This is a genomic window from Flavobacterium aquiphilum (assembly GCF_027111335.1).
GTDB classification, from domain to species: domain Bacteria; phylum Bacteroidota; class Bacteroidia; order Flavobacteriales; family Flavobacteriaceae; genus Flavobacterium; species Flavobacterium aquiphilum.
Genome location: NZ_CP114288.1, coordinates 4,382,618 through 4,440,288, shown reverse-complemented (window position 1 = coordinate 4,440,288; position 57,671 = coordinate 4,382,618). Strand labels below are relative to the sequence as shown.

Genomic DNA, 57,671 nt, shown 5'->3' with positions numbered 1-57,671 from the left:
CAATAATTTCAGATGTTGTTCCTGTCGCAATTTGATTGGTGAATAAACAGCCAACGCTTGACCGAACCACATTCGGATTGTACAAATCACTTTTTGGATTGGCAATAATTACAGCGTCGAGATTTGCAGCATCAGCGGTGCGCAATAAAGCACCTATGTTTCCAGGTTTTTCGATCGCTTCGGCGATAAGGATCAATGGGTTTTCGGATAATTTTAGGTCGGATAATTGCATTGATTTGGCTTTGGCTACAGCCAAAATTCCTTCGGTGGTGTCACGATATGCCAGTTTTTGATAGACTTCTTTGTTGATTTCTATCAATTCGGCTTTGTTTGATAATTTACGGGTTTCGGTTTCGGAACAAACTTCGGGCAAAAATAAAATTGTTTCTATTTCATATCCTCCTTTTATTGCCAATGTAATTTCGCGTTTGCCTTCAATCAGGAAAGTTCCCGATTGTTTACGGGCTTTTGCTTTTTCCCCCAATAAGACTAAAGATTTTATAAAAGGGTTTTGGACAGAAGTGATTTGTTTCATTTTTTGAACAGAAAAGTTTGAGGAAACAAAGGTATCATCTTTTTTTTAAATCAAATCTGCGGTTATCTTTAAATCTAAAATCTAAACTCTGCAATCTAAATTCTAAAATCAAAGAATCCCTCTAGCTTTGATTTCCAAATATTTATTGATGGTGTCCAAAGTTAGGTTTTGGGGTTGGGTCAGGACAGAATAAATTCCATATTTCTTGAGTTCGTTGACGATTAATCTCTTCTCGAACGAAAATTTTTCAGCGATTACTTTGTCGTAAACTTCCTGAATATTATTAGCTTTTTTTGTAATGATTTCGTTGAGTTCCGTGTTTTGGAAGAATACCACAATTAGCAAATGGTTTTTGGCTATTCCTTTCAAATAGGGAAGTTGTCGATGCAAAGCATCCATTGTCTCAAAATTGGTGTACAAAACAATCAAACTTCTTTGGTTGATATTCTTTTTGATGTCGCTGTACAAAAAGCTAAAATCACTTTCAAAGAAATCCGTTTTGATGTTGTATAAAGTTTCCAAAATTTTATGCATTTGCGAAGCGCGTTTTTCGGCAAAAACACGGTTTTCCACTTTTTTCGAAAAGGTCAGCATTCCGGCTTTGTCTTGTTTTTTCAAGATGACATTCGATAAAACCAAGGTGGCGTTTATGGCATAATCGAGTAAACTCAGTCCGTTGAAAGGCATTTTCATTACACGGCCTTTGTCAATTATCATGTAAACTGATTGCGATTTTTCGTCCTGAAACTGATTGACCATCAGATTGTTTTTCTTGGCCGTTGCTTTCCAATTCAGTGTTCTGATATCGTCCCCCTGATTGTATTCCTTAATTTGTTCAAATTCCATCGTGTGGCCAATTCTGCGGATTTTTTTGATTCCGTATTGAAACAAATTGTTAGAAAAAGCCATTAAGCTATATTTTCGTAACTGAATGTAGGATGGATAAGTCGGTACCATTCTTCCATTGTCGAATTGAAAACGTCTCGAAATTAAAAACAGGGGGGAAGAAACATAGATATTCAAATTTCCAAAGGAATATTCGCCACGCTCTGTCGGACGCAGGCAATACTGAATTTCTTTTTGAAAACCGCCTTTTATTTTTTGTTTGATTTCAAAATTTCGAACTTGAAACTGAAAAGGAATTTCGTCAATTATTTTTACCGAAATCGGAAAAGTATAATAGTTCTTAATGCCGATTTTTATTTCGTTTTCATCTCCATTGGAAAGTTTTTCGGGCATGTTTCTAACGCCTTCAATGCCGTCTTTAGCATAAAACAGAATCAGTATATCTAAAACTAAAAAAGTCAATAAAATAAGCAAAACATACCAGGTAGCATTGTACAAGGCAGGAAAAATAAAGGCCAAAATAAACAATCCCATAACGCCCAAAAGCGCATAGAAAAAGAAATTGTTGATGTATAAACTTTTTAGTAGTTTCATAGGTTTAGTGTGTGGAAAACTTATTTTTTGAAATAGTGCTGTTAGTGTATGTTTTTTTAAATAGAAATATGATTAAAAACAGCATTTTGTCTGTAACACTTTATATTTAATTTTAATGGTTTATTATAAAATCCTTCCGTATTTATGATTTGATAAATTCTATAATTTTCTATATCGTAGAAAGAATTATAATCCGGACAGCATTTATATTTATACCAATCTTTCGATAATTCTTCGTAATTTCTTCTGAATCTTTTTCTTGTTTGGATATCAAATAGTTCATTATCCAAATTATAATTTTGATTTGAATATCCAGTAAATATTTCAAGACTGTCTTTTTCTGTTATTCTTTTGCAATTTAATAATGAGAAGATCATTTCTGTGATTACTCTATTACCTGTTCCTAATGTATCATTTAATTTTAATGAGTTCAAAGCAGAAATAAATTCATTATTGAAGTTGGTTTTTGTCTTTTTTACATTCGGTATTGCTTTTTCGTGTTTAAAACCCCAATAATCTCTGTAAGTATTTGAAAAAAATGGAATTGCATAGCATTCATTTTTCGAATTGATTAAGACCAAAATTTTTTGAGGATCATTTATACTATCAGGTTCAGAACGAAGTTGAAGTTTAAATTTATTTTCTCCGTAAATAATACTTCTTTCGAGTCTGTAATATTCGGTTTGTTTTGATTTACCTTTTCTGAATTGGGGAAAATTATTCGTTAAATCAGAAATTGCTTTTTCAACATCCGGTTCATTATTTATTTGTTTGCAACTTATTAAAAGTGCAAAAGCAAGAACCGAAACCAAAACCTTTTTTAATGCTTTTTTTTTCATGTCAATTTTTTCGGTCATTTTTTAGCAATATCCAACTAACTTGAAGTTTGAACTGATGTTATAATGTTTGTATAGATTTTTTCGAATCAAATTTTTATATATAAATCAGTGTAAATCTGTTCAATCCGTGTGCCATTTTCTATCTAGGAATCTCCACACTTTCCAAAATTTGTTTAATAATTTCGATACTTGTAATGCCTTCCATTTCACGCTCCGGAGTTACGATAACACGATGTTGCAAAACAGGAATCGCAGCTTCTTTGATATCTTCGGGAGTTACGAAATCACGTCCCCGAATGGCGGCAAATCCTTTGGCGGCATTTAAAATAGCGATGGAAGCACGAGGCGAAGCACCAAGGTACAAAAATGCATTTTCACGGGTGTTTATAACAATTTTGGCAATGTATTCCAACAGGTTTTGCTCTACAATTATTTGTTTGACCAATGTTTGGTAGTGCTTGATTTCTTCTGATGAAAGCAAGGTTTTGATGTTGTCGAGTTTGCCATGATTTTGAAGAGAATGCTCCCTTTGAATAATCATAATTTCCTCTTCAATTTTTGGGTATTCGATAGAAATTTTGAACAAAAAACGGTCTAATTGCGCTTCCGGCAAGCGATAGGTTCCTTCTTGTTCGATTGGGTTTTGGGTAGCAATAACCAAGAAAGGGGCGTCCAAAACATAGGTTACGCCATCAATGGTTATTTGGCGTTCTTCCATAACTTCAAAAAGGGCGGCTTGCGTTTTTGCAGGGGCACGATTGATTTCGTCAATCAATATCAAGTTGGAGAAAATTGGTCCTTTTTTGAATTCGAATTCTGATTTTTTCAGGTCAAAAACGGATGTTCCTAATATATCTGAAGGCATTAAATCAGGAGTAAATTGAATTCGGCTGAAGCCAATGTTTAAAGTTTTGGACAAAAGTTTTGCCGTAATCGTTTTGGCAACACCAGGAACACCTTCAAGCAAAACATGTCCGTTGGACAAAATGGCAACCAGCAATTGGTCAATCATTTTATTTTGGCCCACGATAACGGTTTCCAATTCTTGTTTGATGTTATTGATGCTTTCCAAAAGCGGTTCTAGGTTGATTCTAGATTGAAAATTTACGCTTTCGGTAGTGTTTTCGGTTGTGGCGGTGATATCTTCCATAATTTATTTGTTTTTAGGCACGAATTGGTGAAATTGGTGTCTTGTTTTTTATTTTTTTAGCTTCTTTGTTTTTTTGTTCATTTAATTCAAAACTTCCTCTATTGCGGCATTAATTTGGACTAAATCGGCTTCAACACTCAGGTAATGGCTTTTTCGATACATATTAATCAAATAGACCACGTTTTGGATAATGACTAAATCTTTTCCGGATTTAAGGTGTAGTTTTTTGATAAAATCATCATCAAGTTTATGGGTGTCAATCAAGTATTCGTTTCTGATTTTTTCAAGGAAATAGATGATTTTTTTCTCAATAATATTGTTGTGGTCTCCTTCCTGATAATACAAATTCCCAATGGTTTTCGTAAAATCAACAGTTGTATTAGCCAACGGTTTGATAATAGGAACGATTCTTTGTTTTCGTTTGGCGTTGAAAAATATGAAAACAAGCATACCAATCAGGAAAATATACCAAGCCCATTTGAGTGCGGGTTGACTCAGGATATAGCGCATCGGTGAGTTTGAAATTACTTCTCCGGTTTGATCTTTGATACTCCAAAAGACGTTTCCTTTTGGTATATATGACAAGACTTTTTCGGCATATTTGTGATGATTTCCTTTTAATAAATGAAAATTTGTAAAAGCCACAGGTTGAGTGTGCAAATAAAAAGCCCCGTTTTTATAGTTTACTTTTATAAAATTAACCCTCGTGCTATCGCCATTTTGATAGCCCAAAACAGTGGTGTTCAACGTGTCGACTTTGGAGAAATAATTGTTGTTTACGCCTTCGATAATTTTATATTTTTGGGTTCCCAATTTTTTGTTGGCGACCCAATTGTAAATGCTGTCAGAGAATTTATATTCGCTGTCCATTTTTAGATTCAAACTGTCCAACAGCTGATTGGGAATCATTTCGGAACTAATAAAGGCGTTATTTCCATGGCTCACAAAATAACAAATCTCAGTAATTGATTGCTTGTCTAAATTTGAAATTTTGGAGATATTGAGAAAAGTTCCTTTTATTTTATAATTATTTACGAGTGTGTCGTAGTCGTATTTTTTTTCAAGATATTCATAAGGAGTTTGGTTGAACTTTTCAATCTTTTGGTTTTTCAGAAGTGAGCCAATTTCATGGTCTAAAACATACATTCCATAAGGGATTTTATCGTTTACACCATAGGTCGGCCTCCAATCGATGGGTTTGGGGCTATTACTGTCTATCACAACAATAGTGATTAAAAGTAATATCAAAAAAGCGATGTATATTTTTAATGTTCTACCCATTGGTTACTTTTTTTATGGATTTCTCGAAAGCACTTCGGGTTTTTGCAAAAGTGTGGTCGTCCAATTCGAATTCGCCGTACCAAATATTGTTGTACAAATAGGACAAATAGGCAAAATCCTCTTTTTGGCTCTGATCTTTTATTTCATAGAGATAATCGGAGTTGGTTTTTTCAACATCCCATTCAATGATTTGTTTCTCGGACATTTTTTTGAGTAGCCAAAGATAATAATACCTTGTGGTTAGTCTTTTTTCGCCGGATTCTAAGCTGTTTTGAATCAATTTTTGGAAATCAACCAAATGCAGATTTTTTTCGATTTCGTCATAATTGATGATTTTTTTATCTGAATTTTTGCCAAAAACCCACTGACCTTCATTATTCATTATAGCTTTTACAATCATGTAGATCACGACAATGACGATAAGGATTGCAAGAGATCTTACCAAAATATCTACAAAATTCTCGGCAGTTTTGTTGTTGCTAAAGTTGAATAAATTTTTGAACAAATTGGCCAGCCATTCCTTGAAACGATCCCAGGCATTTTTTTCCGGAGTTTTGAATTCATAGACAAATTCAGGAGCATCGTATTTTTTCTTGAAATTTGGGGCAAAAGATTTTAATTCAGTAGCTGCCGAATCGACAATAACATCTTTTTCTGTAAAAATGATTTTTTCTTTTTTAGGTTTGGCTATAGCCAAAGAATCCTGAGCTCCAATATTGGAACAAAAGAAAAAAAGTAGTAGTACGGTTACTATTTTATTCAATGTCGGTGCCTATTAAATCGATTTGACTTTTGGTGGAACTATTTTCGTTTTCTTCTTTCAAACCATAATAAATAAGTCCTTGATTGATGATAATGAAATTGTTAAAAACATAACTTAATAAAACTGAAAATATCATTACAACAGCCATAAGTATGCCTACTGTAGAAAAATACCCGGAATTTCCAGGCTCTAGGTTTTGCGTAGAACTAAACAACCAAATCATAGCTATTACATACGGTATTAGGGTGATAAGTACCTGTATTATTTGGGCAAGTAGCAATATAAGGAAGGTAGTTCCCACGATGTTCCAAAACTGTTGTTTTACCATTGTATATCCGTTAGATAAGGCTGTGAAAAAACCGGTATTATTCAGGATATAATCATAATAGGATAACGTGATCCATGAAAAAAAAGCGCAACCAACTATGATTAAGAGTGGAATTCCGATGAGTATGAAGCATAACAAGAAGAGCAAACCCAAAACGATGAAACTCAGAGGTATAATTACTAATACGCTTCCGATTAAAAAAACAATCATTTTTCCGACGATTTGTTTCAAGTCTTTAATGATATCTTGGGTAGAAAAATCAGTACTGTTTGTTTTTTCGAATAGTTTCAGATAAATTACCGGATAACTGATGTTGAGCATTGACAAAATAACAACGAGTAAAAAAACGGCAATAAAGCTTCCAATGACTAGAGAGATGTTGTTGTCGAAATAACTTATCAGATAGTTTGAGGTATTATTCGGATTTCCTACATTGGAGAAAAGAACTTCCGCGTAGATTTTGGAAATGAAATAAATCAAAACAATCAATATCATCAGGAAAATACCATTGATAATGAAAAAGTTTTTAAAAAAGTGTTTTCCAAAAGATTTGAAAAAAGTTATAGTGTCTGAGAAATTGCCGCTTAAATCACGCTTTTTGTAGAGTTCAAACATTTGATATTTTTTTTTTATGGACAATGAATGGATAAGCAAGATAATAAAATGAAATTATCGACAGGGTAAATAAAATTATAAAACTGCTCAACCAATTAGGCATATCAATGGAATAACGAGTTATAAAACCTTCAAGTAAACCAGCCGCAATGGTAAAAGGAACGGTGCTCAGCAATATCTTGAAACTATTTTTGAATCCTATTTTGAAGGAATTCATTCTCGAATAAGTTTTGGGAAATAGGATGGATGCTCCAAGAATATATCCGGCGGCAGTTTCTATCACAATTCCGAAAATTTCCATTGAACCATGAATCCAGATACCGCGGACGCTTTTCCAAAAAACACCCTGTTGGAAGAAGAAATATTGAAAAGACCCTAGCATGATTGCGTTTTGCAATGAAAAATAAAAAGTACCGATACCACCAAAAATACCGAAAATATAACACATCATTCCCACATACAAATTATTGACAGTTATACCTATAAAACTTCCCCAGTTACTTCCAGATTTATAAATGGCTACAGGATTCCCGGCCTTGATGTTTTCTAAAGTTTCATTGACATAACCATCGCCGAGGATTAATCGGACAAAATTAGCATCGTACTTTGCCGAAACTGCTCCAATAAGAACAGTGACAAAAAATAATGAAAAAGCATAAACAAGATACCTACGGTATTCATAAACGATCAAGGGGACTTCGGTTTTGAAGAAATAGACCAAACGATTGCTTTCGCTACGTTTGGTTTTATATATTTTTTGATAGATGCTTGAAGCCAAATAATTTAGGTAAACAACAGTTTTGCTTTTGCTGTAATAAGTTTGGGCGTACGACAAATCATTCATTAATTGAATGTATAAATTTGCCATTTCATCAGGATTTTTTTTAGCTTTACCAAAAATAGCTTGTTCAAATTCAAGCCATTTGTCTTTGTTCGCTTTTATAAATGCAATTTCTCTCATCGCTTGCTAAAATAAGAATTATGTCAGAATTATCTATAAGCACAACACAAAATGTTACGATAAATTTTAAAGCCGCATCTGTTGGGGAGAGAATGCTTGCCAGCCTCTTAGATTTGCTTGTTAAGGGCGCTTATATTATTGTTTTCTCTTATCTTTTTTTTTATTTATTGGAATTAGACAGACTTTTAAACGGCATCGATATGTGGTCCAGGATTGCCATAATGATTATCTTTTTTTCTCCGGTTTTGATTTATTCAGTGACTTTAGAAAGCATTTTTGAGGGGCAAACAATAGGGAAGAAGCTTATAAAAATCAAAGTCGTAAAAATCGACGGTTATCAAGCTGGTTTTGGCGATTATCTAACTCGTTGGTTGTTTAGAATTATTGAAAACAACATGCTTGGGGGATTGATAGGATTAATAGCCATGTCGGTTAGTAGCAAAACGCAACGTATGGGGGATATGGCTGCGGGAACGGCTATTATCACACTTAAAAACAATGTTACGATAAACAGTACTATTCTTGAAGAAATAGGCGAAACTTATTCGCCGGTTTATCCATTAGTTATTAAACTGTCCGATAATGACATGCGGATTATCAAGGAGACTTTTCAGATTGCCCAGAAAAATGGCGATGTAGAAACAATTCAGAAATTAACAGCAAAAATTCTGGCAGTGACAGGCATTAAAATGCAGAACCCTAATCAAATTGAATTTATAAAAACCATTTTAAAAGACTATAATTTTTATACACAAAACATGTAGCAATCTTCAAAATTGATGTTTTGCGATACATGAAATTTTAAAATACAACTTCAAATATGTTTCATCTACTCGACATCATCGGAACCATGGCATTTGCCATGTCGGGAGCGTTAACGGCGATGAGCAAAAAGCTGGACCCGTTTGGCGTTTTTATTATTGCATTTGTGACTGCCGTTGGTGGCGGAACTCTGAGGGATGTTATGATAGGACGTATGCCGGTGGGCTGGATGCAGGATGTGACGTATGTTTACATGATTGTTTTGGGATTCATTTTGACGATAGTGTTTAGAAAAAGATTGGACAAACTTCGAATTTCACTAGCTTTATTCGATACTATAGGATTAGGCGTTTTTGCTTTAATTGGAATTCAAAAAGGGATAGATTACGAGCTTCATCCCATTATTTGTGTCGCTTTGGGAACTATGACAGCCTGTTTTGGAGGGGTTATTCGTGATATTTTATGCAACGAAATTCCGGTGATTTTTCGTGAAGAAGTTTACGCGACTATCTGTATTTTGGGAGGAATCATATTTTTTATCCTCCGAAAAATGAATTTAGAGGATGATATTTTGTATCTAATAACCTCGTTGGTTATTATCGCTGTTCGCTTAATGGCTGTAAAATATAAGTGGCACCTTTCTCCCATAGAGCATAAAAAATAAGAGTAATTAAATTTCATCATTCCTGTTTTAGAATATTCCCGTAATTGTGTACTTTTCCAGTTCTTAATAACTAAATGTGAAAAAATACACCGTAAAACGATTCACCGAAAAAGATTATGCTAATTGGAATGCTTTTATCAGCAAGGCCAAAAATGCGACTTTCCTATTTCACCGTGATTTTATGGACTATCACAAAGACCGATTTGAGGATTATTCTTTGATGATTTATAAAAATGAAAAGTTAGTAGCAATTTTGCCTGCGAATAAAGAAGGTGAGTGTGTTTATTCGCATCAAGGGTTGACTTATGGTGGTTTGGTGTATGGTGAAAAATTGAAATTGGCTTCTGTGATTTTAGTTTTTAAAGCTATTTTGATTTATTTGAAAGAGAATGGAATTTCTAAGATTCAACTCAAGTTACTACCGTCAATTTATCACAACAAACCCGCAGAAGAACTGAATTATGCATTGTTTTTGGCGGAAGCCCAATTATTTAGAAGGCAAACACTTTCAGTGATAGATTTATCAAAACCAGTTTTAATTTCAAAAGGCAGACAAGAAGGGATAAAAAAGGGAATCCTAAAAAGGCTTGAGATCAAAGAAACAAATGATTTTGAGGAATTTTGGAACAAATTATTAATTCCGAATTTGGAAAAAAAATATCAGTCGAAACCCGTTCATAATTTGGAGGAGATAACAAATTTAAAAAAGAGCTTCCCTAAAAATATTCGTCAGTTTAATGTTTATGACGAAGATGTGATTGTAGCGGGTGCGACTTTGTTTGAAAGTGAAAATGTGATTCATTCCCAATATATTTCAGCTGGTAAAAACAAGAATGAAACAGGAAGTTTGGATTTTTTATATTACCACTTAATAATGGGAATTTTTAAAGATAAAAAGTTTTTTGATTTTGGAACTTCCAATGAAAGTCAAGGTAAGATTTTGAATAAAGGATTGTCTTTTTGGAAAGAAAGTTTTGGGGCTAGTACTGTTGTTCAGGATTTTTATGAAGTGGAAACTGCTAATTTTTTTAAATTGGAAAATGTATTAAGATGATAAACTTCCTGGACTTAAAAAAAATAAACGAACCCTATGAAACCGCTTTTCAGGAGAAACTGAAATCAGTTTTAGCTGGTGGTTGGTATATTTTGGGTAAGGAAGTCGAAGAGTTTGAAACCAATTTTGCTCGTTATTGCGGAGCCGGTTATTGCCTCGGAGTGGGAAATGGTTTGGACGCGCTGACCTTGATTTTTAAAGGCTATATGGAGTTGGGTAAATTGCAAAAAGGTGATGAGGTTATTGTTCCGGCCAATACCTATATCGCAAGTATTCTTTCGATAATTCAAGCGGGTTTAATGCCTGTTTTGGTAGAACCGAAGTTGGAAACTTACAACATAAATCCAGATTTAATTTCAGAAAAAATTACTCCAAAAACCAAAGCGATTCTAGCTGTGCATCTGTATGGTCAATTGGCCGAAATGGATGCCATATTTGAAATCGCTAAACAAAATAATTTAATTGTTGTAGAAGATGCGGCCCAGTCAACTGGGGCAATCAGCAATCAAAAATCAGCAATCAAAAATCTAAAATCGAGCATAGCGTACAGTTTTTATCCAACAAAAAATCTCGGTGCACTTGGTGATGGAGGAGCAGTTTTGACTAGCGATTCGGAGCTTGCCAAAGTTATTCGGGCGCTTCGGAATTATGGTTCGGAAACGAAATATAAGAATGATTTTGTGGGTGTAAATTCCAGATTGGACGAATTGCAGGCTGCTTTTTTGAACCTGAAATTACCTAATTTAGATGCCGATAATGAAAAACGAAGAACAATTGCCAAACGTTATTTGTCCGAAATAAAAAACAATAAAATTTTACTGCCTTTTTGGGATTTAACTAATAATCATGTTTTTCATCTTTTTGTCATTCGAACTCAAAGCAGAGATGATTTGCAGAATTATTTATTGATAAACGGAATTCAATCAGTTATTCATTATCCTATTCCGCCACACAAGCAAAAAGCGTTGAAAGCTTGGAATAATTTGTCTTTTCCGATAACCGAAAAAATTCACAATGAAGTATTGAGTTTGCCGATGAGTCCGGTAATGACAGAAGATGAGGTGGCTTATGTGATTTCAATTTTAAATAAATATTGAAATAGTGTCCGAAAGTAAATCGTCATACTTGCAGATTCTAAAAGCGACATCTATTTTTGGAGGGATGCAGTTTTTGAATATTCTTATTTCAATTATCAGGACAAAACTGATTGCGATTTTTATTGGACCTGCAGGAATGGGAATTATTGGGTTACTGAATTCGGCCCTGAATACTGTCGGGGGAATTACCGGTTTGGGAATCGAAACCAGTGCTGTAAAACACATTTCGGAGCAAAATGAGGAAGCCGATTTAAGCTCGGTTTCTAGAATTATTGCTATTGTTAAAAGATTAACTTTTTGGGTTGGGATTTTTGGAACTTTGGTTGTTGCCCTTTTTTCAAAAGTGTTGAGTGAACTTACTTTCGGGAATTCCAGTTATACCTATCTGTTCGTTTATTTGTCAATAACACTGCTTTTTAAACAATTGTCTATTGGGCAAATGGTAGTTTTTCAGGGATTGCGAAAGCTGAGAATATTAGCGAAAGCAAACTTTTATGGGAATTTAATTGGATTGTTATTCTCTATTCCGTTGTATTATTTTTATCGAATTGATGCCATTGCGCCTACGATTCTAGTAACTTCAGTGACTTCTTTATTGGTTTCTTTTTATTATTCGAAGAAAATTAAAATTGAGAAAATTGATGTGCCAAATTCTCAAATAATTGTTGAAGGAAAAAGTATAATCAAACTTGGATTAATGCTTTCGCTAAGCGGATTATTGACTTTGTTGGCATCGTATATTATTCAAATTTACATTGGAAAAAATGGTGGATTAACTGAGGTTGGTTTTTACAACGCAGGTTTTACTTTGCTGAATTCTTATGTCGGAATTGTTTTTACGGTTATGAGCACCGACTATTTTCCAAAGTTATCATCCATTTGCAATGACAATGATAAAGTAAGAATTAGTGTGATGGAGCAATCATATATGTCGGTTTTTATAATGACTCCAATCGTAATTTTGTTTTTGACGTTTGTTCCATTGATTGTAAAAATTTTATTTACGCCAAAATTCGTTTCTATTATCCCGATGGTTTGTTTTGGAATTTTGGCAATGTTGTTTCGTGCTGTTTCATGGTCGATGGGTTTTATTTTAATTGCCAAAGGAGATTCGGATATGTTTATTAAAACGGCTTTTGGTTTTAATTCTTTGTCGGTGATTTTAAATATTTTGGGCTATTATTTATATGGTTTGGAAGGGCTTGGTTTTAGTTTTTTGATATACTATTTGGTACATTTAACCGCTTTAAAAATAATTACAAAAAAGCGATATGATTTTTATTTTGATGCCGAATTTTACAGAACTTATATTATTTGCATAATTATGTGTATTGCCACATTTTTTATTCGATATGTTCCAAATCCAATTTTGAAATACACTTTGATGGCATTAATGGTAATCTTGTCTTTGGGGTTTGTTTTGTATCATTTGAATCAAAAAATTGGTTTAAAATTTTTGTTTAATTCGATTAGTAAAAAGAAAAATGATTAAAGAGATGGTGAAGAAAATGTATCGTAAATTACGATCTGTATATCATAAATTGAAGTTTTACTATTCGGTAAATTGGACAAAAACGCTCTATTTTAATTTTAAAAAATTTCCGTTTCAAACAGCCAAAAAACTTCCTGTGTTTTTTTATGGGAAAGTGCATTTTCAAAGCATTCAAGGAGAAATCATAATAAACGGACCAATAAAAACAGCAATGATTGGCTTTGGACAACAATTTGAAATAGAAGTTAAGTCTAAAGGAATTGCGCAACTTTCACTTTATGGAAAGCTGATATTTAACGGATATACCCAATTAGGGAAAGATGTTATTTTGTATGTTGGTGAAAATGCAGAGTGTGAGTTTGGGTATATGTCATGTTTGGGATCTAGTGTGAAAGTTTTTTGTACTCATAAAGTTTTTATTGGCGATTGGTCTAGATTAGGGCATGAATCACAATTGATGGACACGAATTTTCATCCCATGAAAAACACTTTGAATGGCGAACATTATCCGCTTCAAGGTCCAATTTATATTGGTCACTATAATGCATTTTCCAATAGGACTTCGATAATGCCAAATACCAGAACACCGGATTATTGTGTTGTTGCTTCAAATTCTTTGTGCAATAAAGATTATACGAGTTTGGGAAGCAATATTCTATTAGGAGGAATTCCGGCGAAACTTTTGAAAAATAATTATAGCCGTGATTGGGAAAGTGAAAAAGAGCCTTTAGTGAAATATTTGATTGTTCAGATTTAGAATTAAACTATTATTTATGCGCAAAGAACTTTCGCTTAAACAATAAAAAACGCAACTCAATAAATTTAAAAAACAAATTAAAATCATTCATTTTTAACGAGTGAACAATTTCGTGATGTACTCTTTTTTGAATGGCTAAATCCTCGGCTCTGTTGCGATTGAGTGCTATTCCTTTTTTCAGAATTAAATAAGTTGAATGATTTATTTTTCTAGCTGGTTCATTATTTTTTTTGAAGAACTGAGTTCCTAAAGAATCAGTAACTACTCTTTTTTGAACAAGAATTTCATCAATATAATCAAATTCATATTGGCGTGAAGCCCGAATCCAAAAGTCCAAATCTTCATAGGCCAAGTTTTCGTCATAACCCTCTAATTGATCTAAAATACTTTTCTTCATCATGGCAGAAACAGAACAAATGCTGTTTCCGCCAGAAATGACAGAAAGGTAAATGTCACCCTTTGCTCTCTTTTCGATTACTTTTTTTTGATCGTTTACCGGAAAAAAATAAGAATCAAACGCACCGTTTTCAGTAATCAATTCGACATTGCCATAAACGACTCCTAAGTTTTTATAACTGTTTTTTTTGAAGGCTTCTATTTGTAATGTCAAACAATTGGGTAGCAAAATATCATCGGCGGCTAGGTCGATTATGAATTCTCCTTTGGCGAGTTTCAGCGCTTTATTGAAGGATTTTGTGTTCCCTAAATTGGTTTCATTGGTTACGAATTGAACTTCTGGATTTTTAGCAAGCCAATTTGAAATTACTTTTGTGGAATTATCAGAACTGCAATCGTCCACAATTATAAGTTCGATAGAAGGGTAAGATTGATTTAGAACCGCATTCAAACTCTCCACTACATACGCGTCGTGGTTGTAGCACAAACAAATGATAGTAACGAGAGGATTGTTCAGCATTATGGTTATATTTGAGACTAAAATAGCAAAACGAAAATGATATTGCCCCACAAAAAATATAAAATTGCGTTAATCGGTTATCGATTGAGTGGTGGTGGTAGCGATAAAGTCATGGCTAATTTATCTCTTTTCTTTGCCAAAAATAATATTGATGTCCATATAATTATTGTTTTGGATGAAGTCACTTATCCATATTCGGGGAAACTGGTCAATTTGGGTTTACTGAAGAATAAAACGAATGGTGTATTCAATAAAATTAAACGGCTGATTTCATTACGAAAATATCTAAAAGAGAACGAATTTGATTTTATAATCGATTTTCGTTTTCGAACCAAAATCCTTCAGGAATTATTATTGGCAAGATTAATTTACAATGCCAAAACGATTTTTACCGTCCATAGTTTTTTGATTGATCATTATATGCCAAACAATTCCTGGCTGACAAGATTAATTTACAATCATTGTTATGCGAATGTAGTATTAACTCAAGAGATGGAGGAATTGATTGTTAGGAAACATAAATTGAATAATGTGGTTACGATTCCTAATCCGGTTAATTTAGAGGAAATTTGTAAAAAAAGTAACGATTCGATCGACCTTGATTTTGAATATATAATTGCGATTGGGCAATATGAAAATAACATCAAGCAGTTTGATAAATTGATTTTGGCTTACGCCAATTCTGAATTGAGCAAAAAGAAAATTCATCTTGTAATTGTAGGAGAAGGTAATGATGAAGCATTAAAAAAAGTTGCAGGAGAAAACGGTGTAATTGATTTTGTCCACTTTTTGGGCTATCAAAACAATCCTTTCAAGTATTTGAAAAAGGCTAAATTTTTAGTTTTGAGCAGTAAAAATGAAGGATTGCCAAATGTTATTTTGGAGGCATTGGCTTGTGAAGTTCCTGTGGTTTCATTTGATTGTCCTTGTGGCCCGCGAACGATTATTAAAAATAAAGAAAACGGAATTTTGGTCGAAAATCAAAATTGGGATAAACTTTCAGAAGCGATGAATGAATTTGTCAATGACGAAAAATTATATCAATATTGTAAACAAAATGCGAAAGAAAGTATTGGACCTTTTTTGTTGGATACAATTGGCAATCAGTGGCTGGATTTAATGCAGATTAACACGATTTAAAAATGGAAACATTGAACGCGATTCAATTATTGGAAATACCTGTTGTTGCAGACGCAAGCGGGAATTTGGGAATTATTCAAAGTGATTTTTTGCCTTTTAATTTTAAGCGGATTTACTATCTTTTTGATGTTCCAAGTACCGCTTTTAGGGGCGGGCATGCCCATATTGATCAACAGGAAGTGCTGATAGCTTTGAGCGGAAGTTTTGAAGTGACTTTACATGATGGTACCGAAAAAAAGCGTTATCTATTAAATAAACCTAATATAGGTTTGCTTATTCCCAAAGGGATTTGGCGGGAATTGGAAAATTTTTCTTCGGGTTCCGTTTGTTTGGTTTTGGCTTCCGATGATTTTTCGGAAGAAGATTATATAAGAGATTTTGATGAATTCCTGAATTTCAAAAAATGAAATTACTCTACATCGTTCCCAAACTGAATAATGAAGGAGGAGTGGCTCGGGTTTTGTCGTTAAAACTGAATTACTTTGTCGAAAAGTTTGGGTATGAAATTCACGTCCTTACTCAAAACAAAGGAGATTTTCCATTGTTTTATTCCTTCAATGAAAAGATTGTTTTTCACGACATGATTTTGAGCGGAAAGGCTTTTTATTTTTTTAATGCTTTTAGAAAATCATTGAAAGAAAAAGTAGAAGCGATTCAACCTGATGCAATTGTGGTTTGTGACAATGGTTTGAAAGCGTTTGCAATTCCGTTTATTTTGTCTGGCGAAATCCCAATTATCTTCGAATGTCATGGATCAAAATTTGTCGAAGAAAAACAGTTGAAATCGGATTTAATTTCAAAAATTAAACTTTCTCTTAAATACAGATTCAAAGATTTTTCGGCCAATAAATTTTCAAAAGTGGTCGCGCTTTCGAATGAAAGTTTGAGCGAATGGAATGTAAATAACGGTTTGGTAATCCCTAATCCTTGTTGGATTCAAAACGATATTTCTGCCGATTTAAAATCCAAAAAAGTAATTACCGTTGCCCGAAATTCTTATGAAAAAGGCTTGGACAGATTGTTGCTTATTTGGGAAAAAGTAATAAAAAAGCACTCTGATTGGATTTTGGAAATTTATGGCGATTCAATTACCTATTTGCAACCAATTGTTTCCGATTTAGGATTGGGATCGAATGTAAGTTTGAACGAACCCGTAAAAAATATTTCAGAAAAATATTTGGCTTCATCAATATTGGTAATGACCTCCCGTTCCGAAGGATTTCCAATGGCATTATTGGAAGCATTAGCTTCGGGTTTGCCATGCGTTGCTTATGATTGCCCTACAGGACCGAGAGCAATTATAGACAATGAAGTAAACGGTTTTTTGATTGAAGACGGAAATGTCGATTCATTTGTCCAGAAACTGGAATCGCTTATCGAAGATGAAAATTTGAGATTGCAAATGGGTAAAAATGCTAAGGAAAGTATCAAGAAATATAAAATCGACGGAATTATGGAGCAGTGGGAGGAACTGTTTAAAGGTTTAAATTGTTTAAAAGTTTAAGTGTTTAAAAAGTTGGGGTTTCAATTTTAGATTTAAAATTAAAAATTTGCGACTCGAGTGATAGCGAATAGGCGAAGCAATTCGCGGTTTTAAAACTTTAAACAATTTAAACTCTTAAACAATTTAAACTGAACAAAATTGACAATATTTTCCCAATTTGTATAAATCAAACAATAGGAGAGAAGGCTTTTCGGAAAGTAAATTGGCCGTTATTTTTGATTCTGTTTTGCCGAAAATAAAAGCGAAAACAGAAACTAGTTTTAATTTTTTTAAAACAATATAAGCCGAATTGATTTTACTTTCGATGCTTGGGAATTTACCTGAATTGATAATTTGAGCAAGATTTTCAATCGCTGTTTTTGTCTTTTCTAGAAAAATAATCGAAGTCTCTAAATTCAAATGATAACTTGGATTGTCAACGTGGAGAACATTGATATTATTGGCTTTTAGAACCGACAAAAAACACAAATCTTCGTAGCCATATTTTGTTATTGATGAATCAAAAGGAAACTGTGATAGAATTTCCTTTTTTATCAATAAATTAGAAGTTAAAGCTTTACCATTGGGATTTTTATTTCGGTCTTTTACTGAAAGAGATTCCCTCTTATTTCCATAAACCCAACGTAAAAGCTGTTCTTCGCTGGGGATTTCTTTTTTATATTCAATTCCCCCGAAAGCAATAGAGGTTTTCGGGATCAATTCCAGATATTTTTTGATAAAATTATTTTGACACGGAAAAGTATCACAATCCATTATCAGTAGAAAATCGTATTTGGATTTTTCTGCCAATGAGTTTCTATTCAGACCTCTTCCAAGATTTGAATTATTAATAGAAAAAGCACAATTACTTAAAGAATTTATTTTCTGGTTTTCTTCATTCCATTTTGAATTTGAGGCATCGTCCTGACACAAAATTTCAAATTTAAACTCACAATCAGAACATTGTTTATGCAATTCCAAAACAAGCGGAAAAGCATTGTAATTGTAAGCAGGAATAAGAATGGACAGCATTACACTGTTCTTTGCACCACTTCAAAAATGGTGGCATCCTCACATTTTAAGGTTTTGCTTGGGAACTTCATCAACAAGGCATAATCGTGGGTAGCCATGATCACTGTTTTTCCGTTGGCATTGATTTTTTTCAAAACTTCAAGAACTTCCACACTGGTTTGCGGGTCAAGGTTTCCTGTTGGTTCGTCGGCAAGGATGAATTCAGGGTCATTCAATAAAGCTCTCGCAATGGCAATTCGTTGTTGTTCTCCTCCTGAAAGTTGGTGAGGCATTTTATTAGCAAAGTCTTTCATGTTTACTTTGTCAAGAACTTCATCTATTTTGGCATCCATTTCTGCCTTATCATGCCATCCTGTTGCTTTCAAAACAAAAAGCATATTGTCTTTTACAGTACGGTCCGGTAATAATTTGAAATCTTGAAAAACGATTCCAATCTTTCTTCTCAAAAAAGGAATATCATCTTCTTTTAAGGAAGCCAAATCATATTCTACAATCTTCCCTTCACCTTCCAATAATGGTAAATCGGCATACAATGTTTTTAATAAACTACTCTTTCCTGAACCCGTTTTTCCAATGATGTATAAAAATTCGCCATGATTGACTTCCAAATTTACATCAGATAAAATGATTTTTCCTTCTTGATATATGTTTACGTTTTTTAAAGACAGTACTGATTGTGACATGATAGAATTTGTTTATTGGGTAAAAATAAAAAGATAAAATCAAAAAGCAATCATCAAAAGACAAAAAACAAAAAACAAAAGACAAAATTTCGAAAGAAAGTAAATATTGATTTTTAGTTTAGTTCCTCTCTCTTTTGTAGATAGGTCTGGGGAAAGGATTTTGTTTAAAAATAGTTTATAATAAAAGTTGAGTGCCTTCCGTTATAAAAGCAGATATAATATATTTGACGATATAAATAATAACAACGATGCGTAAACTTCCCTGGCTATTTTTATTCTTTTCTAGTGTTCAAATAACTTCCCTTTATTCGCAAGAATCAACCATTTATACTTACTCTTTAAAAGATTTCGATAAAGCACTTTCTTTATACGAAGACAAGCAATATACTTCGGCTCAAATCATTTTTAAGAATGTTAAAGATGCCGCCACGACCGAAGGTTTGAAATCGGATTGTGCTTATTATATTGCCAATTGTGCTATTCGTACAGATCAGGAAAATGCTGAGGAATTGATTAACCGTTTTGTTGAAGAATACCCTTCAAGCCGCAAACAAAACCAAGCTTACATTGATGTTGCTTATTATTACTTTGATCATAAGGAATACAAGGAAGCTTTGCAATGGTTCAATAAGGTTGATGAAAGTGTTTTGAAAAACAGCGATCGCGACAAATATAATTTTCAAAAAGGATACTGCTATTTTGATTCCAAAAAAACAAAAGAAGCCAAAAATTATTTTAGTAAAGTAGCCAATTCCAATGAATATGGAACGCAAAGCAAATACTATATGGGTTTCATGGCTTATGAATCGGATGATTATGTGGAGGCCAATAAACAATTTGACCAGGTTGCAAGCAATGAAAAATACTCTGAAAAATTGTCCTATTACAAATCGGACATGAGTTTCAAGGCAGGAGAATTTCAAAAAGCCATTGATTTAGGAATTAAAGCAATGCCAAATTCTACCCCTGAGGAAAAATCAGAATTGAATAAAATTATTGGTGAAAGCTATTTTAACTTAAAACAATACGATAAAGCAATTCCTTATTTGGTAGGTTACAAAGGAAAAAAAGGAAAATGGAACAATACCGATTTTTATCAGTTGGGATATGCCTATTATGTTCAAAAAGATTATGAAAATGCCATCGCGCAATTCAATAAAATAATTGATGGGAATGATTTTGTCGCCCAAAATGCTTATTATCATTTGGGAGAAAGTTATTTGAAATCAGGGAAAAAGCAACAGGCATTGAATGCTTTCAAAAATGCTTCGGAAATGAATTTTGATTTAAAACTTCAGGAAGATGCTAGTTTGAATTATGCAAAATTGAGTTATGAAATTGGGAATTCCTACCAAAGTGTTCCTGAGATTTTGTTGGGTTTCATGAATAAATATCCTTCAAACCCAAATAATAGCACTGTAGAGAAACTGTTGATTGATTCTTATATTTCATCCAAAAATTACAAAGAGGCTTTGAGTTTATTGGAAAAAAACAAAACTTCAGAAAATAGGGCAGCCTATCAAAAAGTTGTTTTTTACAGAGGATTGGAACTCTATAACGAAGGAAATTATTCGGAATCTTTGTTGATGTTCGAAAAAGCAATAAAAGAACCAAAAGATGCTGCTATTACAGCTCGCGCCTCTTTTTGGAAAGCGGAATCAGAATATAATTTGGACTCTTATAAAGAAGCGTTGTTGAGTTATCAGCAATTTGCGGAAATGTCAAAAGCCAAAGAGACACCTGAATATAAAAACATCAACTACAACATCGCTTATACCAATTTTAAATTGAAAGAATACGATGCGGCAGGAAATTCTTTCCAAAGTCAAATCGACAATAATAAAACAGATAAGGTTCGTTTGAATGATTCTTATTTACGCCTTGCTGACTGCCGATTTGTAACATCGAAATATCAACAGGCATTGGACGCTTATATTAAAGTAATTGAATCCAAAAGTGTAGATGGTGATTATGCCTATTTCCAAAAAGCCCTTTGCTACGGATTCCTTTCAAAAAACAACAAAAAAATAGAAGAGCTGAATTCGTTTTTGACATTGTATCCAAAGTCTGAGTATCAAGACGATGCTTTGTTTGAATTGGGGAATACTTATGTGGCCGAAAATAAGCAGGATTTGGCAATAAAAACCTATGATAAAATTGTGACGAATTTTAAAAATAGTTCTTATACTTCAAGAGCTATTTTGCGTCAAGGATTGATTTATTATAATTCAGATAAAGATGATTTGGCTCTTGCCAAATTCAAAAAAGTAGCTTCTGATTTTCCTAAAACTCCCGAATCATACGAAGCGGTTTCAACAGCCCGTATCATTTATGTGGATAATGGAAAAGTGGAAGAGTATGCGAGTTGGGTTCGAACATTGGATTTTGTTGCCGTAACCGATTTGGAGTTGGATAACGATACTTTTGAAGCAGCCGAAAAGCAGTACGGACAAGGTAACAACAAACAAGCTATTTCTGGATACAGCGGGTATATTTCTAAATTTCCAAATGGTGTTAATGTGCTGAAAGCTAATTTTCAATTGGCGCAGTTGTATTATGCTGAAGGTTCCGAAAATAAATCGGTTCCTAATTATGAGTACGTAATAAACCAGCCACGTTGCGAATATACCGAGCAATCATTGGTTCGATTAGCCCAAATATATTTGAAAGGTAATGATTGCGGAAAAGCGAGTCCGGTTTTGGTCCGCATTGAAAAAGAAGCCGATTTTCCACAGAATAAAACATTTGCGCAAGCGAATTTGATGAAATGTTATTACGAAACAAAGGATTATGCAAATGCAGTAGTTTATGCGGACAGAGTTTTGAATAATCCGAAAACAGAAGATAATGTAAAAAGCGATGCTCAGATTATTGTAGCCCGTTCTGCGATGCAGTCTGGCGATGAGGCCAAAGCCAAAGATGCTTACGCGAAATTGTTGACTGTAAGTAAAGGAGAACTCGCTGCAGAAGCTTTGTATTATGACGCTTATTTTAAAAATAAAGACGGAAAATTTGAGCTTTCGAATACAGCGATTCAAAAACTGGCCAAGAACTATTCAAGTTACCGTTATTTTGGAGCCAAAGGTTTGGTTTTGATGGCAAAAAACTATTACGGATTGAAAGATAGTTATCAGGCGACTTACGTTTTGGATAATGTGATAGAGAATTTCGGCAATTATTCGGATGTGGTTGAAGAAGCCAAAGCAGAATTAACCAGAATAAAATCGGAGGAAGCCAAAACAAATTCATCAATCACTAAATAAATAATATGAAATTACCTTTTTATATCGTGGATGTTTTTGCCGAGGAAAAATATTCCGGAAATCAATTGGCTGTTTTTTTGGACGCCGAAAGTCTGGATACTGAAACAATGCAGAAAATCGCACGTGAAATTAATTTTGCCGAAAGCACTTTTATCACCAGTATTCAACCTGAAAATAGCAGTGCCGAAATTCGAATTTTTACCGCCGAACACGAAATGCAGTTTGCTGGTCATCCAGTCATCGGGACTTCTTGGGTTTTGATGAATAAAATAATCGAAAGCCAACCGCATAATTTGAAACTGACAGTTCCAGTTGGTGAAATTCCAATTCAGCAATCTGGCGATTTGGTTTGGTTGCAGGCCGCGAAGCCTCAATTTTTTGATGTTTTTCCGAAAGAAGGTTTGTTGTCTTTCAGTAATTTAAGTATTTCCGATTTTGATGATAAATTTCCGGTTCAGGAAGTGACTACTGGAAGTGCGTTTGTGATCGTTCCGCTTAAAAGCAAAAAAGCATTGGAGAATTTGAATCTTGAATTGGTAAAAATGAAAGAATGGCTTTTGTTTCATTGTAAAACAAATCACAGAGCGCTGTATTTCTATTATTTTGACGAAGGAAAATTGCTAAGCCGAATGTTGTATATCGAAAGCAATCAAATCATGGAAGATGCTGCTACCGGAAGTGCGAGTACTTGTTTACAGGCTTATCTTTTGAAATACCATTCGCCTGAAATCAAAACGGTCAATCATCAGGGCGATTTTATCAATAGGCCTTCCCGAATTTATTTTGACGGAAAATTGACAGGTGATTTTTTTGATATTAAAATCGGAGGAAAAACACAATACATTGCAAAAGGGGAGTGGGAAGTTTAGGAAAGAAGACATAATTCAGAAGTTAGAAATTAGAAAGCAGATTTTAGAAAATAAACTTTAGAATAAAGAAAATAGAGAAAAGATGAAAATCAAAAATATACAGACATCCATAAGTAAGTATTTAATGTTCTCGACTCCGCTTCCTTTGGGGAGAATTGGGGTGGGGATACTTTTATTGCTTACCCAATTTTCATTTGCTCAAAACAAAAAGGACAATATTGGGACTGAAGTAGTAAATGTGGTAAAACCATATACTCCAACAATTTCGGATGCTTTCAAAGAAAAAGAAGTTCCTGTTATTACCAATGATGAAAATGCTAAAAAAGAAAATGTCCAATATTCGATTTTACCTTTTCCTGTAGCTTCTACTTTTTCTCCTTCTAAAGGAAATGCCCAAGTTGTTGAAAAAGGAAAACAAGAGAAATTGTTTAAAAATTATGCGACAGTTGGCCTGGGGAATTACGGTCGATTGAACGCCGAATTGTACGTGAATGAAGATCTTAATAATAGTGAATATGTTGGGGGGATGTTTCGTCATAATTCTTCGCAAGGAGGTATAAAAGAAGTTATGTTGGAGGATTCATTTTTTGATACTAAAATCGATTTGTTTTATGGTGGCAATGAGCAGGAAATGACTTGGAAAGTAAAACTTGGGTATCAAAACCAAATTTATAATTGGTACGGATTACCTTCTGGTTTTGGGAACACATTGACCCTTGCCGAAAGTATGGACTTAATTAACGGAATTGATCCGCAGCAATCGTACAATACAATTACGGCTAGTGGTTCGCTTGCTTTTGAAGATAGTACTGTGGAAGATGTTAATCTGGATGCAACCCATTTTACTGATGCTTATAGTTCTGCAGAGAATCGTTTTCTATTAGCGCCTACTTTTAAATTTGACATTCTTGATGAAGCGATAAAAACAAAAGTTTTTGTCGATTATGTTGACGGTAGTTTTAAAAGGGATTATTTAGGAACCAATACTTCTGACCTTAAGTACAGCTTTACAAATTTGGGGATAGTGCCTAGTTTTGTAATGAGAAGAGATGATTGGACAATCGATATTGGAGCAGGTTTAGTCTATAGTATGGATAAAGAAAAAAACAGTAATAAGTTTTATGTGTATCCGGCTGTTAAAGCTTCCTATAATTTAGTTGGTGATTTGATGGTGTTTTATACCGGTGCTAACGGAAACGTGAATCAAAATACCTATAAAGGTTTTGTTGATGGAAATCCTTATGTTTCTCCTACATTGGAGATAAAACCAACTTATGAGATGTATGATGTAAATATTGGATTAAAAGGAAAATTGGCCAGTACAGTGAGCTACGATGTCAAAGCCTCATTCATATATGATGAGAATAAAGCTTTGTATAAAAGCGGTAATTATTCCGAAAAAAATCCAAGTGCCAATTACGCTTTTGGGAATTCATTTCAAATAGTATATGACGATTTGAAAATCATGCATTTATATGGCGAAATCAAAGCAGATTTGGCCAAAGGAGTGACTTTTGAAGCCGATGCTACAGTAAGCACTTATACGACTAAATTTCAGGAGGAAGCTTGGAACTTACCTGCGATTGAATTGAATTCGAAAGTCGATTTTGCAATAACTGAAAAATGGCTGATGGGAATCAACTTGTTTTATGTAGGTGAACGCAAAGATCAACAATGGAATACCGATATTGCTTATACTGTTATGCCAGGGCCAATCACTTTGGATGGTTATTTTGATTTGAATGCTAATTTAAGATACAAACACAACGACAGATTTACTTTCTTTTTCAAAGCCAATAATATTTTGAATAATGATTATCAAAAATGGTTGAATTATCAGGTTCAGGGCTTTCAAGTGATGGCTGGAGGAAATTATAAGTTTGATTTCTAAGTTGCTAAGATTCTAAGTTTAAAAGGTTTCGAAGTTTTTAGATATGAAGACATTGGGACATTAATAGACGACTTTATATCTTAGCTTCTTAGTAACTTTGCAACTTAGTAACTTTCTTTGCCATGATTTTCAAACAAAAAATATACAATTATTACCTTCAATTAGTTCAGGACAGAATTGATGCTTTCCGAGACATGATTGCAGGTTTGACCGAAGATTCGAAAAACGATGCTAAAGGCTCGGCAGGCGATAAGCACGAAACCGCTTTGTCGATGATGCATATCGAACAGGAAAAACTTAATGCCAAACTCAAAGAGGTATTGGAGCAAAAAGCGATTTTGGATAAATTAGATGCTTCAGTTGTGGCAGAAACCATTATTCTGGGTAGTTTGGTAAAAGCGAACGGAATTTATCTGTACTTGTCTTTGGCTTTGCCAAAAATCAATATTGGAGGTGTAAATGTTATAGCACTTTCTCCGCAATCTCCGTTGGGGAATAAGTTAATGGGAAACAGGGTTGGTTTTACTTTCGAAATTAACGGAACGAAGTATTTGATTGAGAGTGTGGAGTGAATTTTAGCCGTTAGCCATTGCTATAAAAACAGCTAATGCAATTACAATTATTACAATTATTATAATTACGAATATTATTTTTCTGAAAATATTTTTAGTAAATAAAAAATCGCTGCAAATATAATTATTACCCCACAATATTTATTTGGTCTGAAAACTTGAAAAAAGTTCTTTTGTTGTTTTTTCTAATTGAAAATAGCGAAGACCAGAAATCATTAATGCGAAGCCTAACATAATAATGTATGAAATTACGCCTAATATTTGCAAAAACCATTCTTCAGTAAAATCCCCATAGTTTTTAAAATAAAAAATAGTAAACCAAGTCCACCCGTATATCATTAAGCATATTATTGCAAGATTAATCAGTATGATTAAAATTAATTCGATTCTGTTCTTTTTCCTTAGAATGTACACGCATTTATTTGCGTTAATTCTATTTAAACAAAAAGTGTAACTAATGATTATAGTGAAAAATTGTATTGCCATTAATGGAAAAGCATTAACATTGGCTAATGTAAAAACGATTATTATTAATGTCAATATATTCAAATACCAAACCCCTTTATAAGCTGCATAAGTCATTATTAAAAAAATCCCTATTTGAAATAAAATTACTGCTATTGAAATATCCATCTTTATCGTTTTAATTCTACTATTGTTTAATAAATTTAGGAATAAAAGTCTGGGTTCTGTTGATCCAAATCTAAATTTTCATTATAATATTTTTCGTTGTCATATCTATTATTTTGTTGGTTAAAATTGTCACTGCTTTTGTAGTTATATTTTGTGAAATCGTCATCATTTCCATTTATATCTTTTAGTGGAAATCTATCATTGTCTATATCATGAAGTAGCTGCTTGACATATACTAATTGTTCTTTTATGGTTTTTGAACTAGAATCCAATCCATGTAAATATCCTAATAACCAAAGCAATAAACCTTTTGAATTATATTCGTATGAATCTAAATAGTCTATAATTACGCAACTTATACTTCCTAAATGACGTTCATCAATAGGCTCTTCAAGATTTCTAATATAATTTATGTTATTATAAATTTTATCTAATGCTAATAATCTTTCATTTTCTTTTTTCATACGTGTTGTTAAAATTAAATAGTTATGTTATGATTTCTTGAGAATATTTAATTCGGAGTTGAGCCCAAAACTAAAAGCTAAAAAAAAATCAATTCCTTGATGATTTTCCTCATTTAGACTTTTTTTTTACTATTTCAATCAAATGTATAAAAAATCACATAAGAATGTAAATATTATATTGCAAAAGAAAGTGTTGACAAAGAATTAAAAAACACGATATAATCAGCGTAGTGTATGTTTATATTTTCATTTTGTTAATTCTGCCTGACTATTTCAAAATTATGTGATATAATGCAAATGGTTTTAACATAATGCTTGTTAATATGCTCTAGTTATACTGAAAGCTATTGAAATCATTAAAAAAAATAGAAATCCCTAAAAAAACTTTTCGTAATTTCGCGAGCTTAAAAGTTTGACTTTAAAACTAAGTAAAATTATGAGCAAAATAATGACAGTCGACATATTGTCGAGTATTAAAGGAGCACTGCCTTCAGAGAGCGTGAACAAATTATTTGATGTAATTAAAAATGCCAATTCATTAAATGATAATTCCTTAAATAATGTCAATTATAATTGCGTGTCAGTGAGTGATTTAAGGGAAGATGTTGTGGTAGAGAGTTCGGCTATTGAAAAACAACTCATCTTAGAAAACTTCCCGAACAAGAAAAATGGTTTTTTAGTAGTTGCAAAAGTTATAGAAGGATAAAATGGATTCTCAAATAAAAAAGATACACCAACAATTGGTGTCAAAAGAAATAAGTTGTACGGCTCTTGTACAAGAAAAATTAGACTTACTTAAACAAAATACATATAACTCCGTAAATTCTTTGTTGGATACTTTGGCTTTGGATTTAGCTGCCAAGGTTGATGCCAAAATCGCTAAAGGCGAGGAAATCGGTCTGTTGGAAGGTATTCCTTTTGGAATTAAAGATGTTTATATGGTGCAAGGAACTTACACTACGGCAAGTTCTGATTTGTTGAAAAATTATAAATCGCCTTACACAGCTACCGCCATTCAAAAATTATTGGATGCAGGTGCCATTCCATTGGTGAAAGAAAACTGTGACAGTTTTGGTCATGGATCATCTAGCGAAAATACCATTTTTGGTGCCGTGAAAAACGCCATCGATCCTTCTTTGGTTGCCGGTGGTTCAAGCGGTGGATCTGCGGTGAATGTTGCCAAAGATTATACGGTTTTTTCTATCGGTGGCGATACAGGAGGTTCTATTCGTCAGCCTGCCGGTTACAATCATATTTATGGTTTGAAACCAACTTACGGAAGAGTTTCTAGATTTGGACTTATGGCTTATGCTTCTTCTACCGATTGTGTTGGGCCTTTGGCAAAATCAATCGAAGATATCCGAATTGTCTTGAATGTGATGAGTGGAAAAGATCCAAAAGATCAAACCTCAATCGCTTCAACTGAAATTTCTGAAGAAGCAATCGCAGCTTCAGAAGTGAAAAAAGTAGGTTATTTTAAAAACTTTATCGAAAGCGAAGCAATTAATCCTGAAATAAAAGCCGATTTCTTGGCAAGTATCGAAAAAATAAAAGCCAAAGGAATTGAAGTAAAAGAATTGGATTTTTTCAAATCTGATATTTTGGTTTCGACTTATTATACTTTGGCAATGGCCGAAACAGCTTCGAATTTATCTCGTTTGGACGGAACAAATTATGGAAACCGTATTGAAGGTGATAATTTGATTGATAGCTATGCGGTGACACGTTCAGAGAACTTTTCGGAAGAGACGAAACGCAGAATTGTAGGCGGAAATCAAGTGTTGTCTCAAGGTTTTTCGGATGAAATCTATTTGAAAGGATTGGCTTTGAGAGACCAGATTTCGGAGAACTTCAGTAAAGATTTCGAAGAAGTTGATATTATTTTATCACCGGTTACACCAAGTATGCCTCCAAAAATTGGAGACAGTTTAAAAGATCCGTTGGCAATGTATTTGTCAGACGCCTATACGGTTGGTTTTAGTTTGGGGCAATTACCAACATTGACCTTGCCACAAGGAACTAAAACAGGATTGCAGGTTACTGCAGCAAAAAATAATGATGAATTAGTGTTGAAGTTTGCAAACTTCTTAAAGGATACAATATAATGGAATTAGAGCAATTAACAGCGGCGATAAAAGCCCACGATTTAGAATTGGTAATTGGACTTGAGACTCACGTTCGATTGAATACCAAAACCAAGTTGTTTTGTTCTTGTCCAAATCAAGAAATTGAAACACCTAATCAAAATATATGTTCGGTTTGTACCGGACAAATGGGAGTTTTACCTGCCGTAAATAAAGAAGCGATTACAAAAGCGATTTATTTCGGAAAAGCGGTGGATTCGTCTTTTAGTAATGAAGTGATCTCTTGGGACAGAAAGCATTATGAATATCCGGATAACCCGAAAAATATTCAGATTACGCAATTTCACAACCCGATAATCCCTGACGGACACGTTTCTTGTTACCGAAATGATGGTACGCAATTTACTGTGAATTTAACTCAGGTTCATATCGAGGAGGATGCTGCCAAATTGATGCACGAAAAAAAGATTTCGTTAGTTGATTTTAATAAAGCGGGAGTGCCGTTGATTGAAATTGTTACGGAACCTTGTATTAGAAATATTGAGGATGCTTCGACTTATGCTCAATATATTCAGCGTATTGTTCAGAATTTAGGAATCTCTGAAGCGAATTTGGAGAAAGGAGAGTTTAAATCGGACGTTTCTGTGTCTTTGCGAAAAAAACACAGTTATGATTTGAATCCAAGAACCGAAATCAAAAACTTGAACTCGTTTAAGTTTATGGTGGAAGCTTTGAAAGAAGAAGTAGAAAAACAATTCAATTATTTTATTGAACACAAAGAATTCAGACCGGATCAAACGACGGTGCTTTGGGATGCCGATTTAAAGCAGACCAAAACAATGCGTAAGAAAGAATTTGAAGCGGATTACCGTTTTATTTCTGAGCCGGATTTACCTTTTGTAACGATTAAAAAAGAAATCGAAGCGATTAAAGTAGATACAAGCGCATTGCCTTTTGCAGTGGAATCAATTTTGATTGGTGGAGGTGTTTTGCCTCAAGATGCTAAGTTTTTCACGGCAGATGCGATTCGTTCTAAAACATTTGTGACAATTAACAAAGAAATAAATGATCCTTTGTTTGTTGCCAAAACTTTGGCTAATAATTTGAAAGTTGATGATTATGCCGAAATCCACAGTATTGATCATTTAATTGAAATTTTCCAATTATTCAAAGCCGAAAAAATCACGGCGGTTTTAGTTCAAAATGCGATTGTGGGTTATTTGAAAGACAGAACTTTTGACTACAATAAATATTTTGAAGAAAACACCATTTCTGAAGATAAAATACAGGAGGTTATTGCGAAAGTGATTTCAGAAAATGAGGCTGTCGCCAATGATATCAAAGCGGGAGACCAAGGAAAAGCAGGTATTTTGGTCGGAAAGATTTTAGGTATTGTCGGAAAAGGAGCGAATGGAAAAGTAATCCGTCAAATTATTTTAGATAAATTAGGTGGGGTAGGGACAAGTCGCGACTTGTCCGTAAAGGAAGATAATCGCAATTTGCCCGAAAATAATAACGTAGGGACAAGTCGTGACTTTTCCGTACAGGAAGAATCGCTCCCTGAAATTCCGATTATTATAAAAGACACGTATAGAACACACAAAATTTCACAATTATCAGAAGAAAGCATCGGACAGGAAGTAATGTTGTCCGGTTGGGTTTCGAGTGTTCGTGACCACGGAGAATTGATGTTTATCGATTTACGTGATTCTAGTTATGAAATTTTCCAAGTTCGTATCAGCAGGGAATCGTTCCCAAATATTGACGAGTTAGTGAAATTAAAACCGGAATCGGTGATTTCTGTAACCGGTAAAGTGGTTGGGCGTAATGAAGATGATTACAATGCTGGATTGCGTACAGGAAAAATCGAATTGGAAACTTCGGTATTGGAGATTTTGAACTTGTCTAAAACATTGCCTTTTGAAATCAAAAGGGCGGCAAAAACAAATGAAACAGTTCGTTTTCAATACAAGTTTTTGGATCACAGAAATGATGAGGTGAGACGAGCGATCGTGAACCGTCATAAAGTAATCAAGTTATTGCGAGATATTCTTGATGAAGAAGAATTTTTAGAAATTGAAACGCCAATTTTGAGCGCAGGAACCGATGAAGGCGCGCGTGAATTTATTGTTCCTTCCCGTAAACAAGCCGGTGCGTTTTACACCTTGCCACAAGCGCCGCAGCAATTCAAACAGATGCTGATGGTGAGCGGTTATGAGAAATATTTCCAAATTGCACGATGCTTTAGAGATGAGGATTCCCGCGGTGACCGCCAGCCGGAATTTACACAGTTGGATATCGAAATGGCCTATGCTAGTATGCAGCAAATTATCGATTTGAACACTAAAATGTTTAATGAAGTAGTTAAAAAGATATACGGAAATAAATGGATTTTGAAACCATTTGAAGTGATTACCTATAAGGATGCAATGGATTTCTATGGTTGTGACCGACCAGATCTTCGTTACGGCTTAAAAATGCAGGACATTACCGAAATTGTAAAAGATACTACTTTTCAAGTATTCAGTAAACCAATTGAAGAAGGCGGAATCGTAAAATGTATCAAGGTTTCAGCCAAAGAGCAAGGTAATAAACGTATGTCTAAAGGTCAAATCGAAAACCTTACCGCGATTGCTCAACAACACGGTTTGGGAGGATTGGCTTATATTATAGTAAACGAAGACGAATTGCAGTCGCCAATTATTAAGTTTTTAGGAGAAGAGATTGCAGCGGGAATTATAAAAGCGACCAATGCAGAAGTGGGAGATATCGTATTCTTCTCGGCAGCAGATTATGCAACGGCCAATAAAGCGTTGGATGCTGTTCGTCAGGAAATGGGTAGAATGTTGCACTTGATTAATCCAAAAGAATTGCGTCCGGCTTGGGTAGTTGATTTCCCAATGTTTGAAAGAACAGACGAAGGTAGATGGACATTTACTCACAATCCGTTCTCTATGCCTGCTGTTTATGATTTGGAAAAACACATGAAAGGTGACGACAACGAAATAGGAACGATCATTGCACAACAGTATGATTTAATTCTGAACGGCTACGAAATTGGCGGAGGATCGGTTCGTGCGCATAAATCGGAGATTTTGGAAGCAACTTATAGAAATATGGGTTACAACAAAGAAGAAATGATTAAGAGCGTAGGAACGATGTATAAAGCATTTCAGTACGGCGCACCACCACACGGAGGAATCGCTTGGGGAATTGACCGTTTGATGATGATTTTGGAGAAAAAGGCATCCATCCGTGAAGTAATGGCTTTCCCGAAAACCGGAACCAGCGATGACTTGTTGTTTGGAGCACCGACACTTTTATCTGCTAAAAAGGTAGAAGAAATGAATGTCCGAATTATAAATAATTAAGATATTTAGGTTTGAAATGAAAAGCGGATTTACAAAAGTAAATCCGCTTTTTTTTATGGTAAAGAATGAGGTAATCTATGACCGAGGTTTATTAAGTCCTCTGTCGTAAAGGACAATGCTTCCTGCAATCGATACATTCAGGCTTTTTTCAGATTTGAATTTTACCAGAAAGTGACATTTTTCAATTGCTTTTTTGGAAAGACCGTTGTCTTCAGCACCTAATAAATACACACAGCGTCTTGGGTGTTCAAAGGTTTCCAGATCTTCGGCTTTTTCATCTAATTCGACACCTACTAAACGTGCTCCTTTAGGGATGTTATTGAGGAAATCTTCAAAAGTTTCATAATGAAAATAAGGCATCGATTTTACTGCATTATGCGTGTCGCATGCTTGTTTAGCGTATCGATTACCGATTGTAAAAATATAACTTGCTCCCATATTTTGAGCAGTTCTCCATAAAACGCCTAAGTTTTCAGGGGTTTTACCGTTTTGTATTCCTATTCCGAAAAATTCGTTTTTAAAATTGTCGTTCATGGTGCAAAAGTACAAACAGTTGGCAGTATTTCAAGTTTTTAATTTGTTTGAAAAAATTGCTGAATAGTGTCGGAGATGGATGTTAGGAATGTTAGAAATTTGATTTTATTTAGATATTATTTTTAGAAAGGGCTCGTGTTGAAAAATGCAAGCCATTTTTTTATGGTTTTAAATCTGACAGGTTTTAAAAACCTGTCAGGTTTGGGCGGTGAATAATTGTTGCCTTCAAAAAAGCAAAAATGTTGATTTTTAGCCCCGATTGCTTCGCCAGTTCGCTTCGCTCGTGTGAAGTGAAAATCCTTGTGGACTGGGGTTCAGTCCACAAGATTACTTCGTCAGTTCGCTATCGCTCGTGTGTAGTGAATAGCGGGAGGATTCTTGAGAAAAAAGCCAAATGTTCTGCTCCAAAAAATAAAAAGTTGACGCAGGTTAATGAGTTAAAATTGCATTTTGAATTTAATTTTTGAAGCTGAATTTGTTTTTTTTATTGATACCGAAATTTAAACAGATATTTTCGTCTTTTTGTTAATAACTTAACAACTTAAAATGGGATTTTAACCATTAATTCTTATAGGGTTTCATATATTTGCGTGTAAGACGAAAAAACACATTTTTTAGATTAAATTATATGAGCGAAGAGATTAAGAAGGGCTATTCAGCAGACAGTATCCAGGCTTTAGAGGGAATGGAGCACGTAAGAATGCGTCCATCGATGTATATTGGAGATGTAGGTATAAGAGGTTTACATCATTTAGTTTATGAAGTTGTAGATAACTCGATTGATGAGGCAATGGGAGGCTATTGCGATTCGATAAGGGTTGATATCAATGAAGATGGTTCTATTACGGTTGAAGATAACGGTCGTGGTATTCCGGTTGATTTACATAAAAAAGAAGGGGTTTCTGCGCTTGAGGTTGTAATGACTAAAATTGGTGCGGGAGGTAAATTCGATAAAGATTCTTATAAGGTTTCCGGAGGACTTCACGGAGTTGGGGTTTCCTGTGTGAACGCACTTTCGGTTCACATGACATCGACTGTTTTTAGAGATGGAAAAGTCTATGAGCAGGAATATGAAAGAGGTAAGGCAATGTATCCGGTAAAACAAATCGGAGAAACTGATAAAAGAGGTACGAGACAAACTTTTTACCCAGATCCAATTATTTTTACGCAAACAACGGAGTTTTCATACGATACTCTTTCGGCTCGTATGCGTGAGTTGGCTTTCCTGAACAAAGGAATCACTATTGTTTTTACCGATAAAAGAGAAAAAGATAAGGACGGGAATTTTATTTCAGAAACATTTCATTCTACTGAAGGTTTAAAAGAATACATTAGATATTTGGACGGAAACCGTGAGCCAATTATTGCTCATGTTATTTCCATGGATCACGAAAAAGGGGAAATTCCTGTTGAGGTGGCTTTGATTTATAATACAAGCTATTCGGAGAATATTTTTTCTTATGTAAATAATATCAATACACACGAAGGAGGTACTCACTTGCAAGGTTTTAGAACTGGTCTTACGAGATCATTGAAGAAATATGCTGATGCTTCCGGGATGTTGGAAAAATTGAAGTTTGATATTTCCGGAGACGATTTCCGTGAAGGTCTTACTGCGATTATTTCGGTAAAAGTTGCCGAGCCACAGTTTGAGGGACAAACCAAGACTAAACTTGGAAACCGTGAGGTGGTTTCTCCTGTGAGTCAAGCGGTGAGTGAAATGATTGAGAATTATTTGGAAGAAAATCCAAATGATGCCCGTATCATAGTTCAAAAAGTGATTTTAGCGGCGCAGGCACGTCATGCTGCTAAGAAAGCGCGTGAAATGGTACAACGTAAAACCGTTATGGGCGGTGGAGGTTTGCCTGGGAAATTATCGGATTGTTCTGAGCAGGATCCAGCAAAATGTGAAGTATATCTTGTCGAGGGAGATTCGGCGGGTGGAACGGCCAAACAAGGTCGTGACCGTGCTTTTCAGGCAATTTTGCCTTTGAGAGGTAAGATTTTGAATGTGGAAAAAGCAATGCACCATAAAGTATTCGAAAACGAAGAGATTAGAAATATATTTACAGCACTTGGAGTAACTGTTGGAACTGAAGAAGATAGTAAAGCTTTGAATATTTCAAAATTACGTTATCACAAAGTGATTATCATGTGTGATGCCGATGTCGACGGTAGTCACATCTCTACATTGATTTTGACGTTTTTCTTCCGTTTTATGAAGGAATTAATCGAAGAAGGACACGTTTATATCGCTGCTCCTCCTTTGTATTTGGTTAAAAAAGGAAATAAAAAAGAATATGCCTGGACAGATGTTCAACGCGATCAGGCGAATGAAAGAATGGGTGGAAGTGCCGCTATCCAAAGATATAAAGGTCTTGGAGAGATGAACGCTGAGCAATTGTGGGAAACTACAATGGATCCAAATTTCAGAACGCTGAGACAGGTTACAATAGATAGTTTGGTTGAAGCAGACAGAGTTTTTTCAATGTTAATGGGTGATGAAGTGCCACCAAGAAGAGAATTTATTGAGAAAAATGCAGTTTACGCAAATATCGATGCGTAATTTTTGGGTGTAGCTGCGTTTTCGTTTTTTTGATTTTAATATTAATAAAAAAACAAATAAAAATGAAAGTTACCATTGTAGGAGCCGGGAATGTAGGAGCATCCTGTGCGGATTCAATTTCTTATAGAGGAATTGCAAGTGAAGTAGTATTATTGGATATCAAAGAAGGTTTTGCTGAGGGAAAAGCTATGGATATCATGCAATGTGCCACAAATACTGGGTTTAATACCAATGTTTCAGGGGTTACAAATGATTATTCTAAAACAGCGAATAGTGATGTAGTTGTTATTACTTCTGGAATTCCTAGAAAACCGGGAATGACAAGAGAAGAATTAATAGGAATTAATGCTGGAATTGTAAAAACTGTTGCTGATAACGTTTTGGCACATTCACCAAATGCGATTATTATTGTGGTTTCAAATCCGATGGACACAATGACTTATTTGACATTGAAAGCTACAGGTTTGCCAAAAAACAGAGTAATTGGAATGGGTGGAGCTTTGGATAGCTCTCGTTTTAGATATTATTTAGCAAAAGCATTGGATAAGCCATCTAACGATATTTCTGCGATGGTTATCGGTGGTCACGGTGATACTACAATGATTCCTTTAACAAGATTAGCTGCTTATAATGGTATTCCTGCTTCTGAATTTTTATCTCAAGAAGAATTAGAAAAAGTGGCTGCGGCTACTATGGTAGGGGGAGCTACACTAACTGGTCTTTTAGGAACTTCAGCTTGGTATGCTCCGGGAGCTTCAGTTGCTTACTTAGTTGACAGTATTTTGAATGACCAAAAGAAAATGATTGCTTGTTCTGTTTTTGTAGAAGGTGAGTACGGACAAAACGATATTTGCATCGGAGTACCTTGTATAATAGGTAAAAACGGAGTTGAGCAAATTGTTGATATTAAATTAAATGATGCTGAAAAAGCGGCTTTTGCAAAAAGTGCAGATGCTGTAAGAAATATGAATGCTGATTTGAAAAATGTTTTGGCATAATAATTTGCGTGTAAAATAAGAAGACTGCAATTATTGCAGTCTTTTTTTTGATATTAATTAATAAATAAATTGGTTAATCTTTCCGTTAATTATATATTTGCTCGGTTTAAAAAAAATGATACAAATCGTGCAGTTTATTTTTGTTTTTCAAAATTGATGTAATGGCTTGTTTTATAGGGTTTAAAACAAAAAGAATAAAAAAATTAATTAATTTTAGTAGTAATGCAGAATAAAGGACTTATTAAATTTTTCGCAATTCTATTTGCATTGGTAAGTATTTACCAACTTTCGTTCACTTTTGTCTCGAACAAAGTTAAAAGTGACGCAAAAGCTTTTGCCGGAGGAGATCCAGCAAAAGAAGTAAAGTATTTGGATTCAATTGGTAAAGAAAAAGTGTTTAGCTTAGGGTTTACTGATTTTACTTTCAATGAAGTAAAAGACAAGCAAATCAATAAAGGGCTAGACTTAGAAGGGGGAATCAACGTGACTCTTCAAATCTCTGTTAAAGACATTTTGAAAGGGTTGTCAAATAATTCGAAAAATCCAGTTTTTAATAAATCTTTGGCGGATGCCACTAAAAATCAACAAGGAAATCAAACTTATCTTGATGCTTTCTTTGAAGCTTTCGAAGCCAATTCCCAAGGAAAAGAAAAATTAGCTTCTCCTGATATTTTTGCTAACAGAAGTTTGCAAGGAGATGGTGGTGTTACTTTTCAAATGACAGATGCTCAAGTTCAAAAAGTAATCAAAAGAAAAGTTGATGAATCTGTTGAAAGTGCTTTTAAAGTATTGAGAGAGCGTATCGATAAATTTGGTGTTACTCAACCTAACATTCAAAAATTAGGAGAGTCAGGAAGAATTCTTGTAGAGCTTCCAGGTGCTAAAGATATTGATCGTATCAAAAAATTATTACAAAGTACGGCTCAATTAGAGTTTTGGGAAACATATAAAGTTGAAGAAATTGGTAGTTTTATTATGGCTGCTAATGAGGCTTTGAAAAAATCTGAAGTTGCCAAAGTTGAGACTAAAGCAGTAGCAAAAGATTCATTGAGTGCTTTGTTGACTGATGGAAAAGATTCTACAGCTACTAAAAAAGGAAACAATCCTATTATTGATAAAATTGTTGCTCAAGGCGGAGGACCAGTTTTAGGTCTTTTCTCTCCAAAAGATACTGCTACTATCAATTCTTATTTCAAAAGACCTGATATCAGAATTTTATTATCTGGTGATCAACGTTATGCAAAATTTGTTTGGGGAAAACCAACTACTATTAAAGATGCTAAAGAAAAAGAAGTTGAAGTTGTTGAATTATATGCTTTAAAAGGTAACAGAGACAATGTAGCTTCAATGGGTGGTGGTGTTGTAACAGATGCTAGTGATACTTTTGACCAAATGGGTAAACCTGCTGTTTCTATGCAAATGAATAATGTAGGTGCTAAAGAATGGGAAGAATTGACAGGAAAAGCTTATACTCAAAAAGGATTTATTGCTATCGTTCTTGATGATATTGTATATTCTGCTCCAGGTGTTTCTAGTGGGCCAATTGCAGGAGGAAGATCTGAAATTTCTGGAAACTTTGATGTTACTGAAACTAAAGACTTAGCAAACGTATTGAGAGCTGGTAAATTGCCTGCTGCTGCTGAAATTATTCAATCTGAAGTTGTAGGACCATCTTTGGGTCAGGAAGCTATTGATAATGGTACTAACTCTGCAGTAATTGGATTGCTTTTAGTATCTCTTTGGATGATTATCTATTATGGTAAAGCAGGTTGGTATGCAAATATTGCTTTGGCTGTGAACTTATTGTTCATGTTTGGAATCTTATCTAGTTTAGGTGCTGTACTTACTTTGCCTGGTATTGCGGGTATCGTATTAACAATGGGTACTGCGGTAGATGCGAACATTATTATCTATGAAAGAGCTAAAGAGGAATTAAGGGCTGGTAAATCACTGGACGAGGCCGTTAAAGCTTCTTACAGCTGGACTGGAGCGATGCGTTCTATTGTAGATGCTAACGTAACTCACATTTTGACTGGAGCTGTATTGTTTATCTTCGGTTCTGGACCAATCAAAGGTTTTGCTACTACTTTGTTAATTGGTATCGTTACCTCTTTATTTACTTCAATTTTTATTGCCAGAATCTTTATCGATAAAAATATTGCAGGTAAAAACGATTTGTCTTTCGTAACTAATTTCTCGAAAAACTTCTTTACTAATTTCCACTTTGATTTCTTAGGAATTAAAAAATGGACTTACCTTTTCTCAATTGTTGTAACTATCGTAAGTATTGCATCAATTGCAACGCATGGTTTTGACCAAGGTGTGGATTTCGTAGGAGGAAGAACTTTCCAAGTTCGTTTTGCTAAATCTATGGAGCCTGAGCAGGTTAAAGCTGAGTTAACTGCTGTATTTGGTAGTGCCGAAGCTAAAATATTTGGTAAAGACGATCAGTTGAAAATCACAACTAAATATAAAATTCAGGAAACTGGTAGTGCAGTTGACGAAGAGGTGAACAAAATGTTGTACCAAGCTTTGAAAAAACACTACGCTGCTGATATGACTTATGATAAATTCGTTAAGACTTTTGACGGTAAAAAATTAGGTATTGTACAAGCTTCTAAAGTTGGACCAACAGTTGCAGAAGATATTAAAACAAATGCTTATTGGGCTGTTTTAGGAGCAATGCTTATCGTAGGTTTGTATTTAGTAATCAGTTTCAGAAAATGGCAATATAGTTTAGGTGCGATTGCTGCTGTGGCACATGATGTTATCTTTGTACTTGGAGTATATTCATTACTTTGGAAATACATGCCTTTTGGAATGGAGATCGATCAGCACTTTATTGCGGCTATCTTAACAGTTATCGGTTACTCTATGAATGATACTGTAATTGTATATGATAGAGTACGTGAGTTCTTGGATGGTAAAACAAAAGGATCTTTCTCAGAAATTGTAAACAAATCGATTAACTCTACAATGTCAAGAACTATCAATACTTCGTTGACAATGATTTTAGTATTGTTAATCATGTTTATATTCGGTGGAGAGTCTATCAGAGGATTTATCTTCGCAATGCTTATCGGTATTATTATCGGAACATATTCTTCATTATTTATCGCTACTCCTGTTTTGGTTGATACCATTTCAAAAGAAGAGAAACATAATGTTGAAGTTAAGCATCAAGAAGCTCAGCTTAGTTAATATAACATAGAATTATAAAACAAAAAAGGATTCAACGAGAGTTGAATCCTTTTTTGTTTTATATAGAAATTGGTAATCGCTGTTTGAATATTGTCAATTACATAATTTTCATAAAGGTGTCTTTTATTAATTGAATTTCGTTGTTGTAATTAGTTTGTTTTTTGTTTGCAAAATACAATGTGTTTGTCAAAGATGTTTTGCCTTCCCATAAAAGTTTTATTTTTCCGTTCTCCAGTTCTGTTTTGCATAAGAAATCGGGAATTACCGCCAATCCGTTACTGTTGCTTAAACAACGTACAATTGAGTTTAAATTTGGAACAATGTAGTTCGGCCTGAAATCGGCATGTTTGTTGAAATTAAGCTGCCAAAAGCGTCTTAAATGCTCCATGTCACCAGTGGTCCCATACCATCTTTGCTGTTTTAGCCATTCTTCAATTGCTTTTACATCGTTTTGTTCTTTTAAAATGTCAAAGGAATCAGAATCTGTTTCGTTGCCACAAATGAGGACAATGGTTTCAGATGAGAAGGCCTGGTATTCGATAGCACTTTTGACAATCATTTGTGGAGTGATGATTAAGTCCAAAATACCTTTGTCTAGGTTTTCAATCATTTCAGGATATTCACCAAACTGAATAATCACATTAAAAGGAAAAGTTGCCAAATAAGGTTCTAAAGTGATCTGAAAAGTTTCGAAACACATTCCAATGCTAATGGTCGGTGTGTTTTTCTCGGTACTTCTTTGAAAATTCTTTTCGGCCTCTTCCAGTTTGCATAATGCATCAGTAATGAAATTATAGAGCACTTTCCCTTTTTCGGTAGGGATCATTTTTCTACTTGTTCTGTCGAATAATTTGTAACCCACATAACTTTCCAACGAACTTAAATGTAAACTTACTCCCGGTTGTGAAATAAACAAGGCTTCGGCAGCTCCTGATAAAGTTCCTGTTTTGTAAATGTATTTGAAAGTTCGGTACCATTCTAGATTTATCATTTTCGATAAGTATTATAATTATGATACAAAGGTATGAATTATGTTATTTTAATAATAGATAATTCAGTTATAACTTTGTAACATCAATTTAAATAAGATAAAAAATGAAAAAGATATTTATAATTAATGGCGGACAGAAGTTTGGTCATTCGGGAGGAAGATTCAATCAGACAATAGCCAATGTCACCGCCGATTTTTTTCAGAATCATCAAGATTTTGAAGTGAAAAGTACCGATGTGAACGATGAGTACGATCCGGCTCAGGAAGTTGAAAAATTTGTTTGGGCGGACGTGGTTATCTATCATACCCCAATTTGGTGGTTTCAGTTACCGCATGCTTTCAAGAAATACATAGATGTGGTTTTTACCGATGGGCATGATAAGGGCATTTACAAAAGTGACGGGCGTTCGTCCAAAAATCCAGCCATAAATTACGGAACTGGGGGAACATTGCACGGAAGAAAATACATGGTAACCACTTCATGGAATGCTCCGAAAGAAGCCTTCACGTTACCTGGGGAATTCTTTGGTGAAACAAGTGTTGATAATGGACCTTTATTTGGTTTCCACAGAATGAATGCTTTCACCGGAATGAAGCCCTTGGAAAGTATCCATTTTCACGATATCATGAAAAGCCCTGATATTGACCAAGAATTTAAACTGTATGAAAATCATTTGACCCAATTGTTTTTAAACTAAATAAAGAAGCCATCCCGATAGTAATTTTTGGGATGGCTTTGTTTTAAGTTTATGGCGATAGTTCGTTATCATTCGTCTATAAAACAGTAATTGTATATCTGAGATTAGGCCATGCTTTTAGTGTTATTTCGTAAATTTTTATTACAGAATTGTTTTTAATATTTGTAGCTATTTTTTCCTATTTTTGAAAAATATATCAATTATTAATCTAACCATCACATGAAAAAAAATGTTCTTATTTTCTCCATTTCATTAGTAATAAACTGTACTTCTCTATTTGCCCAAACCAATCCGGAATTGCCGTTGTATCCAAACGGAATTGAAAAAAATCCCATCAGCCATCCCAATCCGGAAACGGTTGTCGATTCGGTGATCAATCCGCAGTCATTGTCCCATAAAAACAGGGTTATCAGTAATATTTCTGTTCCCACTTATCAAATGTTTCCGGCTTCGGAATCGAACAACAAACATATTGGAGTAGTCATATTTCCTGGTGGAGGTCTTACCACCAATTGGGTGGACAAAGAAGGAACTGATTTGGCGATTTGGCTTTCAGGTCAGGGGATTAATTGCATGGTCGTAAAATACAGGACGAACAGAAAAGATGCAAAAGGAGAATTTATTATTCCGATGGATGATTATAAAGGAGCCATTTATCAGGACGCGAGAACGGGTATTTTGAAGATGAAGGAATTAGCGGAAAGTTTAAAAATGGACAAAGACAAAATTGGAATTTTGGGCTTTTCGGCGGGAGGTTGGCTTAGTGAACGTATCGCCATTAAATCCACCGAAGCCAAGGAACCAATAGATTGGAAACCCGCTTTTGTGGGGTTAATTTATCACGGAAATACGCTGAGCAATTTCAAAAGAATAGACAACGTTCTGGCTTTGCCACCTATTTTCATGGCCGTTGCCCGAGACGACAAAAAAATGCCCATGAAAGAGATTATACCCGGTTTGGCTGCAATAGTGGCTGAAGTTAACAATTCAGAATTACATATTTTTTCCAAAGGAGATCATGGTTTTGGTTTGGCTTATGACAAAGGCCATTCGGTTTTACAATGGAAAGACAGTTTCTACAATTGGCTTTTGGATATTTACAATAAATAAAAGTAGGGTCTAAGTCTGATTCTGTTTTTGGAACGATTTCCCCTTTGGAGGGTGCCCGAAGTGCGTGGTGGTTTTAGCCTAAAAAAAAAACAGGCTGCACAATTTTGTGCAGCCTGTTTTTTATATCAATCAATTCCAATCTATATTTCTTCGGTTTTCTTTGCTCTAATAATAAAATACAATCCGATGATTATAAAAGGAATACTCAGCCATTGTCCGGTTGATAATACATTTCCTAATTCGCTTTCAAATCCGCCTTGGCTTTCTTTTACAGATTCAACTACAATACGAACCGTGAATAAAAGAACTAAGAACAAGCCAAACAAATAGCCAGATTTCTTTCTTGTATCTGTTTTCCAATACAGGAAAAATAAAATCGCGAAAACAAAAATGTAGCAAAAAGCCTCGTATAATTGCGCTGGATGTTTAGCTGGAACTTGTTCTAATAAGTTAGCATATTGTGGATTGGTTGCAATGGCGTTATATGCTTCTTTTGGAGTAGAAAGTTGTGTCGCATTTACTGCTTCTCTAGGACTAAACTGATCTCTAACAAAACGGATTCCAAACGAAGAAGTAGTTTCTTTACCTACAATTTCCGAATTGAAAAAATTTCCCAATCTCACAAAAATAGCTCCACTGGCAACAGGAATAACCACTCTGTCCAATATCCATAAAATAGGTTTGTTAAGCACTTTTTTGCTAAAAAAATACATTGCAACAATAATTGAAATTGCTGCTCCATGACTTGCCAATCCTTGATAACCTGTAAATTGGAATTTAGGGCTTAAACGGAAAGGTAAAATGATTTCTGCCAGATTGTTGCGGTAGTATTCCCAGTCGTAAAAGAAAACATGTCCCAAACGTGCACCAATTAAAGTGGCTAACACGGTCCAAACAAATAAAGAATCCAGTTTGTCGATAGCAATATTTTCTCTTTCAAAAATATGTTTCATAATGTACCAGCCTAATCCAAAAGCTATTACAAACATTAAGCTATAAAAGCGAACAACAAAAAAACCTAGATCAATACCTTCAGAGGGATTCCAAACAATGTTTAAAGCGTGTGTCATTTATTTTTTAATTTTTTTGTGAAAATATTACTTTCCTTTAATTGGTTGTGTTAACAAAAAGGTAAGATTTAATGAATGTGGCTGCATTTTTTTTCAGGCACCGGATCATAACCTTTTCCGCCCCAAGGATGACATCTCAAAATTCTTTTTATCCCTAAATAACCCCCATAAAATAATCCGTGTGTTTGCAAAGCCTGAATCATATAGCTTGAGCAGGTCGGTTCAAACCGACAGGCTGCTGGAGTAAAAGGGGAGATTGCACCCTGATAAAACCTCACGAGCAAAACAAATGGATAAATGAGGATTTTGTTTAACATAAATTTCAATTTCAGAATTCAGATTTGTAATCGCTAATTACTGAATACTAAATGTTGTTCCTTCTTTCCCATCCTTTAACTGAATGCCTAAAGCAATCAATTGATCACGGATTAGATCAGACATTGCAAAATCTTTATTGTCGCGGGCTTGCTTTCGCATGCCGATAAGCATGTTAACAACACCTTCCAATTTATCTGTGTTACCGTTGTTTTTTTCTTCTTCCAATCCCAAAACATCAAATACAAATGCTTGCATAGTTGTTGTGAACAATTTTAAATCGACAGTATTTAAAGTTTCTTTTCCGTCTTTTAACAAATTAATAAAACGAACGCCTTCAAATAATTGTGCAATAAGAATTGGTGTGTTGAAATCATCATTCATTGCATCATAACACAATTGTTTCCAAGCCGCAACATCAATGGAACTGTCAACTCCCGCAGAAATCCCTTTTAAAGATTCCATGGCTTCCATTAGTCTTTTGTATCCTTTTTCGGCTGCGATAATCGCTTCGTCAGAGAAATCAAGGATGCTTCGGTAATGAGCTTGCATCATAAAGAATCGGGTAACCGATGCTGAAAAAGCTTTGCTTAAAAACTGATTGTCTCCAGTTAAAATCTCTCCCGGTAAAATATTGTTCCCAGTAGATTTTGCCATTTTTTTACCGTTCAAAGTAAGCATATTGGCATGCATCCAATAATTTACAGGTGTGTGTCCGGTACAAGCTTCATTTTGCGCAATTTCACATTCGTGGTGTGGGAATTTCAAATCCATTCCGCCTCCGTGAATGTCAAAATGATTACCAAGATATTTGGTGCTCATGGCTGTACATTCCAAGTGCCAGCCAGGGAAACCATCACTCCAAGGCGAAGGCCAACGCATAATATGTTGCGGTTCGGCTTTTTTCCATAGTGCAAAATCCTGCGGATTTCTTTTGTCAGATTGTCCGTCAAGGTCACGTGTATTGGCAAGCATATCTTCGATATTTCTACCGCTCAATATACCGTAATTATTGGTTTCATTGAATTTAACCACATCAAAATAAACAGAACCATTGGCTACGTAACCAATTCCTTTATCGATAATGGTTTTTATTATTTCGATTTGTTCAATAATATGCCCAGTCGCAGTTGGTTCAATGCTTGGAGGCAAAAAGTTAAAAGCACTTAAAATATTATGGAAATCTACAGTGTAGCGTTGCACCACTTCCATAGGTTCCAATTGTTCTAAACGTGCTTTTTTGGCAATTTTATCTTCACCCTCATCCACATCGTCCACAATATGTCCCACATCAGTAATGTTTCGAACATAGCGCACTTTGTAATCCAAGTGCAATAAATATCTAAAGATTACGTCAAAAGACATAAAAGTTCTCACATTTCCAAGATGTACATTGCTGTAAACCGTAGGTCCGCACACATACATTCCCACATTTCCTTCATTGATTGGTGTAAATGTTTCTTTTTCTCCCGAAAGAGAATTGTATATTTTTAAGCTTTGGGTCTTGTATAAAGGCATTTTTGTATAATTAGGAAATGTGACAATTAAAAAATTGAAGGCTTAAAAGAATTTTATATAATGAATTAAGAATTTCAAACCTTAATTTACTTAATTTCTTAATGGTTAGATTTTTAAAATTAATTTTTTTTGGCCTAATCTAGAAATTGGTGTCTAATTTGATGTAGTCCAAAAACTCTCTTTTTATTTGTGGGTCTTTGAATTTACCACCAAATTCAGAAGTTACGGTGCTGCTTTCGATATCCTTGATTCCTCTTGAATTCACGCAAAGGTGTTTGGCATCAATCACACAAGCCACATCTTCTGTTCCAAGAGCTTGCTGCAGTTCCTGAACAATTTGCATGGTCAGACGTTCTTGTACTTGTGGTCTTTTGGCGTAATGCTCTACAATACGGTTCATTTTTGAAAGCCCGATAACTCTTCCGCTCGAAATGTAAGCCACATGAGCCCTCCCGATGATAGGTAATAAGTGGTGTTCACAGGTAGAGTAAACAGTAATGTTTTTTTCAACCAACATTTCTCCGTATTTGTAATTGTTTTCAAAAGTGGAGGCTTTTGGTTTTTTGTCAGGGTTCAATCCGCCAAAAATTTCTTTTACAAACATTTTGGCAACACGGTTTGGAGTTCCTTTCAAACTGTCGTCAGTCAAATCCATTCCTAAAGTCAATAGAATGTTTTCGACGTCTTTTTTTATTTTTTCAATCTTTTCTTCGTCTGTAATGGCAAAAGCATCTTTTCTTACAGGGTTTTTAGCATTGGTACTAATATGATTGTTTCCTATTTCGTCGTGAAATTCTTCGTTGTTTATCATTAAAAGTTACTGTTAGTATGATTGTCTATTTTTAGAGGGTAAAGATAATTAATAAAAAGGAAACATTTTCTATCAATTTTGGCTTTTAATTCTATCAATAAATAGCCGTTTATTATTGCCTTTGGGAGCAGAAACATTTTGCATTTTTAGGAACATTGCTCCCGCTTTCCGTTACAATCTTATAAGCCGAACACCGACTTACAAGGATTTCCACTGCAATCGGGGCTAATGAGCAACATTTTTGTTTCATCAGAAATAAAAATCAAGAACTGAAATAACATTCTGTGATTCAGAACTAACAGGTTTTTAAAACACACGTGTTCGGAAGACTGTAAAACGCTTATTTTTAACACTGTATTGTCTTTAGAGTATGTTGTTCTTTTTAAAATTGATATTTAGACAACGGATTATCCGCAAAGATTTGTCATTTCGACCATCGGGAGAAATCACATAATGTAATCAACTAGTGTGATTCCTCGTTCCTCGGAATGACAAACTGTGCGTAAAACCTAGTGAATTCAACCAATTCATATCTTCCGAACACTTATGTTTTAAAAACCTGTTAGGTCTCTCCCTAAAACTTAAGCTTAGTAAAATTCACATTAATAATTATCCAAAATAGCCTTGAATGATCTTAAATGCCTTATACGGTAAAATAAAATTTTATGGTTAACCGTTTGTTATAAAACAAAAAAGCAATACCATTTGAATGATATTGCTTTTAGATTTAACAGTTGGAAAATAAGTATAACGCTTAAAACGTATTGCTTATTGTCTGTTGCTTGCTTAAAGAATTATAAACTGCAAGAGCTTCTTTTAAAATTCGCACTGCATTAACTAAATCTTCTTTTTTCAAAACATAGGCAATTCGAACTTGATTCAATCCTACGCCAGGAGTCGAGTAGAAGCCTGCAGCAGGCGCAATCATTACGGTTTCTCCGTTTAATTCGTATTTTTCCAAAAGCCATTGCGCAAAATTATCGGCATTATCAATTGGTAATTGAGCAATACAGTAAAAAGAGGCTTTCGGAGTTTTTACAATTACACCATCAATTTTGTTCAATTCATTGATTAAGATATCTCTTCGTTCTTTGTATTCAACGATTACTTCGTCAAAATAACTTTGAGGGGTATCAATAGCGGCTTCGCAAGCAATTTGCTCAATTGTAGGCGGGCATAAACGAGCTTGCGCAAATTTCATTGCAGCAGCAATAACTTCTCTGTTTTTGGTGACCATACAGCCAATACGTGCACCACACATACTGTATCTTTTAGAAACCGAATCAATCATGATTACGTTTTGTTCGATTCCCTGAAGGTTCATTACCGAAAAGTGTTTGTCTCTTTCGTCATATATGAATTCACGATACACTTCGTCGGCAATCAAAAACAAATCGTGTTTTTTTACCAATTCCCCCAGTTGCTTGATTTCAGCTTCTGAATATAAATATCCTGTTGGGTTATTTGGGTTACAAATTAAAATTGCTTTTGATTTTGATGTAATCGCTTTTTCAAATTCTTCAATTGTGGGTAGTGTAAATCCGCTTTCGATGTTCGAAATTACAGGCACTACTGTTGCACTTGATTCTTCAGAAAAAGCACTGTAATTGGCATAAAAAGGCTCCGGAATAATAACTTCGTCTCCCGGATCCATGATACTTCCAAGGGCAAACAAAAGTGCTTCAGAGCCACCTGTAGTAATCATAATATCTTCATAACCCACTTTTACATCTTGGTTAGTATAAAATTGGGCCAGTTTTTTTCTATAACTCTCGTATCCCGCAGAAGGACCGTATTCGATAATGGTTAAATCAATATTTTTTATTGCTTTGATCGCAATTTCAGGGCTTTTTATATCAGGTTGTCCAATGTTTAAATGATAGACCTTATGCCCTTTTTTTTTAGCTATGTCTGCATAAGGAGCCAATTTTCGGATTGGCGATTCCGGCATTCTTCGACCTCTGATTGAAATTTCAGGCATGATTGTAAAATTTGAGGTGCAAATTTGCAATTTATTTTCCAAAATAACTGTAAACAATATCCCAATTTTGTTGTTTTTCGTTCATTATTATCGTATAATTGAGTAATAATATAGAAATATAACTAAATGAAAAAAAAATGTGTATTTTTTCTTTTATTGTTAATGATAATGCCAGTTTTTGGCCAGGATGGTTTTGTGTTTGACAAAGGAGTCGAAAAAGTAACCGTGCCCTTAGTCTTAATCAATAATTTAGTTTTTATCCCAATAAAAGTAAATGGTGTAGAATTGAATTTTCTTTTGGATACCGGAGTTGAGGAGACTATTCTTTTTAGTTTGGAAGATAATCCTGAAGTTACATTTTTTAATACAGAAAAAATAACATTGAGAGGTTTGGGAAGTGAAGAAGCAATTGAAGGCTTGAAAACTACCAATAATATTTTGGAATTAGATGGAATGAAATCCTATCATCAGCTTATTTATGTTATTCTCGATCAGAGTTTCAATCTTTCTTCTCAAATAGGAATCCCTGTAAATGGGATAATTGGCTATCAATTTTTTAAAGATAATTTAGTTCGAATTGATTATGCATCAAAAAAAGTCATTATTTATAAAAATGATGATGCTAATCGAAAAAAAATTGAGAAAAAATTCAAAGTTACCCCAATTACAGTTGAGCGGTTTAAACCGTATTTGATGGGGGATATTTTTATGGAAGAAAAACCGGTTAAAGCGAAATTGTTAGTTGATATTGGGAATAGTGATTCGGTTTGGCTTTTTCAAAACATATCCGAAAAAATTAAAGTGCCTGCTAAAAATTTTGAAGATTTTTTAGGGAAAGGATTTAGTGGAGATGTTGAAGGCAGAAGGGCTAGGATCTCTGAATTTTCATTTGATAATTATGATTTTAAACATCCGATTGTTGCGTTTCCTGATTCCACTTCAATAAAGAGTGTTCGTATGGTAAAAGATCGAGTGGGATCTGTTGGGGGCGAAATTTTAAAACGCTTTTCGGTTGTTTTTGACTATCAAAATGAGAAGTTATATTTAAGAAAAAATTCCTATTATGACGAACCATTCAGTTATAATAAGAGTGGTATCGAAATAAAACATAATGGTTTGCAATGGGTACAGGAAACTGTGAAAATGGAAACAGTTCCAATAGTTGGGGCAATTTCATTTGATAGCAACGGAAAAAATGTTACCAATGATTTTAAATATAAATTCCAACTTAAACCGGTATATGAAATTGCCAATATTCGCAAAAAATCACCGGCAGCAGAATCAGGTTTGCGGGTAGGTGATATTATTGTTAAAGTTAATAAAATGCCCGTGTATCAATACTCGCTTCAAAAATTGAACGAAATGTTTAAGTCGGAAGATGATAAGTGGATTTATTTGGAGGTAGAAAGAAATAATCAACTATTGAAATTTACCTTTCAACTGCATGATATTTTATAAAAAAAAACGCTTTTAATTTTAAAAGCGTTTTTAGTTTTTTTTAGTTGGAGAGTATTTCCCCTTTGATTTTTAAAGGTACCCTGCCTTCATCATAGTTAACCGCGTTGGTTTCTAAAGTAATGGTTTTTCGGATCGGTCCGGGAGTCATGTTGTATTTGATATCAATTCGGTCTGATTTTCCGGGAGCAATAGCTTGATTCGGTTTATACAATATGGTGCAACTTGCGGTAGATTGAATTCCGTTGATGTTCAAGGGCGCATCACCGATGTTGGTGAATGTAAAACTACGGACACCATTGTCGCTTGATTTGTACACCTTCCCATAATCGACAGTGTTTTCTGCCTGCAGGATTTTGATTTTTGGACCACTTTGTGCTAAGCCAATAGTGCTCAAAAAGAGTAATACGATAAATGAAATAATATTTTTCATGTCATTGTTTTTTAGTAGGTATAGTAAATATAGTATCTTTTAATTAATGCACAATTTTTTATTTCGCTTTTTATACTGTTCTTAATTATTTACTTTTGTGCTTTATTTCAATATCAAAAATCAAACCAAAGAGTTAGAAGTTTATTTATTTAATCAATTTTTTGTTTAATTGGTTAAGTTGAAATTTAAATTAACGATTAAAAGAATCCACAATAAAATGACAATTCCCGCACAATTTGACGCTAAAACTATTGAGAACAAATGGTATGCGTATTGGATGAAAAATAATTATTTTCATTCTAAGCCCGACCATAGAACACCTTACTCTATCGTGATTCCACCGCCTAACGTAACAGGAGTGTTACACATGGGGCACATGCTTAACAATACGATTCAGGATGTGTTGATTCGAAGAGCACGTCTAAAAGGTTTCAATGCCTGCTGGGTTCCGGGAACGGATCACGCCTCTATTGCCACCGAAGCCAAGGTAGTAGCCAAATTGAAAGCGGAAGGAATCAATAAAAATGATTTGACCCGAGAAGAGTTCTTGAAACACGCTTGGGAATGGACCGACAAATATGGAGGGACAATCTTGGAACAATTGAAACAATTGGGTTGTTCCTGCGATTGGGAAAGAACCAAGTTTACAATGGATCCGGATATGTCAGCATCGGTAATTCGTTCTTTTGTGGATTTGTACAACAAAGGTTTGATCTATCGTGGTTACCGAATGGTAAACTGGGACCCGGAGGCAAAAACGACTTTGTCAGACGAAGAAGTTATTTATGAAGAACAACAAGGAAAATTATTTTTCCTTAAATATAAGATCGAAGGAAGCGAAGATTTTCTGACTGTTGCTACGACACGTCCGGAAACTATTTTTGGGGATACAGCAATTTGTATCAACCCGAATGATGATCGTTTTACTCATTTGAAAGGGAAAAAAGCAATAGTTCCTATTTGTGGCCGAGTGATTCCTATTATTGAAGATGAATATGTTGATGTGGAATTTGGGACTGGTTGTTTGAAAGTGACTCCGGCTCATGATATGAACGATAAAACCCTTGGAGAGAAACATAATCTTGAAATTGTTGATATTTTCAATGATGATGCAACGCTGAACAGTTTTGGTTTGCATTATCAAGGTAAAGACCGTTTTGTTGTTCGTACCGAGATTGCAAAAGAATTAGAAGCGAATGGTGATTTGGTTAAAACCGAAATCCACCTGAATAAAGTGGGAACTTCTGAAAGAACCAAAGCGGTAATTGAGCCTCGTTTGTCTGATCAATGGTTCCTGAAAATGGAAGAATTGGTAAAACCAGCCATCAAATCGGTTTTGGAAACAGGTGACATTAAATTGCACCCAAAACGTTTCGACAACACTTATGCACATTGGTTGAATAACATCCGAGACTGGAATATTTCTCGCCAATTGTGGTGGGGACAACAAATTCCGGCTTACTATTATGGTGACGGGAAAGAAGATTTTGTAGTTGCTGAAACTATTGAAGAAGCTTTGAAATTAGCACAAGAAAAAACGTCTAACTTCTCACTTCTAATTTCTGACCTTCGTCAGGATGCCGATGCTCTTGATACTTGGTTTTCTTCTTGGTTGTGGCCAATGTCTGTTTTTGGAGGAATTATGGATCCTGAAAACGAAGATTTTAAATATTATTATCCTACCAATGATTTGGTAACCGGACCAGATATTTTGTTTTTCTGGGTTGCCAGAATGATTATTGCTGGATATGAATATGCAGGAGAAAAACCATTTTCGAACGTGTATTTGACAGGTTTGGTTCGTGATAAGCAAAGACGAAAAATGTCTAAATCTTTAGGGAATTCACCGGAACCGTTGGAATTGATTGAGAAATTCGGTGCCGATGGAGTTCGTGTAGGATTGCTTTTGAGTGCTTCTGCAGGAAACGACATTATGTTTGACGAAGAATTATGTAACCAAGGAAAAGCGTTTTCTAACAAAATCTGGAATGCGTTTAAATTGATAAAAGGGTGGGAAGTATCAGATACGATTCCGCAACCGGAATCCTCGAAAGTAGCGATTGAATGGTACGAAGCTAAATTGCAGCAAACGCTTTTGGAAATCGAGGACAACTTCGGGAAATATAGAATTTCTGATGCTTTGATGGGAATTTATAAATTGGTTTGGGACGATTTCTGTTCTTGGTTCTTGGAAATGATTAAGCCAGGTTATCAACAACCGATTGACAGCGTAACTTTTGCGAAAGCGATAGAAATGTTGGAAAATAACATGAAATTGTTACATCCATTTATGCCTTTCTTGACCGAGGAAATTTGGCAATTAATTGCTGAAAGAACTCCAGAAGAAGCATTAATTGTTTCTACTTGGCCAGAAATTAAACCGTTCAATGCACAGTTAATAGCTGATTTTGAAAATACAATTGATGTGATTTCGGGAATCAGAACGATTCGTAAAGACAAGAATATTCCGTTTAAAGATGCTATCGAATTGAAAGCAATCAATAGTGAGAAGATGACAGCGTATTTTGATTCAATAGTGACGAAATTGGGTAATATTTCTGCTTTCGAATATGTTTCTGCCAAAGTGGATGGTGCTTTGTCTTTCCGTGTAAAATCGAATGAATATTTTATTCCGATTACCGGAAATATTGATGTTGAAGCCGAAATAACAAAGTTGACTGAAGAGTTAACTTATATTCAAGGATTCTTGAAATCGGTGCAGGTGAAATTATCAAACGAAAAGTTTGTCGCCAATGCAAAACCTGAAATTATTGAAAACGAGCGCAAAAAAGAAGCCGATGCGCTTTCTAAAATTGCTACAATTGAGCAAAGTTTGGCTGGATTGAAGTAGTCTAACTTTTGATTAAAATAAATAACCCGACAAGTTTTTAAAACTTGTCGGGTTTATTTTTTCAGCTTTTACAAATTCGCTTTGATTTTTTCGATTACCTCTGCATATTCGGCATCCGATAAATATGTTTTTTGAGGATTCATTTCAAATACACTTCCAAAACCATATCCGTCTTTGTATTTCGGTACAATGTGTACGTGTAAGTGTGACAAAGTATCACTGTAAGCCCCGTAGTTAATTTTCGTTGGGTTAAAAGCGGCAGCCATGGCTTTTGCCACTTTCGCCACATCGCGCATAAAAGCGTTACGTTGTTCATCGGTTAACTCATATAGCTCGACAGCGTGATCTTTGTAAACTACATTACAACGGCCTGAGTAGGATTGTTCTTTGAAAAGGAATAATTGTGATACTTCCAAATCACAAATTTTAATCATTAATTGATGTAAAGTGTCATTGTTTTGACAATATAGGCATTCTGAAACAGGACTAGGCATACTATTTATTTTAAAAATTCATTGGACCAAAGCTAATAAAATAAGTAGTAGAAGAGCTTTTATTTCTGCTCAATTTATTAAAAAAAAATCCGCTTCATTGTTAAACGAAGCGGATTTGATTGTTTAGAAAAATGATGTCCTTTTATAATTGATATTTTAAAGTTGCCATTACCTGACGAGGAGCGATTGGGTTAACACTGTAATTTTCGTGTACTGTATAATTCAACTCGTTTGTAATGTTTGATAATTTGCAAAGAAGAGAGAGTTTTTTCCAAGTATATCCTGCAGAAACATCAACTGTTGTGTAGCCTTCTAAAGGAATTTCTCTGTGCCAAATTCCATCAGGTTTTGCGTTGTCATATTGATTGTTCCATCCACCTAGACGGTCTCCAATGTAGTTTCCTATCGCTCCAACAGATATCCCTTTTAATACTCCTGTTTGCACAGTATAGAAGAAGCTTAAGTTAGCTGTGTTTTGAGGAGTTCTTACTACACGATCTCCTTCGATAAAACTACCGTTTAATCCTGATGTTTTAGTGTAACGCATATCGTTATAACTATAACCTGCAATGATGCTTAGCCCTTCAACGGGTCTTGCGGTAAGATCAACTTCAACACCTTTACTTTTTGTTTCTCCGCTTAAAACTTTGATTGTGGTATCTGAGTTAAGTGAACCATCAGCTTTGTATTGAGCTGTTTGAGCTAAATTACTATTAGTGATTTGATAAACAGTAACATTAGTAGTCAGCATTCCTTTGTAGAAATCTTTTTTGATTCCAAGTTCGTATTGATCTATAATTGAAGCTTCAAGAGGCTTCAAATCTACTGTTGTTCCAGTGTTTGGAGTAAATGAGTTAGAATAACTTGCAAACAACGACATGTCTTTTGTTGGTTGGTAAACTAATCCAATTTTTGGCGAAAAAGCATTGTCTAAACGTTTTGGAGTAACTGTTGGTACTGCATTTTCAGGAGCAACAGTTTGAATATTGTTTTTTGAAGTTTCTTTATAAGTAGTTACTTCAGCTTCTTGCCAAGACCAGCGAAGACCTGCTAAAACTTTAAATTGCTCTGTAATAGAAATCAAATCTTGGAAGTAAGCGCCAAAGCGGTTTGTATCGGTTTTTACGATTTGGGTTGCTCTAGAGTTTGGGATATCATTTCTTTGTTTTGCAGGATCAAAAGTGTAAAGGTTGATCGTGTCATAATTTGCAGGATTGAACGCAAAAGTATAAGCAGTTGCAAATGAATTTTCCCAATCCACACCTGTAAATAATTGGTGTTTGATGCTTCCTGTGTTAAAGTTTCCTTGTAAACTCAATTGATCACCAACAATTGTTTCTAAGTTTTTGTTTTCGACCAAAGGTCTGGTCCAGTCTCCATTAGGCAATACAGTTGCCAATTGAGCAGTTGATTTAGATGCTCTGTCGTAAGTTTGGAAAGAAGTGTTGAAATTAAGTTTCCAGTTTTTGTTAAAATCATGGTTTAATAAAACCGAACCGCTTCCTGATTTAGTTTTTCCGTTAGACCAAAGCGCTCCGTAAAAGTTTGAGCGTGGTACATCGACAATGGTTGATGTATAAGTTGTAGTAATTGCCCCAGTTCCGAAATCGGGAGTCCAATCTGCTTTTAAATAATCTCCTTGAACTGTAATTTGAGTTTTTTCAGTTACATTAAATAAGAATGAAGGATTTACATATATACGCTCGTTTTTTACTACGTCTCTAAAACTTTCTGAGTTTTCATAAGAACCTGCAAAACGATAAGCTATAGATTTATTTAGAGGGCCGTAGAAATCTACCGTAGGTTTGTAGTACGAATAACTTCCCACTTGCATTGAAACTTCACCACCTCTTTTGAAAGAAGGTGTTTTAGTTACCAAGTTCAAGATTCCTCCTGGTGCAACGTTACCATATAATAAGGCGGCACTACCTTTCAAAAACTCAACCCTGTCAAGTGAAGAAACTTCTGGGATAGAACCCCCATTATAACGGAAACCGTTTTTGAACATATTGTTGGCAGACATATCATAACCTCTGGAGAAAAAAGATTCCTGAGCACCTCCACGGGCAGAACCTACATAAACACCATTGGCATTTTTTAAGACTTCGCTCAAACGAATCGCTTGTTGTTGCCCGATAACTTCTCCTTCAATGATTTGAACGCTTTGTGGAGCATCCATTGGTTTTATTCCTGAACGTAAAGCGGTAACCGGTTTTGGTTGTTTGTTTCCGGTTACGATAACTTCCTTTAATTGTTGTCCTTTTTTCTTTACAGTATCATTAATTGATTTAATGCTGTCGGATGCAAAATAATAAAGGCTATTATCTTTTTGACTGTTTGTGTTACTTGCAATATCTTGTGCCTGACTGTTTAAACAGAAAGCGATAAATGTGAGGGGGAATAAAATATATTTCATGTCGTTTATTTGGAATAATTAAAAATAACGATGCAAATATAAAACCTCATTTTTGATACCACAACTTATTTAGACTAAATATTAATAATATTTTTGTAAAATTTTAACTTGTTGTTTTTCAGCATTTTGATTTTGTTTAAATCTCTTTTTTTCTATGCAAAAGGCAGTTCTTGGGGAAGGTTTACACTGAAATTAATGATTTTTGGTGTTTGGATATGTGAGATTTGGGTTATGGATTTCGGCCAATGAGTGATTTTTAGTCCCTGATGCTTTTTTGACTTCTAAAATTCTTTGACTTCACTACTTTCCCTTCATCAGTAATCATTAGACAACTATAATCAGGGAATTGTTTGAGTAAGTCTAGGCCTGCCGTTTTTCCTAATACCATTAAGGAAGTGCTTAAGCCGTTTGCAGTCTCGGCATTTGGGCCAAAAACCGTCACACTGCAAAGTCCGGTTACAGGATAACCCGTTGCGGGATTGATAATATGCGAGTAGCGTTTGCCATTAAAAACAACAAATTTTTCGTAACTGCCTGAAGTGGTTACCGCACCTTTTTCCAATGTTACGGCTTTTAAAAGTTTATCAGGATGGAAAGGATTTGTGATGCCGATTTTCCAAGGTTTTCCGTTAGGCTGTTTCCCCCAAGTACTCATATCGCCCGATCCGTTTACGATTCCGGCATTGATTCCTTTTGAAAGCATTAGGGCTCGGCATTTATCGGTTGCGTAGCCTTCGCCCAAGGCACCAAAACCAATTTTCATGCCTTTTAATTTCAGGAAAATGGTAGATTGCACGCTGTCTAAAATTATGTTTTTGTAACCAACTTTTTCTACCGATTTTTTAATGGCTTCCGCCGAAGGCATTTCGGTCATGGAATCGTCGAATTTCCAAATTCTGTCCATCGCGGCAAAGCTGATGTCAAAACCGCCGTTTGTTAGTTCCGATAAATGAATGGCTCTTTTCGTCAATTCAAAAACTTCTTTGTCAACTTTTACGGGTTGAATGCCTGCATTTCGGTTTACTTCGGATATTTGCGTGTTGGGCTTCCAATCGGAGATTAGGTATTCGATTCGGGTGATTTCGGCGATTACGGCATCTATGTTTTTTTCGGCGGTTAATGAATCGTTGGCCACAATGGTGATGTCAAATCTGCCGCCCATGAGAAGGGTGGTTCTTTTTCGTAGCACTTGACTGTTGCTTGAAAGACTAAATAGTAGTAAGTTGAAAAGTAGAAAGTGTTTTAGGTTTAAAATGGATTTTGACTTCATATTATTTAGTTTGTATTATGGTTAAACCTAGCAGGTTTTAAAAACACAAGTGTTCGGAAGACCGTAAAATACTTATTTTTAATACTGTATTATCTTAGAATATGTTGTTCTTTTTAAAATTGATATTTCGTAACGGATTATTCGCAAAGATTTGTCATTTCGACCATCGGGAGAAATCACATAACGTAACCAACTAGTGTGATTGCTTCGCCAATTCGCTTTCGCTCGTGTCCTCGTTCCTCGGAATGACAAACTGTGCGTAAAATCTAGCGAATTCAACCAATTCATGTCTTCCGAACATTTGTTTTTTTAAAACCTGTTAGGTCTGACGATGATTATAAAAATGCCAAATGCTTCTCTTTAGCCCCGAGAGAGCCGATATCCTCGTAGCGTAGCGGAGAGATAAAGGCGAAAGCGGGACCCATGATTACAAAAATGCCTAATCTTTCCGCTTCAAAAAAATTAATAGCAGTCCGTCAGTATTTGTCCTTTGGCTTTGTATTCAGCAATTCCGATATTGGTTCTGTTAAGAGACAACTCATCGAGAACGTGTTCTACGTCCCTTTGCATGGCAAGTGAACCGCAAATCATTATCACGCCTCTCTCCGCAAGTAAATTAGCGAAAAAAGTGGTATCACGCCTTATCAGATCCATAACATAATTGTGGTTTGCTTCACGGGAAAGTGCTAGATGGAAACTGTTGAGCTGCTGTTTTTGAATGCTTTCTTCTGCAAATTTTTTATAGCCTAAAACTGTTTCTGTTGCTCTCCGGAAGCCGGAATACAAGTGAATTTCTGTTTTTTTCTTGTTTTGTTCAATC

General features: G+C 34.7%; 48 protein-coding genes (2 of these 48 running past the window's edge). 23 read left to right on the top strand and 25 right to left on the bottom strand.

From position 1 onward, the window contains the following. The 8 genes from OZP12_RS17935 to OZP12_RS17900 form a co-directional block, all read right to left on the bottom strand. On the bottom strand, nucleotides 1-535 hold the 5' portion of the coding sequence (locus OZP12_RS17935; protein WP_281226458.1) for a TrmH family RNA methyltransferase. 251 nt of this gene lie to the left of the window's left edge; 535 of the gene's 786 nt are visible here — the first part of the coding sequence; it begins with the start codon at nucleotides 533-535; its stop codon lies off the left edge, out of view. 108 nt (nucleotides 536-643) lie between these two features. Next, nucleotides 644-1,975 (bottom strand): DUF58 domain-containing protein, encoded by a 1,332-nt coding sequence (locus OZP12_RS17930; protein WP_281226457.1) that lies wholly within the window; start codon nucleotides 1,973-1,975, stop codon nucleotides 644-646. Nucleotides 1,976-2,031: 56 nt separating this feature from the next. Beyond that, nucleotides 2,032-2,832, bottom strand: a complete 801-nt coding sequence (locus OZP12_RS17925; RefSeq protein WP_281226456.1) for a hypothetical protein — start codon at nucleotides 2,830-2,832, stop codon at nucleotides 2,032-2,034. 121 nt (nucleotides 2,833-2,953) lie between these two features. Beyond that, complete coding sequence (locus OZP12_RS17920) at nucleotides 2,954-3,964, bottom strand: AAA family ATPase (RefSeq protein WP_281226455.1); 1,011 nt, start codon at nucleotides 3,962-3,964, stop codon at nucleotides 2,954-2,956. Between the two features lie 81 nt (nucleotides 3,965-4,045). Next, on the bottom strand, nucleotides 4,046-5,245 hold the full coding sequence (locus OZP12_RS17915; RefSeq protein ID WP_281226454.1) for a DUF4350 family protein: 1,200 nt from the start codon (nucleotides 5,243-5,245) through the stop codon (nucleotides 4,046-4,048). After that, nucleotides 5,238-6,008, bottom strand: coding sequence for a DUF4129 domain-containing protein (locus tag OZP12_RS17910; protein ID WP_281226453.1), 771 nt, complete (start codon nucleotides 6,006-6,008; stop codon nucleotides 5,238-5,240). The genes OZP12_RS17915 and OZP12_RS17910 overlap by 8 nt, the downstream gene beginning before the upstream one ends. Next, complete coding sequence (locus tag OZP12_RS17905; RefSeq protein ID WP_281226452.1) at nucleotides 6,001-6,951, bottom strand: hypothetical protein; 951 nt, start codon at nucleotides 6,949-6,951, stop codon at nucleotides 6,001-6,003. Before OZP12_RS17905 ends, OZP12_RS17910 begins: the two co-directional genes overlap by 8 nt. Then, nucleotides 6,944-7,912, bottom strand: coding sequence for a stage II sporulation protein M (locus OZP12_RS17900; protein WP_281226451.1), 969 nt, complete (start codon nucleotides 7,910-7,912; stop codon nucleotides 6,944-6,946). The genes OZP12_RS17905 and OZP12_RS17900 overlap by 8 nt, the downstream gene beginning before the upstream one ends. 20 nt (nucleotides 7,913-7,932) lie before the next feature. Between OZP12_RS17900 and OZP12_RS17895 the strand changes: the two genes are divergently transcribed. The 6 genes from OZP12_RS17895 to OZP12_RS17870 all read left to right on the top strand — a co-directional run bounded on the left by OZP12_RS17895 (nucleotide 7,933) and on the right by OZP12_RS17870 (nucleotide 13,738). Further along, a complete protein-coding gene (locus OZP12_RS17895) occupies nucleotides 7,933-8,676 on the top strand; it encodes an RDD family protein (protein WP_281226450.1) in 744 nt (247 codons plus the stop codon). A 56-nt stretch (nucleotides 8,677-8,732) separates the two neighbouring features. Next, complete coding sequence (locus OZP12_RS17890; protein ID WP_281226449.1) at nucleotides 8,733-9,338, top strand: trimeric intracellular cation channel family protein; 606 nt, start codon at nucleotides 8,733-8,735, stop codon at nucleotides 9,336-9,338. A 76-nt stretch (nucleotides 9,339-9,414) separates the two neighbouring features. Next, nucleotides 9,415-10,392, top strand: coding sequence for a GNAT family N-acetyltransferase (locus OZP12_RS17885; RefSeq protein WP_281226448.1), 978 nt, complete (start codon nucleotides 9,415-9,417; stop codon nucleotides 10,390-10,392). Beyond that, nucleotides 10,389-11,489: a DegT/DnrJ/EryC1/StrS family aminotransferase gene (locus tag OZP12_RS17880; protein WP_281226447.1), complete on the top strand. Its 1,101-nt coding sequence runs from the start codon at nucleotides 10,389-10,391 to the stop codon at nucleotides 11,487-11,489. Before OZP12_RS17885 ends, OZP12_RS17880 begins: the two co-directional genes overlap by 4 nt. A 4-nt stretch (nucleotides 11,490-11,493) precedes the next feature. Then, entirely contained in the window at nucleotides 11,494-12,981 is a 1,488-nt protein-coding gene (locus OZP12_RS17875; protein ID WP_281226446.1) for an oligosaccharide flippase family protein, read from the top strand. Beyond that, a complete protein-coding gene (locus tag OZP12_RS17870; protein ID WP_281226445.1) occupies nucleotides 12,974-13,738 on the top strand; it encodes an acyltransferase in 765 nt (254 codons plus the stop codon). Before OZP12_RS17875 ends, OZP12_RS17870 begins: the two co-directional genes overlap by 8 nt. 10 nt (nucleotides 13,739-13,748) lie before the next feature. Here the strand turns inward: OZP12_RS17870 and OZP12_RS17865 are convergent, their stop codons facing one another. Then, nucleotides 13,749-14,654 (bottom strand): glycosyltransferase family 2 protein, encoded by a 906-nt coding sequence (locus OZP12_RS17865; protein WP_281226444.1) that lies wholly within the window; start codon nucleotides 14,652-14,654, stop codon nucleotides 13,749-13,751. A gap of 36 nt (nucleotides 14,655-14,690) precedes the next feature. Here OZP12_RS17865 and OZP12_RS17860 point away from each other — a divergent pair, with 36 nt between their 5' ends. Genes OZP12_RS17860 through OZP12_RS17850 form a run of 3 tightly spaced genes read left to right on the top strand, consistent with a single transcriptional unit; the run spans nucleotide 14,691 to nucleotide 17,298 of the window. Beyond that, nucleotides 14,691-15,794 carry a glycosyltransferase gene (locus tag OZP12_RS17860; protein ID WP_281226443.1) on the top strand — a complete coding sequence of 368 codons (1,104 nt, stop codon included), beginning with the start codon at nucleotides 14,691-14,693 and terminating at the stop codon, nucleotides 15,792-15,794. A 2-nt stretch (nucleotides 15,795-15,796) separates the two neighbouring features. Beyond that, nucleotides 15,797-16,201, top strand: coding sequence for a sugar 3,4-ketoisomerase (locus tag OZP12_RS17855; RefSeq protein WP_281226442.1), 405 nt, complete (start codon nucleotides 15,797-15,799; stop codon nucleotides 16,199-16,201). After that, on the top strand, nucleotides 16,198-17,298 hold the full coding sequence (locus OZP12_RS17850; RefSeq protein ID WP_281226441.1) for a glycosyltransferase family 4 protein: 1,101 nt from the start codon (nucleotides 16,198-16,200) through the stop codon (nucleotides 17,296-17,298). Before OZP12_RS17855 ends, OZP12_RS17850 begins: the two co-directional genes overlap by 4 nt. Nucleotides 17,299-17,421: 123 nt before the next feature. On the opposite strand, the gene OZP12_RS17845 is transcribed toward OZP12_RS17850, so the two are convergent. Together OZP12_RS17845 and OZP12_RS17840 are read right to left on the bottom strand one after the other, a co-directional pair. Continuing rightward, nucleotides 17,422-18,309, bottom strand: a complete 888-nt coding sequence (locus OZP12_RS17845; RefSeq protein ID WP_281226440.1) for a glycosyltransferase family 2 protein — start codon at nucleotides 18,307-18,309, stop codon at nucleotides 17,422-17,424. Continuing rightward, entirely contained in the window at nucleotides 18,309-18,992 is a 684-nt protein-coding gene (locus OZP12_RS17840) for a cell division ATP-binding protein FtsE (protein ID WP_281226439.1), read from the bottom strand. Before OZP12_RS17840 ends, OZP12_RS17845 begins: the two co-directional genes overlap by 1 nt. A gap of 248 nt (nucleotides 18,993-19,240) precedes the next feature. On the opposite strand from OZP12_RS17840, the gene OZP12_RS17835 reads away from it, so the two are divergent. The 4 genes from OZP12_RS17835 (at nucleotide 19,241) to OZP12_RS17820 (ending at nucleotide 25,587) form a co-directional block, all read left to right on the top strand. After that, on the top strand, nucleotides 19,241-22,255 hold the full coding sequence (locus tag OZP12_RS17835) for a tetratricopeptide repeat protein (RefSeq protein WP_281226438.1): 3,015 nt from the start codon (nucleotides 19,241-19,243) through the stop codon (nucleotides 22,253-22,255). 5 nt (nucleotides 22,256-22,260) lie between these two features. Then, on the top strand, nucleotides 22,261-23,124 hold the full coding sequence (locus OZP12_RS17830; RefSeq protein ID WP_281226437.1) for a PhzF family phenazine biosynthesis protein: 864 nt from the start codon (nucleotides 22,261-22,263) through the stop codon (nucleotides 23,122-23,124). An 82-nt stretch (nucleotides 23,125-23,206) separates the two neighbouring features. After that, nucleotides 23,207-25,015 carry a porin family protein gene (locus OZP12_RS17825; RefSeq protein ID WP_281226436.1) on the top strand — a complete coding sequence of 603 codons (1,809 nt, stop codon included), beginning with the start codon at nucleotides 23,207-23,209 and terminating at the stop codon, nucleotides 25,013-25,015. 122 nt (nucleotides 25,016-25,137) lie between these two features. Beyond that, complete coding sequence (locus tag OZP12_RS17820; RefSeq protein ID WP_281226435.1) at nucleotides 25,138-25,587, top strand: hypothetical protein; 450 nt, start codon at nucleotides 25,138-25,140, stop codon at nucleotides 25,585-25,587. A 141-nt stretch (nucleotides 25,588-25,728) separates the two neighbouring features. Here OZP12_RS17820 and OZP12_RS17815 read toward each other — a convergent pair whose 3' ends face one another. Continuing rightward, nucleotides 25,729-26,220: a hypothetical protein gene (locus OZP12_RS17815; protein ID WP_281226434.1), complete on the bottom strand. Its 492-nt coding sequence runs from the start codon at nucleotides 26,218-26,220 to the stop codon at nucleotides 25,729-25,731. A gap of 35 nt (nucleotides 26,221-26,255) precedes the next feature. Further along, nucleotides 26,256-26,684: a hypothetical protein gene (locus OZP12_RS17810; protein ID WP_281226433.1), complete on the bottom strand. Its 429-nt coding sequence runs from the start codon at nucleotides 26,682-26,684 to the stop codon at nucleotides 26,256-26,258. 436 nt (nucleotides 26,685-27,120) lie between these two features. On the opposite strand from OZP12_RS17810, the gene OZP12_RS17805 reads away from it, so the two are divergent. From OZP12_RS17805 to gatB/aspS, 3 genes are read left to right on the top strand one after another with little or no spacing between them, the layout of a single operon-like run. Then, a complete protein-coding gene (locus OZP12_RS17805) occupies nucleotides 27,121-27,390 on the top strand; it encodes an Asp-tRNA(Asn)/Glu-tRNA(Gln) amidotransferase subunit GatC (protein WP_281226432.1) in 270 nt (89 codons plus the stop codon). Nucleotide 27,391: 1 nt separating this feature from the next. Beyond that, entirely contained in the window at nucleotides 27,392-28,789 is a 1,398-nt protein-coding gene (locus OZP12_RS17800; RefSeq protein ID WP_281226431.1) for an amidase family protein, read from the top strand. Continuing rightward, nucleotides 28,789-32,139, top strand: a complete 3,351-nt coding sequence (gatB/aspS, locus tag OZP12_RS17795) for a bifunctional amidotransferase subunit GatB/aspartate--tRNA ligase AspS (protein ID WP_281226430.1) — start codon at nucleotides 28,789-28,791, stop codon at nucleotides 32,137-32,139. Before OZP12_RS17800 ends, gatB/aspS begins: the two co-directional genes overlap by 1 nt. A gap of 75 nt (nucleotides 32,140-32,214) precedes the next feature. Here gatB/aspS and OZP12_RS17790 read toward each other — a convergent pair whose 3' ends face one another. Further along, the gene (locus tag OZP12_RS17790; RefSeq protein WP_281226429.1) at nucleotides 32,215-32,673 is read right to left on the bottom strand and encodes an RNA methyltransferase; all 459 of its coding nucleotides are present in this window, start codon (nucleotides 32,671-32,673) and stop codon (nucleotides 32,215-32,217) included. Between the two features lie 628 nt (nucleotides 32,674-33,301). On the opposite strand from OZP12_RS17790, the gene gyrB reads away from it, so the two are divergent. The 3 genes from gyrB (at nucleotide 33,302) to secDF (ending at nucleotide 39,438) form a co-directional block, all read left to right on the top strand. Next, nucleotides 33,302-35,239, top strand: a complete 1,938-nt coding sequence (gene gyrB, locus OZP12_RS17785; RefSeq protein WP_281226428.1) for a DNA topoisomerase (ATP-hydrolyzing) subunit B — start codon at nucleotides 33,302-33,304, stop codon at nucleotides 35,237-35,239. Nucleotides 35,240-35,301: 62 nt separating this feature from the next. Then, complete coding sequence (locus OZP12_RS17780; RefSeq protein ID WP_281226427.1) at nucleotides 35,302-36,237, top strand: malate dehydrogenase; 936 nt, start codon at nucleotides 35,302-35,304, stop codon at nucleotides 36,235-36,237. A 222-nt stretch (nucleotides 36,238-36,459) separates the two neighbouring features. Beyond that, nucleotides 36,460-39,438: a protein translocase subunit SecDF gene (gene secDF, locus OZP12_RS17775; RefSeq protein ID WP_281226426.1), complete on the top strand. Its 2,979-nt coding sequence runs from the start codon at nucleotides 36,460-36,462 to the stop codon at nucleotides 39,436-39,438. Between the two features lie 97 nt (nucleotides 39,439-39,535). Here the strand turns inward: secDF and OZP12_RS17770 are convergent, their stop codons facing one another. Next, nucleotides 39,536-40,429, bottom strand: coding sequence for a LysR family transcriptional regulator (locus OZP12_RS17770; protein WP_281226425.1), 894 nt, complete (start codon nucleotides 40,427-40,429; stop codon nucleotides 39,536-39,538). 104 nt (nucleotides 40,430-40,533) lie between these two features. On the opposite strand from OZP12_RS17770, the gene OZP12_RS17765 reads away from it, so the two are divergent. Next, the gene (locus OZP12_RS17765) at nucleotides 40,534-41,127 is read left to right on the top strand and encodes an NAD(P)H-dependent oxidoreductase (protein ID WP_281226424.1); all 594 of its coding nucleotides are present in this window, start codon (nucleotides 40,534-40,536) and stop codon (nucleotides 41,125-41,127) included. A 219-nt stretch (nucleotides 41,128-41,346) separates the two neighbouring features. Continuing rightward, nucleotides 41,347-42,237 (top strand): alpha/beta hydrolase, encoded by an 891-nt coding sequence (locus OZP12_RS17760; RefSeq protein WP_281226423.1) that lies wholly within the window; start codon nucleotides 41,347-41,349, stop codon nucleotides 42,235-42,237. Nucleotides 42,238-42,377: 140 nt separating this feature from the next. Here OZP12_RS17760 and lgt read toward each other — a convergent pair whose 3' ends face one another. The 5 genes from lgt to OZP12_RS17735 form a co-directional block, all read right to left on the bottom strand. Then, the gene (lgt, locus tag OZP12_RS17755) at nucleotides 42,378-43,307 is read right to left on the bottom strand and encodes a prolipoprotein diacylglyceryl transferase (RefSeq protein WP_281226422.1); all 930 of its coding nucleotides are present in this window, start codon (nucleotides 43,305-43,307) and stop codon (nucleotides 42,378-42,380) included. A gap of 68 nt (nucleotides 43,308-43,375) precedes the next feature. Next, nucleotides 43,376-43,624: a membrane protein insertion efficiency factor YidD gene (yidD, locus tag OZP12_RS17750; protein WP_281226421.1), complete on the bottom strand. Its 249-nt coding sequence runs from the start codon at nucleotides 43,622-43,624 to the stop codon at nucleotides 43,376-43,378. 37 nt (nucleotides 43,625-43,661) lie between these two features. Then, nucleotides 43,662-45,140 (bottom strand): cysteine--tRNA ligase, encoded by a 1,479-nt coding sequence (gene cysS, locus OZP12_RS17745; RefSeq protein ID WP_281226420.1) that lies wholly within the window; start codon nucleotides 45,138-45,140, stop codon nucleotides 43,662-43,664. Nucleotides 45,141-45,279: 139 nt separating this feature from the next. Continuing rightward, on the bottom strand, nucleotides 45,280-45,951 hold the full coding sequence (gene folE / locus OZP12_RS17740) for a GTP cyclohydrolase I FolE (RefSeq protein ID WP_281226419.1): 672 nt from the start codon (nucleotides 45,949-45,951) through the stop codon (nucleotides 45,280-45,282). Nucleotides 45,952-46,705: 754 nt separating this feature from the next. Next, nucleotides 46,706-47,932, bottom strand: a complete 1,227-nt coding sequence (locus OZP12_RS17735) for a pyridoxal phosphate-dependent aminotransferase (RefSeq protein WP_281226418.1) — start codon at nucleotides 47,930-47,932, stop codon at nucleotides 46,706-46,708. A gap of 126 nt (nucleotides 47,933-48,058) precedes the next feature. Here OZP12_RS17735 and OZP12_RS17730 point away from each other — a divergent pair, with 126 nt between their 5' ends. Then, a complete protein-coding gene (locus OZP12_RS17730; RefSeq protein WP_281226417.1) occupies nucleotides 48,059-49,390 on the top strand; it encodes a PDZ domain-containing protein in 1,332 nt (443 codons plus the stop codon). Between the two features lie 40 nt (nucleotides 49,391-49,430). Here the strand turns inward: OZP12_RS17730 and OZP12_RS17725 are convergent, their stop codons facing one another. Continuing rightward, entirely contained in the window at nucleotides 49,431-49,820 is a 390-nt protein-coding gene (locus OZP12_RS17725; RefSeq protein WP_281226416.1) for a DUF1573 domain-containing protein, read from the bottom strand. Between the two features lie 217 nt (nucleotides 49,821-50,037). Here OZP12_RS17725 and OZP12_RS17720 point away from each other — a divergent pair, with 217 nt between their 5' ends. Further along, nucleotides 50,038-52,671, top strand: a complete 2,634-nt coding sequence (locus OZP12_RS17720) for a valine--tRNA ligase (RefSeq protein ID WP_281226415.1) — start codon at nucleotides 50,038-50,040, stop codon at nucleotides 52,669-52,671. Nucleotides 52,672-52,739: 68 nt separating this feature from the next. Here OZP12_RS17720 and OZP12_RS17715 read toward each other — a convergent pair whose 3' ends face one another. The 4 genes from OZP12_RS17715 to OZP12_RS17700 form a co-directional block, all read right to left on the bottom strand. Then, the gene (locus OZP12_RS17715; RefSeq protein ID WP_281226414.1) at nucleotides 52,740-53,165 is read right to left on the bottom strand and encodes an HIT family protein; all 426 of its coding nucleotides are present in this window, start codon (nucleotides 53,163-53,165) and stop codon (nucleotides 52,740-52,742) included. Between the two features lie 142 nt (nucleotides 53,166-53,307). Continuing rightward, nucleotides 53,308-55,581: a TonB-dependent siderophore receptor gene (locus OZP12_RS17710; RefSeq protein WP_281226413.1), complete on the bottom strand. Its 2,274-nt coding sequence runs from the start codon at nucleotides 55,579-55,581 to the stop codon at nucleotides 53,308-53,310. Nucleotides 55,582-55,837: 256 nt separating this feature from the next. Further along, on the bottom strand, nucleotides 55,838-56,743 hold the full coding sequence (locus OZP12_RS17705; RefSeq protein WP_281226412.1) for an FAD:protein FMN transferase: 906 nt from the start codon (nucleotides 56,741-56,743) through the stop codon (nucleotides 55,838-55,840). Nucleotides 56,744-57,313: 570 nt separating this feature from the next. Next, nucleotides 57,314-57,671, bottom strand: the 3' portion of a protein-coding gene (locus tag OZP12_RS17700; protein WP_281226411.1) for a PepSY domain-containing protein. 1,832 nt of this gene lie beyond the right edge of the window; the window shows 358 of its 2,190 coding nt (coding positions 1,833-2,190); its start codon lies beyond the right edge, outside the window; it ends in the stop codon at nucleotides 57,314-57,316.

Bases quoted from the DNA above. Each gene is read 5' to 3' on its own strand.
- OZP12_RS17895 (WP_281226450.1), top strand. From the start codon at position 7,933: ATGTCAGAATTATCTATAAGCACAACACAAAATGTTACGATAAATTTT.
- lgt (WP_281226422.1), bottom strand. From the start codon at position 43,307: ATGACACACGCTTTAAACATTGTTTGGAATCCCTCTGAAGGTATTGAT.
- OZP12_RS17810 (WP_281226433.1), bottom strand. From the start codon at position 26,684: ATGAAAAAAGAAAATGAAAGATTATTAGCATTAGATAAAATTTATAAT.
- OZP12_RS17890 (WP_281226449.1), top strand. From the start codon at position 8,733: ATGTTTCATCTACTCGACATCATCGGAACCATGGCATTTGCCATGTCG.
- cysS (WP_281226420.1), bottom strand. From the start codon at position 45,140: ATGCCTTTATACAAGACCCAAAGCTTAAAAATATACAATTCTCTTTCG.
- OZP12_RS17825 (WP_281226436.1), top strand. From the start codon at position 23,207: ATGAAAATCAAAAATATACAGACATCCATAAGTAAGTATTTAATGTTC.
- OZP12_RS17920 (WP_281226455.1), bottom strand. From the start codon at position 3,964: ATGGAAGATATCACCGCCACAACCGAAAACACTACCGAAAGCGTAAAT.
- OZP12_RS17730 (WP_281226417.1), top strand. From the start codon at position 48,059: ATGAAAAAAAAATGTGTATTTTTTCTTTTATTGTTAATGATAATGCCA.
- OZP12_RS17815 (WP_281226434.1), bottom strand. From the start codon at position 26,220: ATGGATATTTCAATAGCAGTAATTTTATTTCAAATAGGGATTTTTTTA.
- OZP12_RS17915 (WP_281226454.1), bottom strand. From the start codon at position 5,245: ATGGGTAGAACATTAAAAATATACATCGCTTTTTTGATATTACTTTTA.
- OZP12_RS17905 (WP_281226452.1), bottom strand. From the start codon at position 6,951: ATGTTTGAACTCTACAAAAAGCGTGATTTAAGCGGCAATTTCTCAGAC.
- OZP12_RS17760 (WP_281226423.1), top strand. From the start codon at position 41,347: ATGAAAAAAAATGTTCTTATTTTCTCCATTTCATTAGTAATAAACTGT.
- gatB/aspS (WP_281226430.1), top strand. From the start codon at position 28,789: ATGGAATTAGAGCAATTAACAGCGGCGATAAAAGCCCACGATTTAGAA.
- gyrB (WP_281226428.1), top strand. From the start codon at position 33,302: ATGAGCGAAGAGATTAAGAAGGGCTATTCAGCAGACAGTATCCAGGCT.
- OZP12_RS17720 (WP_281226415.1), top strand. From the start codon at position 50,038: ATGACAATTCCCGCACAATTTGACGCTAAAACTATTGAGAACAAATGG.
- OZP12_RS17765 (WP_281226424.1), top strand. From the start codon at position 40,534: ATGAAAAAGATATTTATAATTAATGGCGGACAGAAGTTTGGTCATTCG.
- OZP12_RS17855 (WP_281226442.1), top strand. From the start codon at position 15,797: ATGGAAACATTGAACGCGATTCAATTATTGGAAATACCTGTTGTTGCA.
- OZP12_RS17930 (WP_281226457.1), bottom strand. From the start codon at position 1,975: ATGAAACTACTAAAAAGTTTATACATCAACAATTTCTTTTTCTATGCG.
- OZP12_RS17850 (WP_281226441.1), top strand. From the start codon at position 16,198: ATGAAATTACTCTACATCGTTCCCAAACTGAATAATGAAGGAGGAGTG.
- OZP12_RS17735 (WP_281226418.1), bottom strand. From the start codon at position 47,932: ATGCCTGAAATTTCAATCAGAGGTCGAAGAATGCCGGAATCGCCAATC.
- OZP12_RS17800 (WP_281226431.1), top strand. From the start codon at position 27,392: ATGGATTCTCAAATAAAAAAGATACACCAACAATTGGTGTCAAAAGAA.
- OZP12_RS17925 (WP_281226456.1), bottom strand. From the start codon at position 2,832: ATGACCGAAAAAATTGACATGAAAAAAAAAGCATTAAAAAAGGTTTTG.
- OZP12_RS17880 (WP_281226447.1), top strand. From the start codon at position 10,389: ATGATAAACTTCCTGGACTTAAAAAAAATAAACGAACCCTATGAAACC.
- OZP12_RS17840 (WP_281226439.1), bottom strand. From the start codon at position 18,992: ATGTCACAATCAGTACTGTCTTTAAAAAACGTAAACATATATCAAGAA.
- OZP12_RS17835 (WP_281226438.1), top strand. From the start codon at position 19,241: ATGCGTAAACTTCCCTGGCTATTTTTATTCTTTTCTAGTGTTCAAATA.
- OZP12_RS17870 (WP_281226445.1), top strand. From the start codon at position 12,974: ATGATTAAAGAGATGGTGAAGAAAATGTATCGTAAATTACGATCTGTA.
- OZP12_RS17860 (WP_281226443.1), top strand. From the start codon at position 14,691: ATGATATTGCCCCACAAAAAATATAAAATTGCGTTAATCGGTTATCGA.
- OZP12_RS17705 (WP_281226412.1), bottom strand. From the start codon at position 56,743: ATGGGCGGCAGATTTGACATCACCATTGTGGCCAACGATTCATTAACC.
- OZP12_RS17710 (WP_281226413.1), bottom strand. From the start codon at position 55,581: ATGAAATATATTTTATTCCCCCTCACATTTATCGCTTTCTGTTTAAAC.
- yidD (WP_281226421.1), bottom strand. From the start codon at position 43,624: ATGTTAAACAAAATCCTCATTTATCCATTTGTTTTGCTCGTGAGGTTT.
- OZP12_RS17780 (WP_281226427.1), top strand. From the start codon at position 35,302: ATGAAAGTTACCATTGTAGGAGCCGGGAATGTAGGAGCATCCTGTGCG.
- secDF (WP_281226426.1), top strand. From the start codon at position 36,460: ATGCAGAATAAAGGACTTATTAAATTTTTCGCAATTCTATTTGCATTG.
- OZP12_RS17715 (WP_281226414.1), bottom strand. From the start codon at position 53,165: ATGCCTAGTCCTGTTTCAGAATGCCTATATTGTCAAAACAATGACACT.
- OZP12_RS17865 (WP_281226444.1), bottom strand. From the start codon at position 14,654: ATGCTGAACAATCCTCTCGTTACTATCATTTGTTTGTGCTACAACCAC.
- OZP12_RS17805 (WP_281226432.1), top strand. From the start codon at position 27,121: ATGAGCAAAATAATGACAGTCGACATATTGTCGAGTATTAAAGGAGCA.
- folE (WP_281226419.1), bottom strand. From the start codon at position 45,951: ATGATAAACAACGAAGAATTTCACGACGAAATAGGAAACAATCATATT.
- OZP12_RS17770 (WP_281226425.1), bottom strand. From the start codon at position 40,429: ATGATAAATCTAGAATGGTACCGAACTTTCAAATACATTTACAAAACA.
- OZP12_RS17900 (WP_281226451.1), bottom strand. From the start codon at position 7,912: ATGAGAGAAATTGCATTTATAAAAGCGAACAAAGACAAATGGCTTGAA.
- OZP12_RS17820 (WP_281226435.1), top strand. From the start codon at position 25,138: ATGATTTTCAAACAAAAAATATACAATTATTACCTTCAATTAGTTCAG.
- OZP12_RS17830 (WP_281226437.1), top strand. From the start codon at position 22,261: ATGAAATTACCTTTTTATATCGTGGATGTTTTTGCCGAGGAAAAATAT.
- OZP12_RS17725 (WP_281226416.1), bottom strand. From the start codon at position 49,820: ATGAAAAATATTATTTCATTTATCGTATTACTCTTTTTGAGCACTATT.
- OZP12_RS17790 (WP_281226429.1), bottom strand. From the start codon at position 32,673: ATGAACGACAATTTTAAAAACGAATTTTTCGGAATAGGAATACAAAAC.
- OZP12_RS17845 (WP_281226440.1), bottom strand. From the start codon at position 18,309: ATGCTGTCCATTCTTATTCCTGCTTACAATTACAATGCTTTTCCGCTT.